The sequence below is a fragment of the Gemmatimonadota bacterium genome, assembly GCA_026705765.1.
GTDB lineage: Bacteria > Latescibacterota > UBA2968 > UBA2968 > UBA2968 > VXRD01.
The window spans coordinates 1-57,671 of record JAPPAB010000180.1 but is presented as its reverse complement, the minus strand read 5'-3'; the positions used below and the strand labels follow the sequence as shown (position 1 = coordinate 57,671).

General features: G+C 51.9%; 55 protein-coding genes and 1 riboswitch (1 of these 56 running past the window's edge). Of the genes, 43 read left to right on the top strand and 12 right to left on the bottom strand.

Annotation, left to right across the window (positions count from 1 at the left end; genetic code table 11):
- Positions 1-328: the end of an SDR family oxidoreductase gene (locus OXH16_23220; GenBank protein MCY3684317.1), read on the top strand. Its footprint begins 461 nt before the window's first position; the window shows 328 of its 789 coding nt (coding positions 462-789); the start codon falls outside the window, past its left edge; the stop codon is at positions 326-328.
- 146 nt (positions 329-474) lie between these two features.
- Positions 475-3,642: an efflux RND transporter permease subunit gene (locus OXH16_23215; GenBank protein MCY3684316.1), complete on the top strand. Its 3,168-nt coding sequence runs from the start codon at positions 475-477 to the stop codon at positions 3,640-3,642.
- A 79-nt stretch (positions 3,643-3,721) separates the two neighbouring features.
- Here the strand turns inward: OXH16_23215 and OXH16_23210 are convergent, their stop codons facing one another.
- Together OXH16_23210 and OXH16_23205 are read right to left on the bottom strand one after the other, a co-directional pair.
- On the bottom strand, positions 3,722-5,026 hold the full coding sequence (locus tag OXH16_23210) for a RagB/SusD family nutrient uptake outer membrane protein (protein ID MCY3684315.1): 1,305 nt from the start codon (positions 5,024-5,026) through the stop codon (positions 3,722-3,724).
- Between the two features lie 9 nt (positions 5,027-5,035).
- On the bottom strand, positions 5,036-7,948 hold the full coding sequence (locus OXH16_23205; protein ID MCY3684314.1) for a SusC/RagA family TonB-linked outer membrane protein: 2,913 nt from the start codon (positions 7,946-7,948) through the stop codon (positions 5,036-5,038).
- A gap of 138 nt (positions 7,949-8,086) precedes the next feature.
- Between OXH16_23205 and OXH16_23200 the strand changes: the two genes are divergently transcribed.
- Genes OXH16_23200 through OXH16_23180 form a run of 5 tightly spaced genes read left to right on the top strand, consistent with a single transcriptional unit; the run spans position 8,087 to position 12,519 of the window.
- Positions 8,087-8,923: a class I SAM-dependent methyltransferase gene (locus tag OXH16_23200; GenBank protein ID MCY3684313.1), complete on the top strand. Its 837-nt coding sequence runs from the start codon at positions 8,087-8,089 to the stop codon at positions 8,921-8,923.
- Positions 8,924-8,940: 17 nt separating this feature from the next.
- Complete coding sequence (locus OXH16_23195) at positions 8,941-10,482, top strand: ABC transporter substrate-binding protein (GenBank protein MCY3684312.1); 1,542 nt, start codon at positions 8,941-8,943, stop codon at positions 10,480-10,482.
- A 36-nt stretch (positions 10,483-10,518) separates the two neighbouring features.
- Positions 10,519-11,034, top strand: a complete 516-nt coding sequence (gene pyrE / locus OXH16_23190; protein MCY3684311.1) for an orotate phosphoribosyltransferase — start codon at positions 10,519-10,521, stop codon at positions 11,032-11,034.
- Between the two features lie 17 nt (positions 11,035-11,051).
- Positions 11,052-11,633 carry a CoA pyrophosphatase gene (locus OXH16_23185; protein ID MCY3684310.1) on the top strand — a complete coding sequence of 194 codons (582 nt, stop codon included), beginning with the start codon at positions 11,052-11,054 and terminating at the stop codon, positions 11,631-11,633.
- Between the two features lie 49 nt (positions 11,634-11,682).
- The gene (locus OXH16_23180; GenBank protein ID MCY3684309.1) at positions 11,683-12,519 is read left to right on the top strand and encodes a PmoA family protein; all 837 of its coding nucleotides are present in this window, start codon (positions 11,683-11,685) and stop codon (positions 12,517-12,519) included.
- A 16-nt stretch (positions 12,520-12,535) separates the two neighbouring features.
- On the opposite strand, the gene OXH16_23175 is transcribed toward OXH16_23180, so the two are convergent.
- On the bottom strand, positions 12,536-14,527 hold the full coding sequence (locus OXH16_23175; protein ID MCY3684308.1) for a hypothetical protein: 1,992 nt from the start codon (positions 14,525-14,527) through the stop codon (positions 12,536-12,538).
- 179 nt (positions 14,528-14,706) lie between these two features.
- Between OXH16_23175 and OXH16_23170 the strand changes: the two genes are divergently transcribed.
- On the top strand, positions 14,707-15,468 hold the full coding sequence (locus OXH16_23170; protein ID MCY3684307.1) for an NAD(P)-dependent oxidoreductase: 762 nt from the start codon (positions 14,707-14,709) through the stop codon (positions 15,466-15,468).
- 10 nt (positions 15,469-15,478) lie between these two features.
- Entirely contained in the window at positions 15,479-16,252 is a 774-nt protein-coding gene (locus OXH16_23165) for a phytanoyl-CoA dioxygenase family protein (protein MCY3684306.1), read from the top strand.
- On the opposite strand, the gene OXH16_23160 is transcribed toward OXH16_23165, so the two are convergent.
- The 3 genes from OXH16_23160 to OXH16_23150 all read right to left on the bottom strand — a co-directional run bounded on the left by OXH16_23160 (position 16,245) and on the right by OXH16_23150 (position 20,539).
- Positions 16,245-17,474 carry a transglutaminase-like domain-containing protein gene (locus OXH16_23160; GenBank protein MCY3684305.1) on the bottom strand — a complete coding sequence of 410 codons (1,230 nt, stop codon included), beginning with the start codon at positions 17,472-17,474 and terminating at the stop codon, positions 16,245-16,247. The genes OXH16_23165 and OXH16_23160 overlap by 8 nt on opposite strands.
- A gap of 10 nt (positions 17,475-17,484) precedes the next feature.
- On the bottom strand, positions 17,485-19,155 hold the full coding sequence (locus OXH16_23155; GenBank protein ID MCY3684304.1) for a hypothetical protein: 1,671 nt from the start codon (positions 19,153-19,155) through the stop codon (positions 17,485-17,487).
- Between the two features lie 328 nt (positions 19,156-19,483).
- Positions 19,484-20,539, bottom strand: a complete 1,056-nt coding sequence (locus OXH16_23150) for a transposase (protein ID MCY3684303.1) — start codon at positions 20,537-20,539, stop codon at positions 19,484-19,486.
- A 423-nt stretch (positions 20,540-20,962) separates the two neighbouring features.
- Here OXH16_23150 and OXH16_23145 point away from each other — a divergent pair, with 423 nt between their 5' ends.
- The 4 genes from OXH16_23145 to OXH16_23130 all read left to right on the top strand — a co-directional run bounded on the left by OXH16_23145 (position 20,963) and on the right by OXH16_23130 (position 24,350).
- Positions 20,963-22,063 carry a mandelate racemase/muconate lactonizing enzyme family protein gene (locus tag OXH16_23145; protein MCY3684302.1) on the top strand — a complete coding sequence of 367 codons (1,101 nt, stop codon included), beginning with the start codon at positions 20,963-20,965 and terminating at the stop codon, positions 22,061-22,063.
- A 15-nt stretch (positions 22,064-22,078) separates the two neighbouring features.
- Positions 22,079-23,086, top strand: a complete 1,008-nt coding sequence (locus OXH16_23140; GenBank protein ID MCY3684301.1) for a dipeptidase — start codon at positions 22,079-22,081, stop codon at positions 23,084-23,086.
- A 61-nt stretch (positions 23,087-23,147) separates the two neighbouring features.
- Entirely contained in the window at positions 23,148-23,525 is a 378-nt protein-coding gene (locus OXH16_23135; GenBank protein ID MCY3684300.1) for a VOC family protein, read from the top strand.
- Positions 23,526-23,540: 15 nt separating this feature from the next.
- Complete coding sequence (locus OXH16_23130) at positions 23,541-24,350, top strand: TIM barrel protein (GenBank protein MCY3684299.1); 810 nt, start codon at positions 23,541-23,543, stop codon at positions 24,348-24,350.
- Between the two features lie 7 nt (positions 24,351-24,357).
- Here OXH16_23130 and OXH16_23125 read toward each other — a convergent pair whose 3' ends face one another.
- A complete protein-coding gene (locus tag OXH16_23125; protein ID MCY3684298.1) occupies positions 24,358-25,440 on the bottom strand; it encodes a mandelate racemase/muconate lactonizing enzyme family protein in 1,083 nt (360 codons plus the stop codon).
- Between the two features lie 252 nt (positions 25,441-25,692).
- Here OXH16_23125 and OXH16_23120 point away from each other — a divergent pair, with 252 nt between their 5' ends.
- The 3 genes from OXH16_23120 to OXH16_23110 all read left to right on the top strand — a co-directional run bounded on the left by OXH16_23120 (position 25,693) and on the right by OXH16_23110 (position 29,831).
- Positions 25,693-27,432 (top strand): thiamine pyrophosphate-binding protein, encoded by a 1,740-nt coding sequence (locus OXH16_23120; GenBank protein MCY3684297.1) that lies wholly within the window; start codon positions 25,693-25,695, stop codon positions 27,430-27,432.
- A gap of 66 nt (positions 27,433-27,498) precedes the next feature.
- Positions 27,499-28,677: an ATP-binding protein gene (locus tag OXH16_23115; protein MCY3684296.1), complete on the top strand. Its 1,179-nt coding sequence runs from the start codon at positions 27,499-27,501 to the stop codon at positions 28,675-28,677.
- A gap of 41 nt (positions 28,678-28,718) precedes the next feature.
- A complete protein-coding gene (locus OXH16_23110; GenBank protein MCY3684295.1) occupies positions 28,719-29,831 on the top strand; it encodes a Gfo/Idh/MocA family oxidoreductase in 1,113 nt (370 codons plus the stop codon).
- A 100-nt stretch (positions 29,832-29,931) separates the two neighbouring features.
- On the opposite strand, the gene OXH16_23105 is transcribed toward OXH16_23110, so the two are convergent.
- Both OXH16_23105 and OXH16_23100 read right to left on the bottom strand, forming a co-directional pair.
- The gene (locus OXH16_23105) at positions 29,932-30,294 is read right to left on the bottom strand and encodes a DUF2283 domain-containing protein (protein ID MCY3684294.1); all 363 of its coding nucleotides are present in this window, start codon (positions 30,292-30,294) and stop codon (positions 29,932-29,934) included.
- Positions 30,291-30,623, bottom strand: coding sequence for a hypothetical protein (locus OXH16_23100; protein ID MCY3684293.1), 333 nt, complete (start codon positions 30,621-30,623; stop codon positions 30,291-30,293). The genes OXH16_23105 and OXH16_23100 overlap by 4 nt, the downstream gene beginning before the upstream one ends.
- Before the next feature lie 242 nt (positions 30,624-30,865).
- On the opposite strand from OXH16_23100, the gene OXH16_23095 reads away from it, so the two are divergent.
- The 13 genes from OXH16_23095 (at position 30,866) to OXH16_23035 (ending at position 42,258) form a co-directional block, all read left to right on the top strand.
- Positions 30,866-31,210, top strand: a complete 345-nt coding sequence (locus tag OXH16_23095) for an STAS domain-containing protein (GenBank protein ID MCY3684292.1) — start codon at positions 30,866-30,868, stop codon at positions 31,208-31,210.
- A 39-nt stretch (positions 31,211-31,249) separates the two neighbouring features.
- Positions 31,250-32,464, top strand: coding sequence for an MFS transporter (locus OXH16_23090; GenBank protein MCY3684291.1), 1,215 nt, complete (start codon positions 31,250-31,252; stop codon positions 32,462-32,464).
- 9 nt (positions 32,465-32,473) lie between these two features.
- The gene (locus OXH16_23085; protein MCY3684290.1) at positions 32,474-33,922 is read left to right on the top strand and encodes a sulfatase-like hydrolase/transferase; all 1,449 of its coding nucleotides are present in this window, start codon (positions 32,474-32,476) and stop codon (positions 33,920-33,922) included.
- 13 nt (positions 33,923-33,935) lie between these two features.
- Complete coding sequence (locus OXH16_23080) at positions 33,936-34,784, top strand: phytanoyl-CoA dioxygenase family protein (protein ID MCY3684289.1); 849 nt, start codon at positions 33,936-33,938, stop codon at positions 34,782-34,784.
- Positions 34,785-34,814: 30 nt separating this feature from the next.
- Positions 34,815-35,852: a hydroxyacid dehydrogenase gene (locus tag OXH16_23075; GenBank protein ID MCY3684288.1), complete on the top strand. Its 1,038-nt coding sequence runs from the start codon at positions 34,815-34,817 to the stop codon at positions 35,850-35,852.
- Between the two features lie 58 nt (positions 35,853-35,910).
- Entirely contained in the window at positions 35,911-36,297 is a 387-nt protein-coding gene (locus OXH16_23070) for a cytochrome c (protein ID MCY3684287.1), read from the top strand.
- An 80-nt stretch (positions 36,298-36,377) separates the two neighbouring features.
- Complete coding sequence (locus OXH16_23065; GenBank protein MCY3684286.1) at positions 36,378-36,749, top strand: copper chaperone PCu(A)C; 372 nt, start codon at positions 36,378-36,380, stop codon at positions 36,747-36,749.
- Positions 36,746-37,402 carry an SCO family protein gene (locus OXH16_23060; protein ID MCY3684285.1) on the top strand — a complete coding sequence of 219 codons (657 nt, stop codon included), beginning with the start codon at positions 36,746-36,748 and terminating at the stop codon, positions 37,400-37,402. The genes OXH16_23065 and OXH16_23060 overlap by 4 nt, the downstream gene beginning before the upstream one ends.
- A 17-nt stretch (positions 37,403-37,419) precedes the next feature.
- Positions 37,420-38,541, top strand: coding sequence for a DNA adenine methylase (locus OXH16_23055; GenBank protein MCY3684284.1), 1,122 nt, complete (start codon positions 37,420-37,422; stop codon positions 38,539-38,541).
- 8 nt (positions 38,542-38,549) lie between these two features.
- Positions 38,550-39,296: a prolipoprotein diacylglyceryl transferase gene (locus OXH16_23050; protein ID MCY3684283.1), complete on the top strand. Its 747-nt coding sequence runs from the start codon at positions 38,550-38,552 to the stop codon at positions 39,294-39,296.
- Between the two features lie 36 nt (positions 39,297-39,332).
- Positions 39,333-40,838 carry a cysteine--tRNA ligase gene (cysS, locus tag OXH16_23045; protein MCY3684282.1) on the top strand — a complete coding sequence of 502 codons (1,506 nt, stop codon included), beginning with the start codon at positions 39,333-39,335 and terminating at the stop codon, positions 40,836-40,838.
- Between the two features lie 19 nt (positions 40,839-40,857).
- Positions 40,858-41,829: a porphobilinogen synthase gene (gene hemB / locus OXH16_23040; GenBank protein MCY3684281.1), complete on the top strand. Its 972-nt coding sequence runs from the start codon at positions 40,858-40,860 to the stop codon at positions 41,827-41,829.
- A gap of 9 nt (positions 41,830-41,838) precedes the next feature.
- Positions 41,839-42,258: a SufE family protein gene (locus OXH16_23035; GenBank protein ID MCY3684280.1), complete on the top strand. Its 420-nt coding sequence runs from the start codon at positions 41,839-41,841 to the stop codon at positions 42,256-42,258.
- Positions 42,259-42,315: 57 nt separating this feature from the next.
- Here OXH16_23035 and folE2 read toward each other — a convergent pair whose 3' ends face one another.
- The gene (folE2, locus tag OXH16_23030) at positions 42,316-43,161 is read right to left on the bottom strand and encodes a GTP cyclohydrolase FolE2 (GenBank protein ID MCY3684279.1); all 846 of its coding nucleotides are present in this window, start codon (positions 43,159-43,161) and stop codon (positions 42,316-42,318) included.
- 52 nt (positions 43,162-43,213) lie between these two features.
- On the opposite strand from folE2, the gene yidD reads away from it, so the two are divergent.
- Complete coding sequence (yidD, locus tag OXH16_23025; protein ID MCY3684278.1) at positions 43,214-43,489, top strand: membrane protein insertion efficiency factor YidD; 276 nt, start codon at positions 43,214-43,216, stop codon at positions 43,487-43,489.
- 4 nt (positions 43,490-43,493) lie between these two features.
- On the opposite strand, the gene hinT is transcribed toward yidD, so the two are convergent.
- A complete protein-coding gene (gene hinT / locus OXH16_23020; GenBank protein ID MCY3684277.1) occupies positions 43,494-43,844 on the bottom strand; it encodes a purine nucleoside phosphoramidase in 351 nt (116 codons plus the stop codon).
- A gap of 187 nt (positions 43,845-44,031) precedes the next feature.
- Here hinT and rpmG point away from each other — a divergent pair, with 187 nt between their 5' ends.
- The 12 genes from rpmG (at position 44,032) to OXH16_22960 (ending at position 56,363) form a co-directional block, all read left to right on the top strand.
- Positions 44,032-44,196, top strand: coding sequence for a 50S ribosomal protein L33 (rpmG, locus tag OXH16_23015; GenBank protein ID MCY3684276.1), 165 nt, complete (start codon positions 44,032-44,034; stop codon positions 44,194-44,196).
- 22 nt (positions 44,197-44,218) lie between these two features.
- Positions 44,219-44,461, top strand: a complete 243-nt coding sequence (rpmB, locus tag OXH16_23010) for a 50S ribosomal protein L28 (protein ID MCY3684275.1) — start codon at positions 44,219-44,221, stop codon at positions 44,459-44,461.
- An 8-nt stretch (positions 44,462-44,469) separates the two neighbouring features.
- A riboswitch (cobalamin riboswitch) is annotated at positions 44,470-44,643 on the top strand.
- Positions 44,644-44,780: 137 nt separating this feature from the next.
- On the top strand, positions 44,781-45,878 hold the full coding sequence (locus OXH16_23005) for an ABC transporter substrate-binding protein (protein ID MCY3684274.1): 1,098 nt from the start codon (positions 44,781-44,783) through the stop codon (positions 45,876-45,878).
- Between the two features lie 12 nt (positions 45,879-45,890).
- Positions 45,891-48,077 carry a TonB-dependent receptor gene (locus OXH16_23000; GenBank protein ID MCY3684273.1) on the top strand — a complete coding sequence of 729 codons (2,187 nt, stop codon included), beginning with the start codon at positions 45,891-45,893 and terminating at the stop codon, positions 48,075-48,077.
- A 54-nt stretch (positions 48,078-48,131) separates the two neighbouring features.
- Positions 48,132-49,409 (top strand): hypothetical protein, encoded by a 1,278-nt coding sequence (locus OXH16_22995; protein MCY3684272.1) that lies wholly within the window; start codon positions 48,132-48,134, stop codon positions 49,407-49,409.
- Positions 49,410-49,443: 34 nt separating this feature from the next.
- Complete coding sequence (cobO, locus tag OXH16_22990) at positions 49,444-49,995, top strand: cob(I)yrinic acid a,c-diamide adenosyltransferase (protein MCY3684271.1); 552 nt, start codon at positions 49,444-49,446, stop codon at positions 49,993-49,995.
- Positions 49,955-51,115, top strand: a complete 1,161-nt coding sequence (locus OXH16_22985; protein MCY3684270.1) for an adenosylcobinamide amidohydrolase — start codon at positions 49,955-49,957, stop codon at positions 51,113-51,115. Before cobO ends, OXH16_22985 begins: the two co-directional genes overlap by 41 nt.
- Positions 51,106-52,059 (top strand): adenosylcobinamide-phosphate synthase CbiB, encoded by a 954-nt coding sequence (cbiB, locus tag OXH16_22980; GenBank protein ID MCY3684269.1) that lies wholly within the window; start codon positions 51,106-51,108, stop codon positions 52,057-52,059. The genes OXH16_22985 and cbiB overlap by 10 nt, the downstream gene beginning before the upstream one ends.
- A gap of 57 nt (positions 52,060-52,116) precedes the next feature.
- Positions 52,117-53,706, top strand: a complete 1,590-nt coding sequence (locus tag OXH16_22975; protein MCY3684268.1) for a cache domain-containing protein — start codon at positions 52,117-52,119, stop codon at positions 53,704-53,706.
- Between the two features lie 31 nt (positions 53,707-53,737).
- Positions 53,738-54,007 carry a type II toxin-antitoxin system HicB family antitoxin gene (locus OXH16_22970; GenBank protein MCY3684267.1) on the top strand — a complete coding sequence of 90 codons (270 nt, stop codon included), beginning with the start codon at positions 53,738-53,740 and terminating at the stop codon, positions 54,005-54,007.
- 267 nt (positions 54,008-54,274) lie between these two features.
- On the top strand, positions 54,275-55,279 hold the full coding sequence (locus OXH16_22965; protein ID MCY3684266.1) for an ABC transporter ATP-binding protein: 1,005 nt from the start codon (positions 54,275-54,277) through the stop codon (positions 55,277-55,279).
- Positions 55,280-55,292: 13 nt separating this feature from the next.
- Positions 55,293-56,363 (top strand): iron ABC transporter permease, encoded by a 1,071-nt coding sequence (locus tag OXH16_22960; GenBank protein MCY3684265.1) that lies wholly within the window; start codon positions 55,293-55,295, stop codon positions 56,361-56,363.
- A 5-nt stretch (positions 56,364-56,368) separates the two neighbouring features.
- On the opposite strand, the gene OXH16_22955 is transcribed toward OXH16_22960, so the two are convergent.
- The gene (locus OXH16_22955; GenBank protein MCY3684264.1) at positions 56,369-57,148 is read right to left on the bottom strand and encodes a DUF4377 domain-containing protein; all 780 of its coding nucleotides are present in this window, start codon (positions 57,146-57,148) and stop codon (positions 56,369-56,371) included.
- A 234-nt stretch (positions 57,149-57,382) separates the two neighbouring features.
- On the opposite strand from OXH16_22955, the gene OXH16_22950 reads away from it, so the two are divergent.
- A partial coding sequence (locus OXH16_22950; GenBank protein MCY3684263.1) for a transcriptional repressor occupies positions 57,383-57,671 on the top strand: 289 nt, incomplete at its 3' end.

Sequence of the window (57,671 nt, the reverse complement as noted above, 5' to 3'; positions counted from 1 at the left end):
TCCGACGGGGGCGGCAAATGCGGTTATTTTGAATATGACGCGTGCGCTGTCCGATGCGGTGTCTGGCGATGGTATTCTGGTAAATGCGGTTTGTCCGGGGTTGACCAATACGCCTCGCGCGCGTTCGCAGCAGAAGGCGCGGGCAGACTGCGAGGGACGAGATGTCGAGGCGGTGCTCAAAGATCTGGGCGCAGAGTTGCCCGCCGGGCGCATGGCCGAGCCTGAAGAGATCGCCAGTGTCGTTGCTTTTTTGGCGTCTGAGGCGTGTTCTTATGTGTTTGGCAGTTCGATTTATATGGATGGCGGTGGGCGAAGAGGAACGCCGTAGGGTGAGGTATAGGACATTAAAAATCAGTTGTGACTTTTATAAATCCGCTTTGCGGATTTTTTTTTGCCCAAAAGAAAACCGGATGGTTCTGGGGTGTGTCTATATAGGTGAGAGGTGAGAGATGGGAGACCATTCGGAGGATATAAATGGCTGAGAATGAGAAGAGGACATCGCTTTTGCCCAGGATTTCGGTGACGCGACCGGTGACGGTGACGATGTGTTTGGTGGGGTTGATGGTGATTGGGCTGGTGGCTTATTGGCGCATTCCCATTCAGGCATGGGCGTCGGGCAATGACTGGAACCGGTTTTGGGTGGATGTGGCCACAGAAAATGCGTCGGTTCAAGAGCGGTTTAATACCATTGCGTTGCCGATGGAACGGCATATGCGTACGGTGAGAGAACTCAGCGATATTTACGCATTTGCCGGCGATCCGTGGGCAGGAGTTGAGTTGAAATTTCACAGGGGCACGGATATGCGCGAGGCGTATGTTCGGGTGGCAGATCGACTCGAGCACGCCAGACTCGATTTGCCCGAGGAAGTGCGCGATCAGATCAAGGTGTATTCGTGGAATCAGGAAACCGATTCCGAGGTGATCTGGACAGGGCTATCTATTCCGGAGGATATTGTCGATAAGGAGCAATGGGTTCAAACCCATGTTCTCGATCCGATTGAGCGGATTGATGGGGTGGCGAAAACCAGTGTGTGGGGGTTTGAGAAAAAGGAGGTTTTGATTCTGGCGGATCAAGAGCGGCTGCGAACGCACGGTATTGAAACCCATGAGCTTGTGGCGTCGTTGCAGCAGGACAATTTTTCCCTGTCTGGTGGTCAGGTGCAGGAGGGCGGTAAGCGGTTTTACGTGCGATCTCTGGCGCATTATCAAAGCCTGAAGGAGATTGAGGATATTGTTGTTCGGGGTCGTTATAGCAGCGCGCAGGTGCGTCTGAAGGATGTGGCAGATGTGGTGTATGCTGCGCCGCCTCGAGACCGGGTGTGGCGCGTGGATGGGCAGCGCAATTTGGGTCTGGATGTGTATAAGGAGTCGGGTGAGAATATTGTCGATTTATGCAAGCGCATTGTGGGCAAAATGGAGGAGATTGAGGCCAATACGCCTGCGGTGTTTCGCCTGTTTTACAGCGAGGGCAAGCTGATAGAAGATTCGATGGATAATTTGAAAGTTACGGGTCTTTGGGGCGGGTTGTTTGCGGCGCTGGTGTTGTTGTTTTTTCTGCGCGCTTTGCGTATGACGGCGCTGATTACGCTGTCCATTCCGCTGTGTGTGATGATGACGATTACCGTGCTCTATTTTATGGGTTGGTCGCTCAATTTGTTGACGATGATGGGGTTGATGGTGGGGGTGGGCATGGTGGTGGATAATGCGATTGTGATTGTGGAGAATATTTATCGCTTGCGGGCAGAGGGGGAAGAGCCACGCGGTGCATCCATACACGGGGCCAGCGAGGTGGGGCTGGCGATTACGATGGCGACGCTGACCACTGTGGTGGTGTTTTTGCCGATGATGCTGATGAATGACAGCTTTGATATGAAGTTTTTGCTGTCGAAAATTGGGATGCCCGTGGTGTTTGCGCTGGTGGCGTCTCTGTTTGTGGCGCTGTTGTTTATCCCCCTGGCTGCCCAGCGGTTTGGCGATGCGGTTGTGCGGTCAGATCCAAAGTCCATCGCTTTTGTCCGCCGCATTTATCGGCGCGGTTTGAACTGGGTTATTCACCATCGGCGAGATGCGTTTCTCGTGGTGCTGGTCTTGTTTGCTACGATTTATTTTCCATATCAGAACGTGAAGAAGACCGATAAGATGCGTTTTTCTTCGAATCGCGTGACCATTCGCATGTATGGCCCCAGAAATTTTTCCCTGGAAGAGATGGATAAAATTGCGAGCGATCTGGAAGTGTATGTGAATGAGCAGCGGGATAGGTATAAAATCAGAAATGTTATGACGTATTTTCGGCGCGGGTATATCAATTTGAGAATGAATCTCGAGGAAGATCCCCATCAAGAGTGGTGGTATGCTGTGTATCGCTGGGCAGGCAATTTGGCTGGCTTTCCCATTGAGCGGTGGATGACGCGACAAGAGATTATTGACGAGTTGAATAAGGAGGTGCCGCGCTATGTGGGGTTTCGGGTGTCGGTAGAATCCAGAAATTCGGGTGGGCGAGATCCCTATGTGGGGGTGTATTTGTACGGTCCTGATTTTGAAAAATTAGAAGATATGCTGGGGGAAGTGGAGCGGCGGTTGCAACAGATTCCATCGGTGACGAGTTTGCAAAGCGATCTGGAGTTTGGGAAAGACGAGATTCGCATTCGCGTGAACCGCGCACAGGCGAAAAAGCACGGTATTCCGGCAGAGCGGATCAGTCGCACGCTGGCATATCAACTGCGCGGTGCGACTTTGCCGCGGTTTCAGACGGATGATCACGAGGTGAATGTGCAACTGATTCTGGATGAATCCGACCGGCAGTCGCTGGTGCAGTTGAAGAATTTTATGTTTGTGACCGATGCGGGTGAAAAGCTGCCCTTGTCGAGTTTTGCAACTTTTGAAGTGGCCAAAGGTCCAGGGCATATTTTCAGGCATAATGGTCGCAACCGGTTGCGCGTGCGCGTTTATACGACCAAGGATGATGTGGAGGGGTTGTATCAGGAGGTCGATCGGGTGATGGAGGGGTTCACGCTGCCGAGGGGGTATGAGTGGAACAAGGGCGAGCGGCATTCGCAATACAGCCGGGAAAGTCAGGCGATGACATTTGCCGTGATTATGGCGGTCGTGTTTGTGTTTTTGCTGATGGGGGTGTTGTTTGAGTCGGTTATTTTGCCTTTTGCCGTGATTTTTTCCATTCCATTTTCGTTTTTGGGGGTGTACTGGGGGTTGTGGTTGACGGGTACGACGATGGATTTTATGTCGAATGTGGGGGCAATTGTGCTGATTGGGGTGGTGGTCAACAACGCGATTGTGCTGGTCGATATGATCAATAGGTTGCGCCAGGCGGGTATGGATCGCGCAGAGGCAATTATGGCGGCGGGTCACAACCGCTTTCGTCCCATTTTGATGACGACCTGCACGACGGTGTTCGGGTTGTTTCCCATGGCGATTGGCAGCAGTACGATGATGGGGATGCCTTACGCGCCACTGGGTATTACGATGATGGGTGGGTTGATTGTGTCAACGGCGTTGACGCTGTTTGTGGTTCCGCTGTTTTACGTTTTACTGGATGATTTGCGCGGGTCATTAAAGCGGATTGCCGCGGTGAGTTTCCAGAGGTCAGAGCGATGGGGGGATGACCCGGCGCAGGCGGCGGATTAAAACGGGTCATAGAACCACTTCTCTCCCAAACAGAGGGCTGTGCTATTTTGCGCGGCTCTCTGTTTTTTTATATGGAGAGCTAATTCGCGGGATCGGAAGGCGTATTGGGGTTGTTTAACCGCTCCTGGTCGGCATAGGGATAGAAATTTCGATTTCGTTCAAAGGGGTCGGATGAGGGACCGGGTTGACCGAGGCGTCGGCTGTCTTCCAATCCAGTACCGTTCAGGAATAATTCCGCTCTGCGCTGCCGAAAGATCTCTTCGGTCACGGCCTCGATGGTTTGTGGCCCGCTGTAGGGTGACTGAGATGCACCAATGCCAAAGGGGTCGCGATCGGGTGTTTTTGTGCGGATGGCGTCAATTTCGGCGATTGCACCTGTGATGTTTCCCATCATTGCATTTGCCTCTGCTCTTGTCAGGGCCATTTCGCCGGGCAAATATGCCGGGATGGACGATGTGGCGGTGTTCCAAAAGCCGGATAGCGTTTCAATCGGCAAAGAGTTGGGGTTACTCAGGCGGTCATTTGGCATGAGATAAAATGCAAGTCTCGCATCGTTGCTATGTGTGACCAATGTTCCGAAATTATCTCTTGGAGCATAATCATCCGCAACAAAAACCTGGGTGTAAATGGGGTTCTGATTGTCGGCGTCATAAGTATAGACAGATGTTGCCGAGGGATCGACGGTATTGGCAGCTTCAAGCGCGGCTTGATAATTTCCCGCGAACAGGTTATAGCGCGCTCGATAAGCGTGAATTGTGTTTAAGAGGTCGAATCCCTGTCCCAGAATATCTGAGTTAAATTGAGCAGATGGTGGCGTGGCCGAGATGGTTTGGCGCGCGTTGTCCAGCAACCGAATCGCTTCGGCAAATACCTCGGACCGCGGCTGAAAAGTAGCGTGCCCATCGGCCTGTATATCTGTTGGTGCCTGTTCAAAAGCCTGTGCGACGAATCCCAGGCACATCGCTTTGTAAAGTTGAGAGAGTGCAATAATGCCGCTGCGCGTACCTTCTGAAAGTTGCACATTGGGCGCGTTTTCGATCAAATCATTGGCTATTCCGATGACGCGGTATGATTCGAACCAGATCGCGCTGACACCGCTGTTCGCGCCTGATAAAGCGTTGAGGCCATCCTCTAATTGTATGAGATTGGCAAAGGTCGTGTTTGCCGCAAATTCGCGGCTTGTAATTGCCGGATGACGAATGTATGAATCGACATTCTGACTCGCGTAATCTCGTTGCATGCCAATGGCGAGTGCGATAATGCCGTCACTGGTGGTTAAAACGCGCTCTTCCCCTGCCTGGTTTGGATTTGTTATGTTTAAATCGCAACCCTGTGTGACAAAGAGCAGCAATGCCGGGAGAATATACAGGCGACTCGATTTCATATTTTTTCCTTAGTAGTTCAAACTTATACGGAATGCAATACTGCGCGGGATGGGTACTTCCACGAAGTCAAATCCGCGCACTGCGGTGCGCTGTCCGGCGATGTTGGTTTCCGGATCGTAGCCGCTGTAGTCGTCTATGGAAAGCAAATTGCGGCCAACCAGGCTCAATTGAATGCTGCTCAATCCCAAAAATTGGGGCTGCCAGCGATAAGATGCTGATAGTTCGCGCAATTTCACAAAGGATCCATCTTCGATCCATTGTTCAAAAATTCGGAAGACCCGCGCATTATAGCCAGAGGGGAGTTCGCCGTTTAATTCGCGTTCGTAGTCTGTTAAAACGCCGAATGCGCTCAATGCGGCCAGGCGTCTGGTAAAATTGAATAAATCGCCACCTATGATGGCGTCCCATTGCATGCGAAATGACCAGTTTTGCCCCAGGGCGATCTGATTGATCCATGAAGCGGTAAAGTCCGGGTTGGGATCGCCAATAATTTTGCGATCAGCCGCTTGTATCGGGAGATTGTTTTCGTCGTTTGCGATATTGCCCTGGGCATCGCGTTCAAAAGCCGTGCTGAAGAAAACTCCGAGGGGTTCGCCGTTGATGGCCGAGACCTGGGAAAACGAATTTGGGATGATCAATCGCCCGCCCTCAATGCCATCGACTTTGTTTTTGTTGGTCGAATACGTGAAGGTCGATTCCCAGCGGAGATTGGGGCGTGCAAGCGGAATGGCACGCACGAGGAGTTCCAACCCGGTATTGTCCATGGTGCCGACATTTTGCAGGGCACGCGAGTGACCTGTGGAGGGGGATAATGTGCGGAATAGCAACAAGTCGTCGATGCGCTGATCGTAATAGGTCAGTTCTATGCCCAGGCGATTGGACAGGAGACTAAAATCCGTCCCTATTTCAATTTCTCGCTGTCTTTCGGGTTTGATCGTTCCGCCGAGTTGTGTGCTGGGCACCAGGCCGGGGTTGCCGTCATAGGAGGATGCATTGTAATTGGTCAGGCGGTCATACGGCCCAATGGCTGTTTGCCCCCCTGAAGTGCCTATGGAGGCTCGCAATTTGAAGTCTGGAAGAATGTTTTGAAGTACGCCATTTTGCCAGAAGCCGGTATCTGAAATGAGATAGGAGGCACTGGCTTTTGGATAAAATTGCCAGCGATTATCCGCGTCATAGACCGAAGAGGCGTCAATGCGGGCAGCAGCCGTGACAAAAAGGCGATTGGCGATTCCAAAGGTTTGCTGGACAAATCCGCCATAAATGACCCTTTTGCTCCTGGTTTCGCCTGCGACGACGTTTGCACCGCTCGATACGACTTCTGCAACGGGACTCAGATTTCTGCCTTCTGCGCTGAAGTTTTCCCCTTTTTCGTATTGCAGGGTTCCGCCGATTCGCGTGGTCGATTGCATGTTGGGAAATATGTCCCGCTGGTATCTGATGTTGAGGTCATTGTTGAGTTGCAGAAAATCGAATACGGCTCTTCGAGAAAAGCCGTTTGCCAGGCCGGGCGCAGAGGTGCCGGTAGGGATAAATGCGATGGCCGTTTGATCGTAGGTATCAATGCCCAGAGTATAGTCAATGCTCAATCCAGATAGCGGGGTTGCATTTAGCTGGGCACTTCCAATATAGCGCGTGATTTCTTGCGTGAAATCGTATCGATCAATGACTTCGAGGGGATTGGCGAGAATGCCGTCGTCCGGATAAGTACCGGTCGTGGGATCGGGCGTGAGATTGTAGGTATTGGGGCCAAAGATAAAACCCGTCATCGCGCCGTAGTTTGAATTTAGCCCGCCGTTGGGGATGTCATTGCTTTTGCTGAATACGAAATTTCCGCCCACAGACAGGGCCAACCAGTCCGATAAATTCTGGTCGATGCGCGTTCGGGCACTGATCCGCCGAAACAATGTGTTTTCAACCACGCCTTGATCGGCGAGATAGGACCCGGAGGCAAAATAACGGGTATTCCCGGATCCTCCCGATATCGACGCATAGTGCTCCATTGCCGCGGCGCGTCTAAAGATGAAGTCCTGATGGTCAAAGCGCTGGACATCGGAGCCGTCGGCATTTTTATTTCCCCTATTGTCAACGGTTGCCCGATTTACAGGCAGTGTTTTGCGTATGTTTGACGTTGAGAGACCATAGGTATAGTTTATGCGAGGTTTGCCCTGTGCGCCGCGTTTTGTAAATATTTGCACGACGCCGTTGTTTGCACGCGATCCGTAAAGGGCTGCTGCTGCCGCGCCTTTTACGATTTCAATGCGTTCTACGTCGTTTGGGTTGAGATCGATGAGGCGGTTTTGTGACCCACCTCCGAGCCGAATGAGTTCTGGCGAGTCGTTGTTCACAATGACGCCATCCACCACATAGAGGGGATCGGCATCGCCCAGGACGGTACCGGTCCCGCGCAGACGGATGGTTACACCGCCGCCGGGATTGCCCGAATTTTGTTGGATGAGCGCACCGGCTAATTTACCGGTCAGTGCTTTGTCGAGGGATGTGGCACCCGTCGATTCCAATTGGCGAGCGGTTAGGGTGGATATGGCATTTCCCAGTTGTTTTTTGCTGGCTGCAACGGAAAGGCCGGTGACGACGATTTCGTCAAATTGCAAGACATCTACGGCGAGTTGAAAAGAGACTTCCGCAAGGCCGCTGTTTTGGCGAATGGTTTGTCTGGCGGATTTGTAGCCCACAAAGCGCGCTTCGATGGTGGTTTCCGCTTCTGGCTCTGACAAATATAGCGCGAAATTGCCCCGGGTATCGGTGTTCGTGCCAGTTGTTGTACCCACAACAATGATATTGGCATTGGGCAAGCCCTCGCCTCGCTCGTCGGTGACTGTGCCTTTGATGGTGAGTTGGGCAAAGGCCGAAATGGGGATGCTGAGAGAGAGATAAAGAACGAAAAATAGTCGAGATAACATATACAATCTCCTTATATTTAACTAAAATGTAACTAATTTTTGGGTGGCTGTCACGGCGTTTTTTATTTGCTCGATATTGTTATTTTTTGGAAATTCAAAGAATGTCACAAAGAGAATATCACAAAAGGAGAAAGTACCATGAGCGAGTCGAATAGCGATCCGAGATATACGATGGGGCGCAGTGAAGGGGAGACTGAGCGTTTGATTCAGCAGTCACAACTTTACGAGGCTGTGACGCTGCGTTTTTTTCAGGAGGCGGGTCTGGTTAGCGGGATGCGGGTTCTCGATGTGGGTAGCGGTGCCGGAGATGTTGCGATGGCAGCAGCCGAGTTGGTCGGTGCAGAGGGAGAAGTCGTGGGTGTGGATGTCAATGCAGCGATTCTCGAGACAGCCCGGGCGAGGGTGAGAGAACTGGGTTTTGAAAATATCCAGTTCATAGCGGGGGATGCTCGAACCCTGGATGTGGGGGGAGACTTTGATGCGGTGGTCGGACGCCTTGTTCTCATGTATATGTCCGATCCGGCAGAGGCATTGAAACAACTCACAAGGCACTTGCGCCCGGGGGGTATTGTCGCCTTTCAGGAGGTTGATTTTACGCCTTATTTATCGATTTCTCGTTCAGATACGCCGCTTATGAACAAGCTGGTTGAATGGGGAGTTGGCGTGTTTCAACATTCAGGGGCGCATACTGAAATGGGCATGGATCTTCATCGCACGTTTTTGGATGCTGGTTTATCTGCACCTGTTTTGCATTTTGTGGCGCCATTGGGTGGTGCAGAATCGTGGGCCGGGTACGATTTTATTGCCAACGCCTTTCGCAGTCTGGTCCCGCTTATGGAGGAGTTTGGAATTGCGACTGCTGAAGAGGTCGATGTGGATACACTATCAGATCGGATTCGGGAAGAGACCAGGGTATCGAAACGCCCGCTTCTCTTGCCGCCGCATGTGACTGCGTGGGCACGGCTTGAGACATAGGGTGTCAGGAGGTTGTTGTGTTGCGAGGTTTTTTTTGTGTGTTTGCGATTGGAATGATGTGGGGCTGTGGCGGCGAGCAGGTGATGCAGTCGCAGATGGTAGAGGGAGAAGAGCAGGTTGGACGTCCGCTGAGTAAGCTGGCTGTTCAGACGAGTGCGTCGCCTGCTGTTGTGGTGGCAACTGTACTTCGAGATGGCGCACCTGTGATTTGGGCGAAGGTGGAATTTTCGCGTTCTATTGCGGGGCAGGCGGCCGATTATCAGTGGTCGGGGGTGACGGATGAGAATGGGCGGGCGCGTGTGGAGATTACATCAGACGATGTGACGGGTTATTATCAGGCGCGTGCGTCGATAGATGGGCGAGAGATCGGTTTGTGGTCGAGTATTCCGATCAATGGCGGGTATGAGGTGGTGCTCAATTTGCCCATTGGTGGGCGGATGCGTGTGATGGGTTCACCCATGCGAATACCGCAACCCGAGGATGTAATCAAAATCGGCTTTATATATGGCACATACCGAAAAAACAGTCTGGATGGCGCGACTCTGGCAGCTCTCCAATTCAACGAAGAGGGGGGTGTGCGCGGTGTGCCAATAGAACTCGTCGATGGCGGTGTACCCATAGAACAACTCGCTGAAAAAAATATAAGTGAGACCAAATACGTTGCAGCACTGGCAGAGAAATTGATTACTCAGGAGAAGGTGTTGGCAATTGTTGGCCCTAATCGTTCGAGTCAGGCAGTCATTGTCGGGGAAATTGCACAACGCCATGGGATACCAATGGTGACGACCAATGCGACCAATCCAATCGTCACTATTGCAGGTGATTTTGTGTTTATGGCGGCTTTTACGGACGATTTTCAGGGCAAGGTGATGGCTGAATTTGCCATTCAAGAGTTGGGTGCGGGTCGCGTTGCGGTGCTCACGGAGCGCGGAAGTATTTATTCGGAGGGCTTATCGCAGACCTTTGTCGATAATTTTGGCGCGCTTGGGGGCCATGTTGCAGCGCATGAATTCTACAGGTCGGGGGATACCGATTTTGCCTCGCAACTGATCGCTGTCACCTCATCTATGCCAGATGTGGTTTTTATTCCCGGTTCGGTTGTCGATATTCCGTTGCTGGTTCAGCAGGCAAGACAAAGTTTTGGCCTGACAGCGATTTTTCTCGGAGGCGATTCATGGCATAATGCAGAGTTGCTTACGACGAGTAGCGCGTTTATTGAGGGAAGTTTTTTTAGCGGTTTTTTTTCGTCTCAAGTCGCACCGGGCGATTTGAGTGAAGACGCCCATCGTTTTATTGATGCGTACACGGCGATGTTTGGCGTTGCGCCCGACGGGTCGGCTGCACTGGGGTATGATGCCCTGAGGTTGGTAGTCCAAGCGATGCGTCGCACCGATGCGTTGACGCCAATGGCGATTCGCGATGAGATTGCGGCGACAAGGGACTACAGTGGGGCAACGTTTATCTCTGGCTATGACGAAAACCGACATACGACCAAGAGTGCGGTTATCAATCGCGTTGTCAATGGGGCGATAGAGTTCTATAAGTTGATAGAGCCGTAATATTTTAATTTTTTCTGAAACACTGGAGGGACCACGATGACCCGATCTGAACTCGCTCATCGCATTTATCAGACTTCTCATTTGACTGGACAGTTTACGCTTCGCTCAGGTGCGATTGCGACAGAGTATTTCGACAAGTATCAGTTTGAAACCCGCCCCGAACTGCTCTGCGAACTCGCCGCGCATCTCCAGCCTTTGATTCCCGATAATACAGATGTTCTCGCGGGTCTCGAACTCGGTGGCGTACCCCTTGCGACTATGCTTTCTCAGTTGTCCGGGTTGCCTACGTGTTTTGTGCGAAAAGAGGGCAAAACTTATGGCACTTGCAAACTGGCTGAAGGTGTTGACATATCTGACAAGAATCTGCTGGTTGTTGAAGATGTGGTTACTTCTGGCGGGCAGGTTGTTCTTTCCACTCGGGACCTTCGCAACCTGGGCGCGCGCGTTTCACAGGCGATATGTGTGATTGACCGCGAGTCCGGTGGCACAGAGAATCTCGCCAAAGAAGGTATTGAACTTCGCGCGCTGTTTCGGATGAGTGAACTGACGTGACAATGGGCGCGGAATTTATGAATGCCTTTCAAAGGATTGTGACATCCCTTTCGGCGTATCAGCCCAGTACTGGTTCGGAAACGGATAAGACGCAGGCGGCTGTTGCTGCGGTTTTTCATCCGCGACGGGATGATCTCTATCTTCTTTTTATCGAGCGCGCCGCACATCCCAAGGACCCATGGTCGGGGCATATTGCTTTTCCCGGTGGCACAGCCGAATCCGATGATCCGGATCTCAAATACACGGCTGAGCGCGAGACCCGCGAGGAACTCGGTCTCGATTTGAGCAACGCGCAGTATCTCGGTCGTCTGGACGATGTCGCGGGTGCGACGCTGCCCATCCAGGTGGCCTGTTTTGTTTATGCGATTTTTGAAGGCGTTGAAGTTGCGCCCAATGACGAGGTGCGCGATGTTTTCTGGACGCCTTTTGCACATTTCGCCGATTCCACGCGGTGGCAGACGCTCAATCTCGAAGGTTGGCACAATATGCCGGCTATTGATTTGCTCGGTGCCAATCGTCCCGTGTTGTGGGGGCTGACCTATCGCATGGTTGCGCAACTGGCGGGGTTTGCGGGTGTTGTTTTGCCCGAAAGACTATAGAAGTTCGCGTTTTTCAATATCTGAATTGTTCGTTAAGCCGAGGAGAATCATGACTGAACTGAAACAAAGAGCAATACCAGATTGCGTTGAAATATTCCGCGGTGGACAAAAAGATCCCATTCTCGTTCAGCGCGCCAGAGCCGATACTCGCGCCTATATTCATCCCATTGTGGCGCCCGACGGCAATGGCATTCTCACTGAAGATACCCCTTCGCACCATCCCTGGCAGCACGGTCTTTATGTGGGTCTCAACGAGGTCAACGGGGTGGGGTTCTGGACAGAGGGATTACAGGAGCGGCGCAAAGATCAGGATGGGACCTTTCACCCCGAACCGATCAGCAATGCAGGTGTGCATAATAATACTGCCACCTGGACTGTTACCAGCGGATGGCGAGATCCCGATGGTGCGCCTATGCTCACCGAAATACAGGCATGGACTTTCAACGATCAGGGTGATACGTATGAGATCGATATCACATGGTCCCTTGCCGCATCAATCGATCTTACCTTTGGAGAATACGCCTACGGTGGTCTCTTTCTTCGAATGCCTTACAAAAGAGACCTCGGTGGCGAGGCTATTAACAGTGAGGGACAGACCAATCGCGACGCTGAAGGACAACGCGCACGATGGGTGTCTGTTTCTATTCCCATCGAAGGTCGCGCCGACTGGGCTGGTATTGCGATGATGGATCATCCCTCCAATCCCGAATACCCCAATCCCTGGCGCGTTGACGGGCAACTCGGCATTGTGCCCAGCCGCTGTATTGCTGGTCCCTGGACGCTGGCACAGGGTGAGACGACCGCGAGTGAGTATCGGTTGTTTGTATTTTGTGGCAGAACGGATATTTCGCGTGTTGAAGAAAATTGGGCCGATTTTTCTGCGTAGTAAATGATGTGCGTTCTCATTCTACAATTCTGAGTCTGTTTTCTGCGCCGTACAGGCTATAGACTTTCTGTACCTGATCCAATTTTTTTTCTTCGATTTTTACGGTGAGTGGCCGGGGGGCGAGCAGTGAGAGGAGTCCTGGTCGCCCGATATGTCGGGAGATGTAGGGTACGACGCCTTCCTGCCGGTAGCGCTGCTGGTGGTGCGGCTCAGTTCCCCCTCTGGCGCCGAGGATGATTTCGGATATTCGGTTGTCCAGGATCGCTGCGTACAGGGCGATGTCATCGGCGTATCCATAGCAGGTTGCCCGCTGAATGCCTCGCTGTTTCAGGAGGTCCAATGCTTCGATTACGTGCTGTACGTTGGCCGTTGTCGATGGTTCTCCCAATAGCATGCCGCTGTCGTCCATGCCGACACAATCCAGTGCCAGGACGGTTGTGCCAGAAGCTATCAGGTGCTGTACTTCACCTGTTTGCAGGGCGCCCTGTTTGGTGCGGCTCTGGTGGAGATAGAGGGCTGTATTTTTTGATCCATCCTTTGGCGTCAATAGAAAGGATGAGAGGCCGAGGGTGCCGTAGCGAATTTCTTCTGCCGTAAATTCATTTTCTTCGAATGTTCGAATGGTTTCGGGGGAGATATTCGGTCTGTTTTCGGGTACTGCGAGGACTTTTGCCACTGTTTCCCTCAGGGCTATCCGCTCGCGTTTCCAGTCTTCCAATTTCTGCGGTATTTCCAACTCAGGGGGTAATTCTTTCAAGACGGATGCCATCCATCCCCGCATCGCAAATTCCGGTGCTTCATATCCTTTCGGCGGTAAGCAGGCGAGTTCGTCGGTCGGTACTGGTGCCACATTTAGATCGACGACCGCGGTTCCGGCATAGTGCTTGTGGCTCTTATAGCCCGATTCGATATCGATTCCGTGGGCATCTGTCCAGTCTCCCAGATAGACTTCTGGCAGGCGTTGTACTGCTTCTGCGTCGAATTTCGGCATGCCCAGGTGTTTTTCTACCCAGACGAAGGCGGGTTTATTGAGGAAGTAGGGCCGGTGGCCGCCTTTTGGGGTGATGTGGATGTCGAACCGGTCCGCAGCGTCGCAAATGTCATAGACCCGTTGTACCTGTTGGCAGGTTTCCAGTAGTCCACGATACGCATGGGGAGGATAGTCCCATTCTCCGGCGAGGATGAGCGTGGCGCACCGGGGGGCGCCCATCGCGATTTGTTCCGGCATATCGACATGGTGCTTGAGGCGATAGGGACGCCATTCGCAACTCAGGTCACCGATGATGTAGTCGAAATGAGTTACCCAGGAGGCGGGTAGGCTGAGGGCCAGGCGGTCGTCCGTGCACAGGACATTCATGGTGATGGTGCAGCCGAGCGAGTGGCCCACACAGCCGATTCGATCGGTATCTACTTCGGGACGGATACATAGGTAGTCAATGCCGCGGGTGATGTCGTAGGTCATTTTGCCGATGACTGAGCGGCCCACTTCAAAGCATCGGTCAATTCTAAAGTCCAGACGGTGACCGCGTATTCCCGGGCGGTTTTCTTCGTCCCGTTCTTCTTCGCCGACAGGGTCGGGGATCAGGCAGATGATGCCCGCTTTGGCGTAGATCTGGCCCGCGTAGTGGTTGTAGAACGCGCTTTTGCTTCCGCCGTGTCCGCTGGGAAAGATGAGGGCTGGGACCGGAAAGGTCACGCCTTTTGGCAGGAAGAGGTGGGCGGGTACAGAGGATCCCGGTTCGGCGTCGTAGATGATTTTTTCGATGGTGAAGTCGTCTCTTTCGATTTTCCCGACTGTGCGGGGGCTGAGGGGGCTGCTGGTTTCGGGGAAGTCGAAGATTGTGCGGAGGAGGGGGCGCAGTTTGGCGGTGTGGGTTTCCCATTCTTCCCGGGTGCGAGGGAAGGTGTCGCCGATCCGCTTTTCGGGGAGTTTTGTCAGTTTTTCCCGCAGGTAGGCCACGTATTGAGCCTGTACTTTTGCGTGATGGGGATGTCTTTGTATGTTCATGGTGATCACCTTTCGAGGAAGAAGTTCCGGGAACAAGAAAGTGGGATGTAAACCCGGGGGCAATAGAAAAATGATTGCTTCCGATTAGGTTTCTGCTTGATTTATTTTTCGGGGATCGCGACTTTTGGAGATGAGACCGATACTGGTTTTTAACACTAATTTGAGAAGGATTATTCGATATGGCGGAACGCAAGAAGTTGTTGATTACGGGGGCAGCGGGCAAGATTGGAGCGGCACTGCGAAAGCATTTGCGGAACCGGTACGATTTTCGGTTGATGTTTCACTCTCAGATTCCAGACGATGTGGATGAGAAGGACGAGGTGGTGGTTTCGGATATTTCCAATTTTGAGGCGATGGTGGAGGCCGCCGCCGGGGTGGATGCAATTGCCCATCTGGCTCTTTTTAGAACCTGGCAGGGGATGCCGAATGCACAGAGGGCACAGGTGACGTTTGATGTGGATATGAAGGGGACGTACAATATCTACGAGGCAGCGCGGATTAATCGGGTGCCAACGGTGGTCTATGCGAGTACGAATCATGTGACTGGTATGAATGAGAAGGAGGGCATTCGTTCGGTGCCGGACAAACCCGTGCGTCCGGACGGGATCTATGGCGCTGGCAAGGCGTTTGGAGAGGCTCTGGGACGGTTTTACGCCGATCAGTACGGGATCCGGGTGTTCTGTTTGCGGATTGCCAATTTCAACGGGCTGGATGAACCAGGGCGGGATTATGAGCCGGGGCAGTCCCGCTGGTTCAGCCCTCGGGATATCGCTCAGATGACCTGGCGGTGTATTGAGGCAGAGGATTTGAAGTTTGAGATTTTCTACGGGGTGTCTCGGGGTGGTGAGGAGAAGTGGGATTTGTCCAATGCGCGGGAGTTGATAGGGTTCGAGCCGGAGGACGATGGTTCTCTGCCGGAACACCGGGCGAAGTATAAATGAGGGGTATTGTATGACTGACGAAGAGAGATACCTGTTCGATTTGCAGGGCTATCTGGTGCTCCGCGGCGTGCTGACGCAGGAGGAGGTAGATGAACTGAACGAGGTTTCGGATCGGGTGTATCCCAGGGATTACTCGGATGGCAACGATTCCAAGGGGCGCCGCGGTATTCGCAATGTCCGCTATGTCTCCCGGTGGGATCCTGCCTGCCAGCGGCTGCTCGATCACCCGAGAATTGTGCCGGTTCTGGCGGAGTTTCTCGGTCCCAAATTCCGCATTGACCACGATTATGCCATGTTTATGAACGCTGGTAGCGACAGCGGGAATCTACACGGTCTGCCGGAACTGGGGACACATCGATATTTTCACTATCTGGATGGGCAGGTGCGGACGGGTCTAACTGTCGTGACTTTTATGCTGGCTCCAGCCGGGGCAGGAGATGGCGGGTTTGTCTGTATTCCGGGTAGCCACAAGGGCAATTTTCCTCAGAATTTGCCAGAGGATGTGCGTACGCTGAAGAGGGTGCCGCCCTATGTGGTACAGCCCGAGGTGGATGCAGGCGATGCGGTCATTTTTACCGAGGCTTTGACCCACGGAACTAAGGATTGGCGCGGTGCCCACGAACGGCGTGCTTTTCTCTACAAGTACAATCCGGGACACATGGCCAACCATCAGGTGTCCTACGATCCGGCGAACTATTTCGATCCTACGCCACAGCAGCGACGGATTATGGGTGCCCCGGCGGTTGGTAGTCGGCCCAATGTGATCGCTCCGGATTCTACCTGACAGGTGCTGCGTTGAAATAGTCCTTATTTCCAAAATGGGGAAACATTCCGAATCCCGTTTCCCTATCTCGCTGTTCCCACACGAGGCCGGTTTCGCAATAGCTCAGCGATCCGTGCGCTGGTGGTGAAAACTCGGGGTGTTCCAGTAGGTCGCTCCTGAACCAGATGCTCCGGTGCTGAAAACAAACTCCCTTTTCCAGATTTTCCCGCATAAATTCCACGATGTGCGGAAAGGTGCGCTGGAATTCTGTACCCCGCCCGTATTCGATATGTGTTTTTAGATTCTTCCCCGCGGCTTGTATTTCTCCCATTGACATCGGTATCCCGTTTTTTAGAAATAGTGCGTCCGTATTCGGATCTACTACTACCCACTTGCGTAGGTGATCGAACCAGACTTCTGCTACAAAATGTCCGTTGAAGCTGTTCACCGCTTCTGTCAAGACCGCGCATCGAGATGGTATGCCGATAGCTTGGGTGCAACTCACAAATGCCGCTGCATAGTGTACACACATTGCCACTGGCCGTTTTCCATTGTGTCCAATCTGTCCCGGAGCCCAGGCCAACAGGGTTTCGGCATCCCACGGCGCGTATTGTTCTGCCCTTGCCGAACTGGTGTGTTCCCAACTGGATGCCAGCCAAGATGATAATGCGCGTACCCGTTTGATTAACGGTCCCTCATCGCGTGCAGCAGGCGGTAGTATTTGTCTCAGGGATTCAAATCTGGATGAATCCGCGTTTTCCCATACCATAGGGGGCGGTGGAGGATCTTCTCCTTCAGCCAATCTGACCCGAATGACGTATTCACCCAGGACTGCGTTCAGATATCCCATCCGCTCATTGCGCCAGGTGTGCCCGCGATCATCGCTTATTGCGCTGTCCGGTGCGGGATGTCCCGCTTCCATTGCCAGCGACCAGCCGGCCATTGCCGTGTGGTCGGTCCACAGTTCAAAGGTGTTCTCGCCTTCTTTCAGTTTTTCCACTGAGAATTCATACCATGAATACGCGCCGCGTCGGGTCGGTTTTAGCGCGGCGACTTCCGCGCCATTCATTGACACTCGCAAGGGCGCGTCGTTTTCCGGGTAGGGTCGGGCGAGTATGTAAACTGTTCCCGGCGCGTTTGTCGAGGGCAGTGTGAGCGTTTTGCGTGCCCGCCGAAAGATCGTTAATTCTTCACAGAGAGAGGGCATCACGCGCCCCTCTTCGCTGTAGTACAATCGACTCATGCTGTTTCCTTCAAAGAAGGCGTGCAAAAGGTGGGAGGGCGTAGGAAGGCTGGAAGGCAAAGCGCTTCAGTCCCAGGTGCAGGCGCGCCTGAGTACCTGGACCCAGATTTATCCGAAGATATTTGCCGTTCACCTCGATGGACTGGTCATCGCCCTTACGGGTTTCAAGGCGGGCACGGGTAAAGCAGTGCTCGCCAAAGGAACCGGCCTGGAGCAGTACGGCTCGGCTTTCCACTGGATCGGTATTTACCAGCGATACGCTGACCTGGTCGGCGCTGATCCGGTCAACCAGAGCCGCGATGTGTTCCGGCAGTCCCGGGCGGTGGCGTTGTGGGTCAAAATAGCGCAAGTGGGCCTGTAGCATGCCGCCGTTGTATATGGCCGCTGGCGTGCCCATGGCCATTTGAACGAGGGCTTCGGGTAGCACTGGATTGAGTTTCTGGAAGTGGTAGCATTCGCGCGTTTCCGGGTCGCTGTCATCGCTTTCCAAACGCTCCAGGCTGTGACAGATGCTGGAATAGGTCGAGTCGAATACCTGGTCGAGGTAGTCGGGGTTTTTGCCTTCGGTAAAGGCGAACCAGGCTTTTGGGGGGCAGATGCCGGCCTTGGCCGCGCCCCAGTCGGGTGGCAGACCCACAAAGCCCTCGCGTCCCGGGAAGACTTCGTCGAGACGGGCCAGATCCTCGGCGCTCTGGCTCAGGTAATACAGGTGGATGTACAAATGGGAATCGGGCGGGCGGAAGTCGAACCAGCCGCGGTCGCCGTGCCGTGCTGGCACCTGGATCTGACCGTTCTCCTCGCGCCGGTTTTCCCAGAGCATATCGAGTTGTGAGCGGGCCAGGTCCAGATGCGACATGTCGCCGGTCATGAGCAGGGCGCAACTGCCAGCTACGAGGGCTGGCTCGACGATATTGCGCGCTCCATGCGGCCAGCGCCAGCCGTAGTACCCGCCCCACCACTTGCCGTCCATCAACTCGCCGATGATGCCGTTGGGACCGATATTGTCGGGCATGATGCCATCATTGGCGGCGCGGCGCGCTTCCCAGGCTTGCAAATAATTCAGTACCCACTGCCGGTACTTGTCTTCGCCTGTGTAGAGGTACGCGTTGGTGACCAGGCTGGTGGCACACAGGTTGAGGGGCACGTCACCGCGGGTCATGCGCTGATTGATCTGGTCGAGTACCCGGGCGAAGATCCGGTCGTCGGTCCAATCGACCTTAAAGAGTGGGTCAGAACTGTCAGCGCCTTCTATGTCTTCATACGGAGCCAGGTATCCGGAGAGAATGGGGCGGTGGTATTCCCAATCGGTCTGGGTGGTTATAAAGCGCGGTCCTTTGCTGCCGTTGAGGGGCGAGCGGATCATGCAGTGCTGGGCATCCCAGTTGGGTGCCAGCGGATCTTCGCCAGTGTACATGGCGGCGTAGCGCAGGGCGCGGGTGCGGTCAATGTGGTTTTCGGGGTCGGCCATGGCCAGATAGTAGATGTAGGTATAGCTCTCGGAGTGGTGGAACCAGTCGAAGCCGGTGACGAATTCCCGATCCACTGTGCCGTAGTTGGCGTATTGATAGGTGATGGCGTCCCATTCTTTGCGGGCGATCCGATGGATGTGCTCGCCGCCGCCCAGCAGATAGAAGAGGGGGAAGGAGAGGAAGGCCTCATAGCCGTTGTCCGTGCCGTCCATGCTCGTCCATACCGTGCGCTGGATTAGAGTGCCGTCTGGGCGGGTGCTGTGTTCGACAAAAGGGTGAGCTGCGCGGTCCATTATCGCTATTAGTTGGCGCTGGCGCACGGCCCAGTCGGGTGGTTGTTGGCGCGTTTTTACTGATAGTGTTGCACAGGTCATTTTACTGTTTCTCGAGGTAAAGTTTGATGCTTTCTACTCGCGTGTCGTTGGCATGGTAAATTGACGTACTCCCAAAGCTAAAGCATTGGGATTATAGAATCTTGTTGCTTCAGCAGGGATTGTGGGATCAACAGTAGTTGCTTGCTTCCCCGAAGGTCGGCAAGTCTTACGCTACCTCCGCCATAGGTGGACGCCCCCACCTGTGAATGTTTATCGCCGCGTTGAGGTCTCTGTCCATCTCAAGACCACACTCGCAACAATGGAATGTTCTCTCTCGCAATTCGAGGTCCTCTTTGACTGTGCCACAAGCAGAGCATGTCTTTGACGACGGCAGCCATTTGTCGATTTGTTTGACAACTTTGCCCGTCTTTTTTGCCACATACTTGAGTATGGACAAGAAGTTTGAGAAGCCCAAATCGCTAATCTTTCGTCCCCACAACGCTTTCATGGCGTCAATGTTCAAAGTCTCAAAGAACATAACGTCATATTCTTTACACAGTTGATAGGCAAGTTGCCAGTGATAGTCTCTACGCTGATTAGCAACGCGCCGATGCACTCTGGCATGATTTACTCTTGCCCTGTGACGATTGTTGCTACCTTTCTTCTTGCGAGAAAGATTGCGATTAGCCTTTTTGACTTTCCTCGAATTGCGATTGAAGAACAATGGCGATTGTGTCCTTGTGCTGTCTGAGGCTGTTAGATATGTTTGCAAGCCAAAATCAAAACCTGCGGTTTTACCGTTCTTGATCATGAATGACTTGATACCCTCAGCCTTTGCAACAACACATAGCCACAAATCGCCTGCGCGGTCACGTTTGATTGTGACCGTTTTGATACTATCTAAATCGAATTTTCTGCTTTTGTGATAGCGAAATATACGCTTGCCGATACGCACCTTGTTACGCTCGAGGAATTTGTATCCTGCTTGCTTGAGCGTATAGGACTGATACCGAAAGCGAGACCTGAATGTGGGCGGACGCTTGTTGTCTCTGGCAAAGAATTTCTGATAGCCAAAGTCTATGCGCTCAATCACATTTTGCAATGCCTGTGACGGCAACAAACGCCAATGTGCAAAGCGTGTTGTTCTTTTCAGCTTTGCCAAATGGTTAATCATTGTGAATTTACTCGGATACGTGCCAAAACGCCGATAGTATCGCTTGTGCAAGGCAATGAAATGATTATACACCTCAGCAAAAGAATCTATATCCCTATGGATATACATATTGCGATCACAGAGACTATACATTTTGTATTTGTATGTTAAGTATTCCATAATGTAAATATACACAAAAACAGTAATTTATGCAAGTTTTATGTAGTCAGTGAACGGATGATTTTGGTCGATGAAGTGCTGGCGCACTTGTACACCGCTCCACCGTCCACATTGCCTTGAGCAACGTGCCACCATGCTAAGCATGTTCCGTGATGATTTTACACGGAAGCACCGCACCATAAATTCGGAAGCCCTTGCAAAACAACGCTCGCTAACTCGCGTCTGCTTCCCAACACTAAAGCTCTCTGCGAGTGGGTCTTACGGGCTGTAAAATAAAGATACCATATTTTTTATCAAACGCTAAATTACACTCTGTTAGGTCAAGCTGTTTGACCAGTATGCGCGTTACACTTCTATTTGCGGGAGGACTGTATGAGCAATGATCACGAAGACAGAGCATCGCGTATTCGCGTTACGGGGTTGACTGCGATACCGATTGGGGTGAAGGGATATGTCAAGGTCGAGACGAATGCCGGGATTACGGGCTGGGGTGAGATCAATAACATGGATACAAAGGTGACCTGCGCGCTTGCAGAGTCGCTTTCCGAGTTGATTATTGGAGAGAATCCCACGCGTACGGAGCATCTCTGGCAACGGATGTTCCGCGCACATCGCAATATCCGCAACGGCGGTTTGATGGTTCACACGATTTCTGCGATTGATATGGCGCTGTGGGATATCTGTGGGAAGCTGCACGGGGTTCCGGTGTATCGCCTGTTGGGCGGTCCGTGCAGGGACAAGATATGGATGTATCCAAGTCCAAAGGCGATCAAGACGGGACCGGGCGGTGCCCAGTATTTTGCGGGTACGCCTGCCGAGATTGAGGCAATTGTTCAGAAGATTAAAGATGCGAGGGAGAAGGTGGGACACGACGGTGCCGTGATGTTCGATGCACATAGCTGTTTGCCGCCACCTCTGGTCAGGCAGTTTGCGGGTTATTTGAAGTCCGATGATTTGCTGTTTTTGGAAGAGGCGTGGGTGCCGGGGAATATAGAGAATATGAAGAAGGTCCGCGAGATGGTGCCGGTGCCCCTTGCGACGGGTGAGCGGGATCGCACGATCTGGGAGGTGCGGGAGATTTTGGAGGCGCAGGTGATTGATGTGCTTCAGCCGGATTGTGGTCACGGCGGGGGTATTACCCAGATGAAGAAGGTGGCTGCGCTCGCCGAAGCGCATTTTGTTCCCATTGCACCGCATTGCACGATGTCCCATCTGGGTTTGACGGCGAGCCTGCATGTGGCGGCGTCGGTGCCGATGTTTTTGATTCACGAGGGGTACGCGGGTGTGCTTCCCGAAGATGTGGCGATTAAGACCTGGGAAATGGATGACGAAGGTTATGTATCGTTGCCCGAGGGACCCGGGCTGGGCGTTGAGGTCAATGAAGCGCGCGCAATCGAAGTGGGTAAGAGTCCAGCGCGTCCATTCGAGTGGCCGAATGCGAGGCTCCGGGATGGGGCGGTGTCAGATTATTGATAGAGGAGCAGGCTGATGAATACGGATGCGAGGAAGATCTACGACGAGGCGATTGTGATAGATGGCCTGAGCATTAGCAACTGGGAGAGCGATGCGGTGTTCAGGCGTTTGCGAGCCGGCAATATTACCGCGATCAATGCCACGGTGGCTACGTGGGAAAATTTTGTGCAGACGATGGCGCATCTGTCGGCGTGGATGCGGCGCTTTCGCGAGCGCGATGACATTTTGCAGGTGAAAGAGACGGCCGATATTTATGCCGCCAAAGAGCAGGGGAAGACCGGGATTATTCTCAGTTTTCAGAATGCTTCGCCCATAGAAAACGAGTTGGATCGCCTGGGGCTGTTTCTCGCCCTCGGCGTGCGGGTGATTCAACTGACCTATCACGAGACCAATTTGCTGGGTAGCGGTTGCTGGGAGCGAACCGATGGCGGTCTGAGTAATTTTGGCGTGGATGCGGTGCGCGAAATGAACCGGCTCGGTATTGTTATTGACCTATCGCATGTCGGTCCGAAAACGACGATGGATGCTATTGAGATGTCCGAGCAGCCAGTCGCCATTACCCATGCCAATGCCCGCAGTTTTTGCAATCATCCGCGGAACAAGGAAGAAGATGCGCTCAAGCTTCTCGCCGAAAAGGGAGGCGTTGTGGGTGCCACGTCTTATGCCCATTTTCTTCCCAAAGGATTCGATTCGACTGTCGAGGATTTTGTCGATGCTATCGACGATATGGTAGAGCGGGTCGGTATTGATCACGTGGCTATTGGGACGGATTCCACACACGATCAGCCGCTCGAGTTCTGGCATTATATCGGTTCGCAGCAGGGTACGAAGTTTCCCTCGACTTTTGCCGATGGCTCGGTGCCATATACTGAACTGAGCTTTCAACCGAAGGGAATTGACAGCCCGGCGGAGTTTCCCAATCTGGCAGAGGCACTCGTCAATCGCGGGTACAGTGCCGAGGATATCCCCAAACTTTTGGGCGGAAATTGGATGAATCTGTTTGAGCGGGTGTGGAATGTTTGAAGGAGCATGTGTGGCGAAAATAAGATCGAGGATTTTTCGATCCTAACGACAGGAGAAGGAGATGATCGACAATATCCACAAAATTGCCCTGGTCAGCGACGATATCGAAGGCGCCGTGCAATTTTATACCCGGACTCTGGGTCTGGTGGAAATTGAGCGCTTTCACAACGAGGATGACGAGGATTTCGTCTTTTTGCAGGCCGGAGATATTATTCTGGAGCTGATGCCCCAAAAGACCATGGACGCAGAAGTGGGCTTTCACCACATATCCTTTAAGGTCGATAGCGTTGACGACAGCGCCCTGGAACTCGAGGATAAGGGTGTAGATATTGCCGTGGCGCCTTTCGACGCCGAAGGAGCCGACATTCGGTTGAGCTTTTTCAACGGGCCGAATGATGTACTTCTGCAATTGTTTCGGCGCGAATCCGATCACGCCTGAATTGAGAGGTTTGCTATGAAAGTAGGTGTGTACGCTTCGATGTTCGGGAAGGATGATCCACCGCGCCTGGAGAGTGTGGAGAGCTATATCCAACTGGCGTACCAATTGAAGCTGGATGTGATCGATTTCCACAGTGGGCGCGGATTTCGGTCGAAGCAACCGGCGTACTTGCTCGAGGTGAAGATGCAGTGTCTCCGATACGGGCTGTCAATCGGATACCTGGCTTCGGGTGGGCATTTTGTGGGGTCCGATGTGGATCTGGCTGAGAAACTGGCTCAGGTCAGAGCAGATGTGGATACGGCGGCGTTTATAGGTGCGCCCATGATTCGGCTGTTTTGTGGGTCCCCGCTGGAAGATGCCGAAGCGCAGAGGCGGGAGATTCGGTGTTTTCAGGATGCGGTCGATTATGCCGCAGAGAAGGGGATCGCTGTAGGGCTACAGAACCATCCTTCTACAGGGGAAGATGTGCTGCGGATTCTGGAACAGACAGATCGGGAAAATTTTACGCTTATTATGGATACCGGACAATGGGTCGGATCGCCTGCGCGGAATCAGGGGGTGCCGGATCCAGAGGTGGATATCTATGCGTTTATGGAACAGACAGCGCCATATACCTCCCATGTCCGGGCCAAATTTTACAAGATCGATACGGGGGAGGAGGCGTGGCTGGATTATCCGCGGATTATTCAGATTTTGAAGGATGTGGACTTCAATGGCACGGTTTCGGTGGTTTTTGAAGGTAAGGATTTGAATGCGTGCGACGATACTGAGGTGATCCGACTGGCGGCTGCCCACCTGCGAGAGGTGATTGGAGGTGGGGATTGAATATTTTTTAATACTTTTCGCCATGCTTTTCGATCAGGTCTTCATTCCATTCAATGCCGAGGCCGGGCGCGTCGTTCATAATGACATGTCCGTCTTTAAATTCTAAATCGCCTACCATATCTGTGCTGAAGTTTCGCAGGTAATTTTCCACTACCAGTCCATTATCTACTGCGGCGACTAAGACGCAACCCAGAGCACCCTGTCCATGGGGAGCCATTTGCAGGTGATGGGCGCTGGCCATGGCCGCAATTTTCATCCATTCGCTGATTCCGCCACAGTTGTTTGGGTCGGCCTGGACGATGCGTACACCGCCGCGTTCGATCAGGTCGCGAAATCCCCAGCGCGTGGCTTCGTTTTCTCCACTGGCAACGGGATAGTCCAGTGCCTCGGCGACGAGTGCCGAGCCTTCGAGATCATCCGGGCGCACGGGTTCTTCATACCAGTAGGGGTCGTAGGCTTCGATCATGCGTCCAAATCGAATTGCGGTATGCGCGTCCCAGGCATTGTTCGCGTCGATCATCAGGGCGATGTCGTCGCCTATGGCTTTGCGTACGGCATGCACTCGTTCTGCGTCTTCTTTCAATGTGATGCCGGGCCATCCCACTTTCATTTTTACTGCTTGAAATCCCTGGCTTACATAGGTTGTCATTTCTTCGCAGAGTTCTGGTATTCCCTTGCCTTCTTCGTAATATCCACCCGCGGCATAGGCCCACAGTTTGTTTTGTACGCCGCCGAGCAATTTCCACACGGGTTGATTGAGTGCTTTGCCCTTTAAGTCCCAGAGGGCATTGTCGGTTGCGCTGATGGCGTTGATGTATTCGCCTTTGGCTATGGGTTTGCGCGTGCCGCCCATGAATATTTTTTCCCACAAATACGCGATTCGCATGGGATCTTCGCCGATCAATTTTTCTTTTAGGGTGTTCAGTTTTGTCCGAACAGATCCCGAACACATGGTCATGCCTATCAAGCCTTCATTTGTATAGATCTCCAATCTGGCGCGGGACTTGGAGCGCGTGGTGACAATCGAGTTCCAGAATGGTTTTTCCAGGTGTTGTTTTACAACTGTCATTTTGATATCTGTGATTTTCATTGTGGTCTCCTGTAGAAAAGCGCGAATCAACGAATCAACGAATGGAATTCGCACTGACTTTGGGAGGTTGGGCAGGGTTCGTCTATTCGTCTATTCGTCTATTCGTTAGTTTTGCCGTCAATATAAAGTGCATCCCGAGCGCGACAAAGGAAATCTCACCTGTTCTGGTATTGCTTGTGCTGTTCTGGGCGACGGGTTATCATACTTCACAATGGGTTTTTTTCAGGACAAATTGCCAAGGAGGTCAGGGGTATGAAAAAGAGATCTGTTACCGCTACCCCATCCGAAATCATTGTCGAGCAACTCGCCGCGCTGGGTGTGCAGTATGTGTTTAACAATTCTGGCTCTCGGGAGGCTCTCTTTTTTGACGCGCTCCACATAAATCCCAATGTTCACGGTATTCTGGCACTTCACGAGGGTAGTGTGGCCGCGATGGCGGGGGGATATACACAGGGGAATCTCGATCCGGCTGTGATGGTCGTCCATCTGGGTGCCGGGTTGGCGCAGTGTTTGGGGCAGTTGATCAATGTTTGGAGTGGTAGTCTGCCCGTTGTGGTGCTCACGTTTGCGGGAGATACGGGGAGTTATGGAGACAGGGTGGGTCTGGATTTGACGCATAATGTGGGGCCGACTTCGATTGCAGAGCCTTTTACCAAGGCGAGCTGGACGGTGATTGAATCGGATGGCTTGCCGCAGGCGATTGAGCGCGCACTGCGGGTTGCCAAAACACCGCCGGTCGGTCCGGTTCATCTCGCTGTTTACGATCGGTTGCTCGGAAATGATATGGTGAGTACAGAGATTATTGAGGGGGAGATTCAGTCTGTGCGGGCGGGTTATCCGGCAGATGAGGATGTCGAAGCCGTTATTCGCGCGTTGTCCGATGCCCAGCGGCCGCTGTTTTATGTTGGGGACGGTATTTGGAAGAGCGGGGCAGAGGCGCGGGTTATGGCGTTGGCCGAGCAGTATGGCTGCCCGATTGCGGGTACATGGACAGAGATGCGCAGGACTCCGCAAAGCCACAGTCTGCACTGCGGGCGGATCGCAGAGGCTATTGCCGAGGTGTCACCCGATCTGATTGTGTGCATTGGCGTGCGTCACAATGGTCGTGGGAAACCCCAGGATTTCGATGCGTTGTCGGGGGCGCAACGCCTGATTGGGATTGGGCCAGATGTCGAGAATTTTACGAATCTTCCGGGATTGGATCTCGCGATTTTGGCAGATGAGTTCAGGACGCTTGAATGTCTTGAGCGCGCTTCGTCTCAGGTGTCTTTTGCCGAGCGCCTCGCCCGCGCCGAGATGCAGGCTGCTTCTCTTCACGCAAAGCGAAAAGCGGCGGCAAAGCGCGTGGCGCGGGAGGCCGGGCAAGTGAGACCCTATGTGCTGGTGGATGCAATTGATCGGGGGCTGGAGAGGTTGGGTGGTGGTTTGATGATGGTCGAGCAATACGCTCTGCCAATAGATAGTCGAGGAGATGCTTATGGCGCGGGGCGCAATGTCTATGTCCGGGCGGCTGGGGGATCGGAGGGTTATGGGATTGGTGGTACGATTGGGTTGAAACTGGCGGTGCCGCATAAGCCTGTGGTTGGGCTGGTGGGCGATGGGTCGATGTATTATGCCGATTCCGGGCTTTGGACGGCTGCCCACCACCAGATTCCGGTGCTTTTTGTGATTCCAAATAATCGATCTTATGGGATTGTGGCGACTAATTTTGAGCGGGCGGGCGGTGTGATGAAGGAGACGGGAGAATATCCGGGTGTGGTTCTGGATGGGATTGATCCGGTGAAAATTGCAGAGGGGTTTGGTGTGGAGGGGATGCAGGTCGATGAAGAATCGGATCTGGAAGGCGCGATTGCACGGGGATTGGATGTGGTGGAGGGCGAGGAACGCCCCTTTTTGCTGGATGTGAAATTGCCTCTTGGGCTACCCGAGGGCGGACGGGCGGCAACGCCTTTCCATCTCACGGAGATTCGGAGTAAGGCGAGTGCGGCGTAATAGGTAATGGGGTAAATTTGAAAGTTTAAGTTGCATATTGTCACATATTCGGTTATTTTAGGTGCTATGATTAAGCGCGAGATTACACCCTTTCTGGTCGAACTTTTCGAAAAATATCCGTTTGTCACTGTGACTGGACCGCGTCAGTCCGGCAAGACCACCCTTTGCCGCGTAGCTTTTCCGCATCTGAAGTATGTCAACCTGGAAGCTCCCGATCAGCGGGAATTTGCCGAGTCCGATCCCAGAGGCTTTCTCTCTCATATCGGCGAGGGGGCCATTTTGGACGAGATTCAGCGCGTGCCAGAGCTTTTGTCCTATTTGCAGGTACTTGCCGACGAACAGCGCAGAAATGGCCTTTTCGTACTCACGGGCAGCGAGCAGTTCAGGCTCTCCGATGCCATTAACCAGTCCCTGGCAGGGCGCACAGCACTGCTTCGCCTGTTGCCGTTCTCACTTGCAGAACGCCGAGGAACTGGCGTGAGCGAGAGCGTAGATGATATCCTGTACTCTGGTTTTTATCCCCGCATTCACGATCAGAAACTCGAACCGCGTCAAGCTCTTGGCGACTATTTCGAGACTTACGTCGAGCGCGATGTGCGCCAGATTGGGGAGATTCGCAATCTTTCCAGTTTTCGTCGCTTCGTTCGCTTGTGTGCCGGGCGCGTGGGGCAACTGGCCAATCTCTCGGCTCTGGGTGCAGACGCTGGCGTTTCTCACACTACGGCGCGACATTGGCTGACGGTCCTGGAAGCGAGCTACGTGGTTTTTCAACTTCCGCCGTTTTACGCCAATATTCGCAAGCGGCTGGTCAAGTCTCCCAAGCTGTACTTCTACGATGTCGGGTTGGCGAGCTATCTTATAGGCATTGAGCATGCCGGGCAGATTGCCACCCATCCGCTACGCGGGGCGCTGTTTGAAAATGCAGTTGTGGTGGAGACTCTCAAGTACCGTTTCAATCGGGGACACCGGTCCAATTTGTCTTTTTTTCGAGACGCCCGGGGGTTGGAGTGCGATCTTCTGTATGAGAATGGCGATGGTATCTGTGCTATTGAGATCAAGTCCGGTGCTACAATTGCCTCTGACTATTTTAACGCGCTCAACCGGATTGCAAAGGTACTGCCGCAAATTTCCGGCAAAGTAGTCGTCTATGGGGGTACAGACCGGCAATCTCGACGAGATGGTGAGGTTGTGCCGCTGGCCGGTCTGGGCGAGGTGCTCAAGCGGTTTGAGCGCGGGGTACTTTAGATTACGCGATTCACTAATCACTTTTTTCAGGAGATAGTTTTATGGCACTTAAAGTTGGCGTTGTTGGTATGGGTGGTATTGGCAACCGGCATGCGGGCTGTCATGCAGAAGACGACCTTGCAGATCTCGTTGCGGTGTGCGATGTTGTCAAAGAGTCCGCGGATAGGGCTGCGGAAAGACACGGTGTTAAAGCTTATTATAGTCTGAAAGATATGTTGGAGAACGAGGATCTGGATATTGTCGATGTTACGACCGGGGGAAATGAGAATGGCAGTTGGCACTATGAACCGACGATGGAGGCTCTCGCCGCTGGCAGACACGTTCTGTGTGAAAAACCCCTGTCCAACGATATTGATGAAGCCCGCGATATGGTCGCTTATGCCGCAGAACAAAATCTGTACCTCGGCTGCAATCTCAACCATTATTTTTCTCAACCTGCGGACAAGGCGCGAGAATATATCGCAGAAGGCAAAGTGGGCGAACAAATTTACTGTATTCACAAGATGGGTTTTGCAGGTGGTGAAGCGACTTATAAACCAGGCAAAGGGCCGAAGTCGTGGGGGCATCCCTATTTTCACGTCAAGGCTTTTCTCACGCATCCTTTTAGCGTGATGCGCGATTTTTGCGGCAATATCACCCATGTGCAGGCATTTTTTGACCGTCCGAGTTTTCGCAAGCAAGCGGGCGATCTCATGATTTCCCTCAATAGCATTCACGTGCGTTTTGAAAGCGGCGCGATGGGTTATTTGCTGAGCCAGCGCGGCGATGTCACTTTTGGTCTGGGTGGCTGGTGGAGTGTTGAAGTGGCGGGTACGCGCGGGACTTTTTGTATTGAAAATTGCGTTGAAAAGATCACTTTCTGGCCTGCGCCTGGCACTGCGCCTATGCCAGAGAATATGTCGCACGGTGCTGCGCCCGATCCCATTGTCGATGATACGGGGATTACTGACTTTGGCTCCACTTTTCCCAATCGCATCCACGCTTTTCTCGAGGATGTCACCAATGGTGTGCCCAGGGAAGAACTCCGCGCTTCGGGTCACGATGCGCTCGCGGCTCTCGAATACACGTGGGCGGCGATTGAGTCCTATGAAAATGGCGGTGTGCTCGTCACGCCCAATCCCCTGCCTTTGCTCAAACGAGATCCGATGACTTAAAAAGCAAAAAACGGGACCAGATTCAGGTGTCCCGTTTTTTGCAATAGTCTTTGTCAGTGGGGCATGAAGGCGAGTGAATGGTGTACTACTGCGGTAGTAGTCAATGCTTCCTGTGTAACATCAGTGATGTAATGGGAATCATTTCAATGGCAGATGGTGTATAGGCCGATAGCGGAAGAATTTCTTTGATGGGTGAGCGTTGAAGAATATCTACAACCATATCTCTCAGTGAATCGGATAGGTCGTTCAGGCCCGTCAAGGGAAAACTTCGAGGCCCTATATTCGTTTGTTGCGTCAAAATCGAATAGTCGAAAAATGTCAGTCCAACAGCTTTGCGTTTGGCCTTATCAATCCGAAGTAGAATATGATCATTCAGCGCAATGCCTGTTGCTTTAACATTGGGTTCAAATGAAATATAGAGTGTATCACTTTCTCTGTCGTAGTTGAAATTGGGTTCATTCATATTGTCAGAATCTCTTTTTGGTACGCTGTGAGAATATAATTGTTCGCAATCTCATGGCCGTTTACTTCCCGAAATTTAAAAAGGACAATGGCGACGATATGCGTATTGTCTCCGACCAGATCGTCAAAGGATTTGCTGTATCGGTATTTATGAAAATTCAAGGGTTCTTGTTTGCGTTGTCCCAATCGAATTGTATCCCGAAGATGTGCTTCAAAATTCCGCATTTCAGGATGGTTCCAGGGATCAATAATGTGCTCCCATCTTTCATCGGTAAGATAGATGGTGTTGCCGTGTCGATCTTTAACCGCCCATCGTCTGCCGATAGCCATGCAATTTCCTATTCACACAATGAAGAAAAATAGCTGAAAAGTCAAGCATGTTGCGTTCATTTCACGCTGTTCAACTTGAACATATTGTTCATTAATACCTGCAATTTCCGGGTTGTATTTCACTCTTGCAAATTCCATGCCAGTCCCTTTTATAGATTAAGAAATAGTTGTAAAATCGGTGCAAGAGGCTTATGTTATCGCTGTCGAAGAATATCCAATCTCTTTTAACAAAGGAAGTAGCTATGAATCTAAGGGAAGAAATCAAGGACGATATCGCGATTATTACCCTTACAGGTGAACTGATGGACGGTCCTGATGTTATGCCGTTTCATGACCACATCAAGCAACTCGTTGCAAGTGGTACCAATCGCGTGATTGTCGATTTTTCTGCTGTCAGATGGTTTGGCAGTGCGATGCTCGGGGTTCTCACCGCATCTCTGGCGACGGTTAAGGCTGCAGGTGGCGATTTGCGTCTGGTGGGTATTACCAGAAGAATCGAGAGCATTCTCATGGTTACGTCTCTGGCTTCGGCTTTTCAAACGTTCAGGACGGTGAACCGCGCTATGGTCAGTTTCAGGCATGAGTAAACGACCATCCGCAGAGCGGATGGCTTTTGACAATTGACGATGTCACATTCTGGCCTCACCCGCAGTGTTCGATTGTATCCGATTTATGCCCCTCTCGCGCAGGCGTACTTCTGGTTGCCTGTCTTTTTTCTCTATTTCAACCAGCACATGCCCATTGAGCAGGTGCTGCGCCTCGAAGCTATTTACTATGTCGCCGTTGTTATTCTCGAAGTGCCTTCCGGGTATTTGTCCGATATCCTGGGTCGCCGTCTGACCCTTCTAATTTCTGCTGTTTCAGCGATTTTTGCGTACGCTCTCTTTTTTGCGGGTGGGTCTTTTGACGTTTTTGTGCTGGCGCAAATTGGGTTGGCTGCAAGTATGGCCTTTCGATCTGGCACGGAAACGTCGTTTCACTACGATCTGCTCAAATGTTTGGGGCGAGAAGACGCCTATCCCCAGCGCGAAGCGCGCATTACGCGGAATGTTTTTATTGCTTCAGCAGGTGCCGCGCTTCTTGGAGGGGTGGTGTCTATCTATGCTTTGCGCGTTGCTTATGGTTTTTCTTTTTTAACGGCGTGCGTGGCTTTTGTGCTGGTTTTGTTATTTGCCGAACCCGACCGGGAGCCCAGTTCTGAGCGACAGGCGTCGGGTTTTTTTCCCCAGATTCGCGCCTGCCTCGCGTATCTCAGTCAACCCGTGCTCGGGTGGTTGATGTTGTTTTCCGTTTTTATGACGGTTGTCAATCATATCCCTTATGAATTTTATCAGCCCTATATCCAGTTGCTCGGCGCCCAGGCTCCCACGCCGTTGCTTACGGGTTTACATACGGCGCTGACGATGGGCATTGCCGCGTGGTTTGCAAAACAGAGTATTCGCCTGCGCGATCATTTCGGTACCCGGTCAGCACTTATGCTCAGTGCAGGGGTGCAGGTTGTTCTCATTTCATTGATGGGGTTCTTTTTTCACCCTGTTGTTGCCCTTCTGTTGGCTTTTCGCTCTGTCCCTCGCGCGCTTATGATTGCGCCTCTCAATGCGGCGACTGTGCCGCGTTTGCAACAACACCATCGCGCGACGTATCTTTCGATCCAGAGTCTGATTGGGCGTTTGTCATTTTCGCTTTGTCTTGCTCTTCTCGCTGGTGTTTCAGAAGGTTCAGATGTTGCGCTGTCGCATACGCTTTTGCAGTGCGCGGTGTTTGCCATTGCGGGGTGTGTCGTTCTCGCTGTTCTCGCTGTTGTGATTCCCAGGTCGCAGTGGCGATTGACCCCTGAATAGGATTTGATGATGAACTCATTTCTTAGAAAACCGAATTTGTTATTTATCTTTACTGATCAACAGCGCGCGGATACGATGCGGTGTTATGGCAATGATCATATTGATACGCCGCATCTCAATGCGCTTGCGGATAAGAGTTTTGTCTTTGAGAATGCCTATGTGAGTCAGCCCGTGTGCAGTCCCTCGCGCGCCACGATGTTGTGTGGTCTCTACCCGCATACCGCGCGCGTGCCGGCGTGCAATGTTCCGCTGCCTCGAGATGTGCAAACTATTGCGGAGATGGTTTCTTCCGATTATCGCTGTTGTTATAATGGCAAGTGGCATCTCGGCGATGAAATTTTTCCGCAGCACGGTTTTTCCGAGTGGGTTGGCACCGAGGATTCGTATCGTCGTTTTTTTTCGAGTTCTGAACGCCATGCATACCGCAGTGACTACCATCATTTTCTCGTGGAAAATGGTTTTGAGCCCAATTCCGAATCCGAAGGCCACCGCGTTTTTTCCCGCCATGTTGAAGCGAGTATGGATGAACCGTTTACCAAGGCGTCTTTCCAGGGTGACCGCGCTGCCGAATTTATACGCGCCTGCGGCGATGATCCCTTTGTTCTCGCGGTTTCTTATCTGGAGCCGCACCCACCGCATACGGGTCCACTAAACGATTATTACGATCCTTCAGGACTTCCCGTTGGTCCCGCGTTTCGCCAGAAGCCGCCGGCTAATGCGTCTCTTCTCAATCGCGTTTTGTCCGCTTATTATATGGAGTCCGAAGAATACGGTTATGATCTTCGCACAGATGAGGGCTGGCGTGCTGTTCGCGCGCGCTATTATGGCAATGTTACGCTGCTTGATCGCTCTGTTGGCAAGATTCTTGCTGCGCTTGAGGAGAGCGGGCAGGCGGATAATACGATTATTGTGTTTACCAGCGATCACGGTGAGATGGTGGGCGATCACGGCATTTTGGGCAAGACTGTTTTGTACGAGGAGTCCGTCAAGGTTCCGCTTCTCATGCATGTGCCCTGGTTATCCGATCAGCAGCGTGTGATCGGGGGGAATATTTCACATATTGATCTCGTGCCTACGCTTCTGGATTTGATGGGTGAATCCATTCCCGATCATTTGCAGGGTGAGAGCCGCGTGTCCGCGCTGGATGGCGATGCGACACTATTGGAGAATGATGTTTTTATTCAGTGGAACCGCAATGATGGACATCCGCGTCCCGGTGAGGCTGAGGTCAATCCCGCTATGAGTACGCCCTGGCGATCTATCATTTCTGCTGACCGCTGGAAGCTCAATCTCAGCGCGCACGATCAGTGCGAACTATACGATCTGAACGCCGATCCATATGAAACTGTCAATTATTTCGACGATCCCAAATGCAGAGATCGTATTCGAGACCTGACCGAGCGTATTCGTCAATGGCAGATGCGGACAGATGATAGGGTTCCGTTGCCTGGGATTTAGGAGGAGGTTTGCCTTGTTTTCCAAGCGAGAACAATTTGCCCGCGATGGGTTCTTTGTGTTTGAGAATATTCTCGATTCTGTCCTGGTGGATCAATTGCAGCGCTTTAGCGATGATGTGCTCTCGGAACAGGAGCCGGAGCATTTTGAGATGCATCGCACGACCGGGAGTATGGTCATGATCGATTGGGCTATGGCTTATCAGTATCCGGTGATGGCTGAACTCATCGCCCATCGCAATGCGCTCAATGCGTTGAAACAACTCGGGTTTGATGAACCAAAGTTTGGGCATGGACGCATTATCAGCAAGCCGCCGCATAGTCCACCGCTGTTCTGGCATGAAGATGGGCGTTTTTGGGATGATCCGGTGAGCTATACGACGCAGCCCATTCAGTGCTTTTTGATGTATTATCTGACCGATACGATGCCGCAAAATGGGTGTTTGCGCGTGGTTCCGGGGTCGCATCTAAAACGCCATGCCTTACACGACGAGATTTCTCCAAGCCATACAGATGAGCTTAGAAAATATGCCAATCCGGACGATCCAGGGTTTTCGCGGGTGGATGACGAGATCGATGTTCCCGTTAAAGCCGGCGATCTCGTGATGGGTTATGGCAGTCTGTTGCACGCTTCGCATGCGAATCAGACGGATCAGCGCAGGACTGTGCTTACGATGTGGTACTATCCGGACTTTGTCGCTTTGCCCGAGCGCACACAGGCTACGGTCGCTCTGGCAGAAGGTAATAACAGTGATGCTGTGTCATCGTCTGAGTTACAGGCTCTGATGGAGCCGCTTAGAATCTCGTATGATGGCGAGGCAGAGCCGATAGAGATACAGTGGATACCGGGTGAGGGGTTGAAGTGAGAAGATGTCCAATTTGAAAAGAGGTTAGTTATGCCAAAAGTCCTTCTCGCGTCTAATAAGCGCGTCCGAGATAGCTATTTTCCGCCGGCGGAACTCGCCCGTCTCGAGACCTTTGCCACATGGGATTGGTTTGAGTGCGAGGGCGGCAATATTTACGAATCCCATCGCGACCCCGGAATTATTGCGGGTTTAATTGATTGTATTGGGGATGCGGATGCTGTTGTTGTGTGCTCCGGTTGCCCCAAGATCGATGCCGAGGTGATGGATAATGCGCCAAATTTGAAGTTGGTTGGCGAATTGGAAGGCGACCGCTTTGCCGCGCGCATTGATCTCGATGCTGCCTGGGAACGCGGTATCCGCACGGTTGATACGACTCAGGGGTCGTCTTATCCAGTTGCCGAATGGGCGCTCGCGCTTATCCTGATCGCGTTGCGCAATGCAGGGGCGGCTTTTCGCCGCATTATCGTTGGCGATACCATTGGCGCTAAGAACCGCGATATGCGCGGTATGTTGACCGACAAGCGCGTGGGTCTTATTGGGTGTGGGCATATGGGCCGCCGTCTGATTTCTTTTTTGCGTCCTTTTAATACGGATATCTGGGTTTACGATCCGTATTTGTCTCGCGATATTGCCGAGATTGTCGGTTTTACGCAGACTTCGATGGATAAGATTTTTGCGGAATGCGATGTTATTGTCTGTGTTGCCCCGCTTACACCGCGCACCAGAGGTATGATTGGGAAACGAGAACTCGATCTCATCCGACCCGGGTCGGCTTTTGTCAATGTTTCGCGCGGCGCGATTGTCGATTCAAATGCTTTGATCGAACGCCTTAAGCGAGGTGATATTACCGCGGGTCTCGAGGTTTTTGATCCGGAACCCATTCCTCCCGATAGTGAGATTATTCACCTTCCCAATGTGTTTTTAAGTCCGCATTTTTCGGGGCATACGGGCGATGATTATCCGCACTTTTTCAAACTTATGGTCGATGAACTCGATCGCTTTTTTCAAGGCCACGAAACGTGGTTTGACCTTACGCCACAATCGCAGGCGAATCGCAGAGGCGACTGATTGCTTTTTCAAGTTCTGCATTTTGGGTATATTCATACCAACTATATCGGGAGATGTTATGTTTCGCCTCTTTCTCACAGCTTTCTGCGTCATTTTGATGGCTTGCCAGAATCCGCCAGAACAGAAAGCCGAACCCCCTCAGCGACCGCAGTTTGCCGCGGCAGATATTGAAAGGGGGAAGGCTCTTTACACAAAATATGGGTGCGCGGTTTGCCATGGTCGCAATGGCCATGGCAATGGTCAGATCGCGCGTACTCTCAATCCAAGGCCCCGCGATTTTCACGATCCAAAGGTTTATAAATACGGGCGTTCGGTTGAGGCTGTTTCGCGTACGATACTCAAGGGCGCGCTCAATGAACGAGGTATGGGTATGCCTGGCTATCCCCAAATCTCAGAGGAAGAACGCAGGATTATTTCCATTTTTATTGTTTCGCTACAGAAATGAGAGTGTGTATAAAAAGTGGGATATTTTTTCTGACCCTCATTCTGCTGGGGATGGGATGCAGTGATCGGGAGATTTCTTCTGTGACCATTAAAAACGCATGGGTCCGGCAGAATATTCCGCCACAGTCTATGACTGCGGCTTATTTGGCTATTCACAATGAGGGGATGGCGACTGCGCTCGTTGCTGCTTCTACGCCTGCGGCTGAGGTTGCCGAGATTCACGTTATGACGACGGATGGCAATATTATGCGTATGAAAAAAATTGACCGTTTGCCGATTCCGGAAGATGGTTCAGCGACTTTGCAACCGGGGGGTAACCATCTTATGCTTATTGGTCTTAGACGCGATTTGGCTCCAGGCGATTCTCTTGCGCTTACGCTTACTTTTGAAAATGGTCAGGTGGAGACGCTTCGGGCACCTGTTGTTTCTTTTCGGAGTGAAGGGCGCAGATGAATACGATCCGCAGATGGGCGCAGATGGACACAGATAAATGGCGAGAGATAAGGGGGGACTGGAGAGGCTTTTTGCACTTTGTACTTTGCTCTTTGCTGTTGCTATTTATGGCCTGTAAACCGCTTGAGCGCGCGCCGCAATCCGATCCCGATCTCACCCTTTCTGCCGATCCCTTTCCTTTTGGCGGTGATTTGACGCTTGTTGACCACGATGGTAATTCTTTCCATTTGACGGAGCAACAGCGTCCGTTTCTTCTCTTTTTTGGCTATGCGAGTTGTCCCGATGCGTGTCCCCAAACGATGGCGCGGCTTGCGAGTGCTTATACGATTTTGGGTGAGGATGCACGCGATCTGAAGACGCTTTTTGTGAGTGTTGATCCCGGGCGTGATTCCCCGCAAATGCTCAAATCTTATTTGTCGCATTTTGACGTGCCAGCTATTGGGCTTACGGGGGTGCAGGATAGCATTGATGCGGTGGTTAAACGCTATGCGGCTCATTATGAGATTGGTGAGCAGGGTTCTGCGGCAGGGTATCTTATCGACCATTCCCTCTATACCTATCTCATTGACCAGAACGGCGATTTGCGCTTCTTTTTTCGCCCGTCTCATACTGCCGAAGAAATTGCGACTGTGGTTCGTCAGTTGTCCAGGTAGATTTTGGGGGATAAAGCATGATGCGAGTCGCTTGCGATGTTCCCTGCACAGAGGGGATCAAATACGCGGGGTCTAAGTTGAAACTTCTTCCGCATATTTTGCAATTGGTCAAGAGGGTGGATGCAAAGACGGTGTTGGATGGTTTTTCGGGTACGACGAGGGTGTCGCAGGCGCTCGCGAGGCTGGGTTATACGGTTGTTTGCAATGATGTTGCGGTGTGGTCGAAGATTTTTGGGACGTGTTATTTGCTGAATAAGAAGAGGCGAGAGGATTATCAGCCGCTTATCGATCATCTCAATGCGCTTTCGCCTGTGGATGGGTGGTTCACGGAGCACTATGGGGGCTATGCCAATGGTGGGTGTGCGATACAGCGGGATGGGCGCAAGAAGCCGTGGCAGATTCACAATACTCGCAAATTGGATGCGATTCGAGGGGAGATTGACGCGCTGAAGCTGGATCCGGTTGATGAGGCTGTCGCGCTTACGAGTCTGATTTTGGCGCTGGATCGCGTGGATAGCAGTTTGGGGCATTTTGTTTCTTATCTGAAGGATTGGTCGCCTCGCTCTTATAAGGAACTTGTGCTGAAGGTGCCGAATATTTTTTGTTCATCTGGGGAACATCGGGTATTTCAGAGGGATATTTTTGATCTCGTTCCAGATATATCTGTTGATCTGGCGTATTTCGATCCGCCTTATGGATCGAATAACGAGAAGATGCCGCCGTCGCGGGTGCGATATGCTTCGTATTACCATGTGTGGACGAGTGTGATTTGCGCCGATAAACCAGCCCTTTTCGGGAAGGCCAATCGCCGCAGGGATACGTCGGATACGGTGGCGGCGTCTGTTTTTGAGGCGTTTCGGCGGAATGATGAGGGGCGTTTTATTGCTGTTGAGGCGATTGAGAATCTGATTGCGGCGACGCGCGCGCGGTGGATTATTCTGTCGTACAGTTCTGGCGGGCGGGCGACTGCCAGGGCGTTGAACGATGTGATGCGGCGCAATGGCGATCTGGTAGATGTGGTTGCGCTCAATTACAAGAAGAATGTGATGGCGGGGATGAAGTGGACGAATGAGTGGTTGAGAGATGCAGAGGAACCGAACCGGGAGTTTTTGTTTTTGCTCCAGAAGAAGGCGGTCTGACACATACTATGTCTCCAATTCTCTTTGAATACGGGCCGATTCGCATCGGCGTTTATGGCGTGATGCTCGCGGTTGGTTTGCTTTGTGCCTCGTGGGTGCTCAAGCGCGAGTTTCGGCGTCGGGGTCTCGATCCCACGTTGTCAGATCGCATTGCGTTTGCCGCTGTGATTGGCGGTATTGTGGGCAGTAAAATTTTTCACGTTTTTGAGTATCCCCACGCTTTTGTGGCCGATCCTTTTGGGACGATTTTTTCCTCTGTGGGCTGGGCCTGGTATGGCGGGTTTTTGGGCGGGGCTGCGACTGTGCTCCTTTGGCTTCGCCGGTATAATGCGCTCGATTGGCCCGCTGTGGATGCGATTGCTCCGGCTCTTGTGGTGGGGTACTTTTTTGGGCGGGGAGGATGTGAGCTTTCGGGCGATGGATGCTATGGGATTCCCACGAATTTGCCCTGGGGTATGGCTTATCCCAATGGTCTTGTGCCCACGCTCGATTTTGTGCATCCGACGCCGATTTACGAGATGATTCAGATGGTTTGTATTTTCGGGGTTTTGTTGGCTCTGCGCGATCGTCTCAGACCCGGTATGATTTTTGGTCTTTATCTCGTTTTGATGGCTGTTGCTCGCTTTTTTGTCGAGTTTGTGCGTCTCACGCCCGAGGTTTTTATAGGGCTTACGGTGCATCAATGGGTCAGTATTGGTCTCGTGGTTACGGGGATTTATCTCATTAATTTCCGTCGAAAAAGACTTCAGAATTGACAAAATTATGACCTCGGTTTATTTTTGAACTCGATTATGGATATTCGATTTTACAATACGCTGACGAATCGCGAAGAAATTTTTGAGCCGCTCGATCCTCCAAATGTGGCGATGTATTCCTGTGGTCCAACGGTGTACGATTTTGCCCATATCGGCAATTTTAAGTCTTTTTTGTTTTCCGATGTGCTCCGTCGTTTTCTCGAATTGGCCGGTTATCATGTTACTCATGTGATGAATATTACCGATGTGGGGCATATGACGGACGACGATGTGGCCGATGCGACTGGCGAGGACAAAATCGCGGTGGCTACACGCAAGCTCAAGGAAGAAAAGAAGTTGGGTAAGTTGCCCGATGATGCGATTTCCAATCCCGATGATCCGTTTGAGGTGGCGCAATATTTCACGGATGCATTTGTCGAAGATGCGCGTTTGCTGGGGATTAAAGTGGCGCACGACTATCCGCGCAATATGCCGCGTCCCACGGAACATATCGATGCCATACAGATGATGATTCAGAAGCTGTTGGACAAGGGCCACGCCTATATTGCCGATGATGGTGTGGTTTATTTTAGTGTTGAATCTTTTCCCGAATACGGTCGTCTGTCGGGCAACGATCTCGATCAACTCATCGCGGGTTCGGGTGGGCGCGTGCTTGAGGAACACCAGGCGATCAAGCGCAATCCCGCTGATTTCTTTTTGTGGAAACCCGATCCGTCGCATATTATGAAATGGCCTTCTCCCTGGGGTGAGGGGTATCCGGGCTGGCATATCGAGTGTTCGGCTATGGCGATGAAGATGCTGCGGCGCGAGGTTATCGATATTCACACGGGGGGCGAGGATAATATTTTTCCGCACCACGAATGCGAGATTGCCCAATCGTGTTGTGCGACGGGGCATTCGCATTTTGCCAGGTACTGGATTCACCCGCGCTATTTAATGGTTGAAGGCGAGAAGATGTCCAAGAGCAAAGGCAATTTTTTTACGGTGCGGGATGTGCTCGATGGCAAGGTGACCGGGCGTCCTGTTCATCCTTCGGTTTTGCGTTACGAACTTATTAAGACGCATTATCGCACGCAGACCAATTTTACGCAAAAGGGCGTTCGTGATTCGGCCAATGCCGTGCGAAGATTTCACGAGTTTGGGCGGGGGCTTGTCCAGGCGGCGAATGGAAGTGCGACTGAGGTCGGCAACGATCAACCCGTTGTTGCCGATTTTCTCAGTGCTTTGTCCAGCGATCTCAATATTAGTGCAGCACTTGCCGTGGTGCATAACTGGATGGGGCAAGAGGTAGATGACCCGTCCGAAGCGCTGGATGTGTTTGATAAGATCAATAGTGTGCTGGGGATTGCCGATGTCAAGGCTAAGTCGTCTGAATCGTCGGATGAGGTAGATACCAGCGAGGCGATTTGCAAACAGATTGATGAGGCCCGCGCATCTAAAGATTACGATACTGCTGATCGTCTGCGGCAGGATCTCATCGATGCGGGCTACGAGGTGCGTACTACGCCGGAGGGGACGATGGCTGTGAAGCAGTTGGCTTAGAAGAAGGTGGATGACTTTTATGAATTTTCCGATTACTCGCATGCGCCGTTTGCGCCAGAGTGAGACTGTGCGCCGAATGGTGCGCGAAAATTATGTGCGCGTTGACGATTTGATTATGCCTCTGTTTGTGTGTCCGGGCAGAGGTGTGAAGAAAGAAATTGGGTCTATGCCGGGCAACCATCAGATGTCGATAGATGTCGCGGTTGAGGCGTGTAGAGAAATTGCCGATCTGGGCATTCCAGCGGTGATTCTTTTTGGGATTCCCGATCACAAAGACGCACGGGGGAGTGGGGCTTATTGCGATGATGGCATTATTCAGCGTGCGATATCTGCGATTAAAGAAACTACGCCTGATCTCTATGTGATTACGGATGTGTGTTTATGCGAATATACGGACCACGGGCATTGCGGTGTGATTGTGGATAACGATGTGCATAATGATGAAACGGTTGATCTTCTCGTCGAGGAATCCCTTTCCCATGTTCGCGCGGGCGCAGATATGGTCGCGCCTTCCGATATGATGGATGGCCGCGTTGGGGCTATTCGCTCTGCTCTGGATGCCCAGGGGTTTGACCATATACCGATTATGGCTTATGCTGCTAAATACTGCTCGGGTTTTTACGGTCCATTCCGAGAAGCGGCAGAGTCTGCGCCGCAATTTGGTGATCGCCGATCCTATCAGATGGATCCGGCAAATGGCGACGAGGCCATGCGCGAGGTGGCTCTGGATATTGAAGAGGGCGCGGATATCGTTATGATCAAGCCCGCATTGCCCTATCTGGATATTATTTATCGGGTGAAAACAGAGTTCGGCGTGCCGGTTGCCGCTTACAATGTCAGCGGCGAGTTTGCGATGCTCAAAGCGGCTTTCGCCAATGGTTGGCTGGATGAAGTTCGGGTGCGAGACGAGGTTCTGGTGAGTATTAAGCGCGCGGGTGCAGATCTTATTCTGACTTATTTTGCGCGCGATATTGCGCGGGTGGTGAGGTGAGAGGTTTTTATGGATATTACGATTGATCGCATTATGCAGAATTTTGATGTTCTCACAGATTGGGAAGATCGCTACCGGTATATTATTGAACTCGGTCGCAAGTTGCCGCCTTTTGATGAGAGATACAAAGTTGATGACAATCTGGTGCGGGGGTGTGTGAGCCAGGTTTGGCTCGTGACCGATGTTCGAGATGGCGATCCCCCAGTGATCGAATTTCGCGCAGATAGCGATGCGCAGATTGTCAAGGGGCTGGTCGCTATTTTGTTGTCGCTGTATTCGGGTAAGACTGCTCGGGAGATTCTCACGGCTGATATTCGCAGCATTTTTGAAAAGCTCGATCTCGCCAAACACCTCAGTATCAACCGCGCCAATGGCTTTGCCTCTATGGTCAAGCGCATTCACGAACTCGCGCTTGCCACAGCGGCATAGGTTGAGGAATGATAAAAAGGGCCTATGAGAAGGCCCTTTTTTTAGTGTTATATGTTGTTAGACCATCAACGCGTTTTCCGCTTCTTTGCGGTGCGTCAATAACGGACCGCGCACACCGCGCTCAATTTTGGCATACGCATCGTGGTTGTGGATGCTTTCGTAATTGTTGCTCGATACGTAAAACCACGCGATGCGCTCTTGGTCCATCATGGATAGCAGGTCTGTCGCCACATCGCGCACGATGTCTTCGACAAATTTGGGGTTGTTATATGCGCGCTCGGTTACGTATTTTTCATCTGTGCGTTTCAGGATGGGATAGAGTTGACACGACGCATGGTATTCGCCAATGTCGATCAAATCTTCAAACCAGATAAATTCATCCTCATAAGGCCGCACGTCCATTGTGATTTCGGAACGTTGATTGTGCGCGCCGTAGTCGCTGATTTCTTTGCTGCAGGGGCAGAGGCTTGCCACGTTGGCACGCACGCCGATGAGCTTGTCTTGCGTGCCTTCATTTGTCAACATTGCTCTGAATTCACAGTTGTAGTCCAGCATGCCTTCAATGCCCGTGATAGGTGCTTTACGGGTTAAAAAGATGGGAAATGCCATGCTGAGAAATGCTTCTTCGGCTTCCAATAATTCGAGCATTTCTTCGAGTACGATGTGTACGCTATCAGGTGTAAAGTGTTTGTGTTGCTCGTTCAGCGCAATCATAAACCGCGACATGTGGGTGCCTTTTTGATGGTGGGGCAGACTCACGGTCATGGACAGGTTGGCTACTGTGTGAAATTCGCCGTTATCGCGCAGCGGCAAGGTCAAGGGATAGCGGACATTGGAGACACCAACCTGGTCGATTTCAATACCGCGTTTGTCATGTGAGTTTTGTATGTCGGGTAGTTCCATTCTGTTCTCCGTAGTTTGAAAAAGTTCGGCCTAATATACCTCAAAATACAAAATGGTCAATCCCATAAAAATTGTCGATAGAATGTTTTCCACCACCGCGTGTGTGCTTATTAAGGGCTATCAATATGTGCTGTCGCCCTTGATGCGCTTTTTTGCCATTGCGCCCAGTCCATGTCGCTATCATCCCACCTGTTCGCATTACGCGCTTGAAGCTTTTCGCCAGCATTCCTTCGCGTATGCCCTTTCTCTTGCGATACGGCGTGTTTTGCGCTGCCGCCCGTTCGCCAGGGGTGGGTACGATCCGGTTCCTCCGCCTTCTGATCAATGACCTGCTATCTCGCCAACATTCTGCCCAGAGGTTGTCCGCCGAGCAGATGCATGTGGATGTGAAACACTTCCTGGCCTCCGTCGCGATTGCAATTGATGAGCAGGCGATACCCGTTTTCTGAAATGCCCTCTTCTGCTGCGATTTTTGCCGCGACGGTTATCATGCGCCCCAGTGCGGGTTCGTCTTCTTTTGTCACGTCGTTGATTGTAGGGATCAATTTATTCGGTACGATCAATACGTGGGTGGGTGCCTGGGGATTGATGTCCCGAAAAGCGGTTACCAGGTCGTCTTGATAGACGATGTCTGCGTTGATTTCGCGTCGAATAATTTTGCTAAAGATCGTTTCTTCGGACATTGTTCTCTCCTTTGCTGAGTGTTGGTGAACGCAAAACTGTATGATAGGGAATGAGATTTGTTTTTGCCAACTGGATTTTGACTGTGTAATACAAAATTCTTGATGTTATAGAGGTAACACTGTATATTTCAACTTCTTGCCCGCCGCGTGTTGGCGGTCTGATAACAAAAGATACTGGGGGTACGCTATGGCTAAGCGACAGGGTAGCCGCATAGGCATTAGAATGAAAAGTACAGAGAGTTCGCATTATTATCATACGGAAAAAAATCGACAGAATCATCCCGATCGTCTCGAACTAAAAAAGTTTGATCCGATACTGCGGAAGCGTGTGCTCTATCGGGAAGAGCGATAGATATTGATAAGAGGATTTTTCCATGGCCAGACGTTGTAGTATTACGGGAAGGGGACCGCTTAGTGGTCATCACGTGTCCCACTCCAAACGAAGAGTCAAGCGGGTGCAGAAACCCAATTTGAAGAGCAAGCGCATTTACGTCCCTGAACTGGGGCGCTTTGTGCGTATCAAACTCTCAGCCCGCGCACTGCGAACGGTGAATAAAAAAGGTCTTTTGCCGTATCTCAAAGAGCGCGGTCTTTCAGTGGAGGAAGTTGCGCTTTAAATAAAATGTCATAAAACATGGATTCGGGTTGCAGTATAGGGAAAACGGTGAGAATCCGTTGCGGTCCCGCCGCTGTAACTGGGGATGTTTCTCGCACTATATGCCACTGGTGAAAAACCGGGAAGGCGCGAGGCGCATGAGACCCAGAAGCCAGAAGACCTGCCCGAATCTCAGGCCTTATTGATTTCCTCGTGGATTGGGAAAAAGGTGAGATAATGCGTGCGCTATGTGGTTTTGTCGCGTTTAGCTATGTCCCTGATTTCTACAAGGAAGTCAGGGATTTTTTTGTGCGAGGTGTGTGTTGAATCTGAGAATATGGATGCAGATGATATGTTGTATCGGAGTTTGGATCATACCTGTTCAGGCGCAGTTGTCTTTGCAATATGCACAGGGTTTTCGCGTTGATTATTTCGATGATTACAGGGTTGTAACAGTGCTCGCGCCCGGGGGTGGAGAGCGGGAAGAGGTTCAGTATATCTTGGTGCAGCGCGGGCACGAGTCGCCCGATGGCTATGAAGGGGTTCCGAGAATAGAAATTCCCGTGCGGACTTTGATTACGACATCTACGACGCATTTGCCACATGTCGAAAAGCTCGGTGAGGTGCATAGCCTGATTGGAATTGATAATATCAAATTTGTCAATACAGAGGCTGTCAATCAACGCTTTGCGGAGGGTAAGTTGACCGAGGTTGGTCGAGATAGGGCTATGGATTTGGAAAAGGTTCTGGTGCTTCAACCCGATCTCGTTATTGCAGATACGTACACGCAAGAGAATGTGCTTGTCGTGTTGCAAGAGGCTGGTGTGCCCGTTGTGATTAACGCCGCTTATGGGGAATCTTCTTTGCTGGGGCGCGTGGAGTGGATCAAATTTATGGGTGTTTTTTTTGAAAAAGAAGGGCTGGCATCGGCCCAATTTGATAGCATTGTTGTGAGGTATGAGGCGCGGAGGGCGTTGACGCAGGATTTGCCGATGGACAAACGTCCCACGGTTTTTGTGGGGTCTCTCTGGCGCGGGACCTGGTTTATGGCTGGAGGTAAAACCTATGCTGCACAATTGCTCAGGGATGCGGGTGCAAATTATCTGTGGGCAGATGATGAGTCACAACAGAGTTTGGCGCTCGATTTTGAGACGGTTTACGAAAAGGCGCACGATGCGGATTGCTGGATCACGATGAAAAATGGGTGGTTTTCTCGAGATGATGTTGTTGCCGAGGACGAGCGTTACAAAAGATTCACGGCGTTTGAGAACGGGAATGTTTTCAATGCCAATGCGCGTCTGAATGCGCATGGGGGCAATGATTATTGGGAGACAGGGCTGATTGAGCCGGATGTTGTGTTGGCGGATATTATTAAAATTTTACATCCCCACTTGTTGCCAAATCATCAGCTCAAGTACTATCGAAAGCTGGATCCATAGCTTATGAAAACGATGCGTTTTTTCATTTTTTTAATTCTTTGCGCGAATACGCCGCTTTGGGGAGCGCAGATTGTTGGTCGCGTTACGGATGTGGAGAGCCGAATGCCCATTGCAAGTGTGCGTGTTCGCATTCTCAATACGGATTTTGTGACGCAGACGGATGGCGATGGGCGTTTTGTTTTTTTTGATTTGATGCCGGGTGCTTATACATTGTCCATAACTCATGTGGCTTACGATGAGGTGCGGCGTACGGTTCAGGTGGCCGAGACGGCTGAGGTTTTTATTGCGCTGTCTCTCAGGACCCTTCCCCTTGATGAGTTTTCGGTGATTGCCGATCCGATAGGTGCCAGTGATATTCACAGGAATCCGGCGTATGCGACGGTTATTCCGCGCGAGAGTTTTGAGGGTAGGGAGACGACGTTGCCCGATGTGTTGGCCGAAGCTACGGGGGTACACGTCAAGCGACTGGGTGGGTTGGGCACTTTTAGTACGCTTTCGTTGCGCGGTTCATCAGCCGATCAGGTTGAGGTCTACCTCGATGGCATTTTGCTCAATACTGCTTTTGGTGGGGGGGTAGATCTCAGCAATTTGCCACTGGCTCACGTCGGGCAGATTGAGGTGTATCGCGGTGCAGGTGCCGGGGGCAATGGTCTGGGGGGCACGGTGCATGTGCGCACGCGACAGACGCAGGGACGATGGTTTCATGGGATTCGAGGATCGTGGGGAGCTTTTGATACGCGGTTGCTGAGTGGTGTGTTCGCGGGTGGGTTTGGTCAGTCGGAGTTTCTCGTTGTGGCCGATTATGCACATAGCGATAACGATTTTGGATTTCTCGATGATAATGGGACGGAATACAATGACAGTGACGATGTTTGGAGCAGGCGTCAGAATAACGATCATCGATCTTTTAATCTTTTGGGCAAATGGCGTCGCGCTTTTGGGGAGGATAGAATTTTGTCTTTTCACGAGTCCGCGTACTGGAAATATCAGGGTATGCCCGGTATTAGCAATAATCAGTCGCAGAATGCACATTTGGATGTTTTCCAAATGATGACAGAAGTCGCTTATGAAGATCGCGTTTTTTTGCGCGGTATAAATACGCAGCAATCGCTTTATGTCACGCATGTCAAAGAGCGGTTCCGCGATCTGGATGGCGAGATCGGGATTGGTCGCCAGGATAATGATTATCTCACGCGTACTTATGGGTGGCTGGGTCGTTTGCAAACGGTTCTGTTTTCGCATTGTGATATCGCGGCTGCGATTGGGTTGCACAGGGAGACTTATTTGCCGACGGCGCATCTTCGGTCTCTCTCCAATTTGTTCGATAGTCAGCGGTGGGTTTTTGTCGCGCGCACGGGTGTGGATATTTCGCTGCCGGGTGAGATCGGTATCTGGTCTTTTGGCGCGGAGCAACGGCGGATATACAGTTCGTTTACCGGTGCGAATCCTTTTAATTTTTCGCCGCTCGCACCCGATTCGGCCAATACGCGCAGTCTCACCAGTCTGCGTTCGGGTGTGCGTTTGGATCTGGCATCCCATCTGATGTTTAAGGCCAATGCGGGGCGCGTATTTCGCGTGCCTTCTTTTTACGAGCTTTTTGGCGATCGCGGCGGTGTGGTCGGCAATGTCAATCTCAGGCCAGAGTATGGTTTGACCTGGGATGCTGGTCTGCGTTATGCAGATGGTACGACCACTTTGGAAGGCGCGTTTTTTGACCATCGCTATGAGGATTTGATCCAGTTTGTTCACACGTCACAGGCTACGTCGCGTCCGGTTAATATTGGCAAAGCGCGCGTGTATGGGTTTGAGATGACCGCGCAGAGACGTTTTGGTTCTCGGGCCGATCTGTCGGGTAATTACACGTATCAAAAAGCTACTGATAAGTCCAATATTCCCCATTTGGTTGGCAATATTTTACCCAATCGTCCGCCCCACGCGCTGTTTGTTCGCGCGACAATGCGTCTGGGACGCTGTACTGCGTTTTACGATTATGCATTTGAAGATGGCAATTTTTTGGATCAAGCAAATCGACGCCCGTTATTATCGCGGCATGTTCACAATACGGGTGTGAAGGTGGATACGGGGCTGCGGTTTCACATTGGATTGGAGGTAAAAAATTTAACCGGAGCACAAATCGCCGATACCTGGGGTTATCCGCTGCCAGGACGCGCGTTTTTTGTGAGTTTGAATGCGGATTAAGTGGTTTTTATGAATCAATGCTGCTAACATTTTTAAACGAAAAAGGAGAATACAATGATTTTATCTGTGTCTATCCGTGGACATCTGTGTAAAACGCTCAAATTACTCGCGTTTTTTCTTTTGTTTTTTACTTTTAGCGTATCGGCAAATCAGGCGATTATCACGACGACGGATTATAGCAGTGGTAGTTTTTCGAGTCTGGATCTGAGCACGAATACGGCAGTGCGCGATCACCTGACGATTCACTCGGATGCGGTGGTGCGGACGTATCGGGATAAGGTGTATATTATCAATCGCCTGGGACAGGATAATGTAATTGTTTTGAGCAGCAGTGATCTGAAGACGCCTTTGACGCAGTATTCGACGGGCAATGGTTCAAATCCGCACGATATGGTTTTTGTCAGCGAGGAGAAAGCGTATATTTCGCGGTATGGGCGCACGCATTTGTTGATTGTAAATCCGGTTACGGGGGATTCACTGGGTGCGGTGGATTTATCGGGTTTTGCAGATGCGGATGGTTTGCCCGAAGTATCTCAGCTCGCGTTGTACGGCAATCATTTGTTTGCCGCGTGTCAGCGGCTGGATCGAGATAATGGGTGGGTGCCGACGGATGTTTCGGTGATTGCGGTTGTTGATGTGATGAGGGATCAGGTGGTGGATGTGGATGCAAATACAGCCGGGGTGCAGGGGATTGTGATGGCGGGTAAAAATCCCGCGGGTGCGGTACAGCGAGGAAATAAGTGGTTTTTGAGCGCGGTTAATACGTTTGCTGATTTGACGGATGGCGGGATTGAGGTGATTGATCTGGCAAATTTGAAGAGCGAAGGCGTTGTGCTTGGTGAGATAGCTTTTGGGGGTAATCTGAGTTCTCTGGCGATGGTTTCAGATGAGGAGGGGTATGTCGTTGTTTTGGATGCGAGTTTTGCCAATGCTGTCAAGCGTTTCGGTTTGGGGACGCAGTCTGTATCACCACCTCTGGATGGTTTGACCGGGGGTTTTGTGCCGAGCCTGGGGGTGTTTGGGGAACGGTTGTACGTTTTGGATCAAAGCAGTTTTGCGGATCCGACAGCCGTTGGCGTGCGGGTTTATGATGTGAAGACGGATGAGCTTGTGGCCGGTCCGATCAGTACGGGGCTGTTGCCTTCGACTATTGCATTTGTGGGCAGTGTGGCTGATTTTAATGGCGATTGTGTGGTTGATTTTAGCGATTTTTTGGCTTTTGCTTCCGCGTTTGGGAAAGCAGCGAGTGATGCTATGTTCGATTTGGATGGCAATGGTTCGGTCGATTTTCCCGATTTTCTGATTTTTGTTTCGGAATTTGAAGGGGAATAAAAAGCCTGTATCCGCGTTCAAAAGAGAGGTTTGTATGAGTACCAGACAACGAAAACGGCATGTGAAAAAGGGCCTGGTGATGGTCAATACCGGAGATGGCAAGGGTAAGACTACGGCTGCCCTTGGGGTGATGACCCGCGCATGGGGGCGCAAGATGCGTGTGGGTGTGATTCAGTTTTTGAAGCACGAGAATGCCAATTTTGGCGAGATTCGCGCGGCCAGGCGCATGGAGGTCGATTGGATTGGTACAGGCGATGGGTGGACGTGGACGAGCAAGGATATCGATGAGACACAGGCTCGGGCATTGCGCGGTTGGGAAGTGGCGCAGGAGCGGATTGTAAGCGGAGATTACGATCTGTTTATTCTGGATGAGTTTACGTATTTGATGGCTTTTGGATGGTTGGATGCAACAGAGGTGGTAGATTGGCTGCGGGAGCATAAGCCGGAGATGTTGCATGTGATTATTACGGGGCGGGATGCGCCCGATGAGCTGGTTAATTTTGCCGATATGGTGACGGAGATGCGCGAGGTTAAGCATCCGTTTAGTGATCAGGGTATTGTGGCCCAACCCGGGATTGATTTTTGAGATGGGTGAGTTTATCGATCAGCATGAGTATTACGATTTGAAGCGCGATGGCCGTTTTTTGATCGCGGAATTGCTGGTGCCGCATCAGGTGCTGAGTACGTCGGCATATCGCGGTGGTTTGTGCGAGGATGTCCGATATCTGGTGAATCACCAGAGTTGTGAGGGCAATGGGCACGATGCGCGCTTTGCGTTGATTAAACAACTGGGGGAGGTGGGGTATCATCGCCATGTCTGTGCAGAACGCGGTTTTCCGCCGGACGCGGTTGCGCTGATGGGGACGGCTGCAAATATGCATTATGCGGCTCGCGTTGTGGAATCGCATGCCGAGTTGCGCGTGTGTGCGGTTGTTACCGCAGGTGTTGAGGGCAATGCGGGGTGTGCGGGCGATGGGGCGAGTTGGCACGAAGAGGATGCGGGATGGCGCCATCTCTATGAGGGTACGATCAATGCGATGGTGTTGATCAATTGGCCGCTTACGCCAGGGGCGATGGCGCGGGCGGTGGTGACGATGACTGAGGGGAAGTCTGCCGCGCTTCGGGATCTCGCGATTTCGAGTCGCTTTTCTCAGGATCTCGCAACGGGTACGGGTACGGATCAGTACTGTGTTGCCGCGCCTCTGGATAAGACACGCGTGCCCAAGACCAATGCGGGACATCACGCAAAACTGGGCGAGTTGATCGGCAAATCTATGCGCAAAGCCACGCTGGAGGCACTGCGATGGCAGAACGGTTTGGAAGGGTCTTATACGCGTAGTGTTTTTCATGCGTTGAAGCGGTTTGGGTTTAGAGAGGATCGATTTTTGTCGGCGATGGAGAAACGGCTCAAAGCAGATGAATTTGCGTTGTTAAAGAAGAATCTCAAGTCCGTTGTTTATGAACCACGCGTTTCGGCGGCGGCTTATGGGTTTGCAGCGGTTTGGGATCGGGTGCGGTATGGGACGGTTTCACTGGAACTGGCAGATCCAGTGTTGCGGCAACAGGCAGCGATATTGGCGACTTCGCTGGCGGCAAGACCAGATGTCTGGTTGTCGTGTTACGAGCAGTTGCGCGTGGATGAGAACGCATTTTTGGAGGTCGTTTACGATGCATTTGCGCTTGGATGGCGTTTGAAATGGACGTGACAATTCTCGAGCCGGATCCGGTTTTGCTTCTTTGCGCGGTTGTTTTGGATGGTCTTTTTGGCGATCCGGTTTATGCGTTGCATCCCATTCGTTTGATGGGGGCGACGCTGTCTTTTTTTGAGCGGTTGCTTCGCGGTTTGCGTTTGGATGGTTATGCTGGTGGGTGTTTGCTGTTTTTTTTGTTGTCTGCGTTTTGGGTGGGGGTTGTCTGTGCATTGGCTTTTGTGTTGCATGATGTCCAATCTGGGGTGGGTTGGATTTTTCAGGTTTTTGTTTTGTACTCTATGCTTGCGCTCAAAGATTTGTGCAAGCACGGGTTGGCAATTGATCGCGCTGCTGATCTGGCGCGTGCGCGAGAGGCGGCGTCTATGCTTGTGGGGCGCGATACGGATGTGATGGATTTTGCGGCTTGCCGGCGTGCGGGTATGGAGAGTTTGAGCGAGAATGCTGTGGATGGTTTTGTGTCGCCCGTTTTTTGGTACGCTATACTGGGGTTGCCGGGTGTTGTGTTTTTTAAGGTGGTTAGTACGATGGATTCTATGGTGGGGTTTAAGACGCCGCCATACCGCTATTTTGGCTGGTGTGGGGCGCGGCTGGACGATGTGCTCAATTTTATTCCGGCGCGTTTGACGTATTTGGGGATGGTGCTGGTGGCGTTTTTTATACCCGGGTGTTCTGCGCGCAAGGCATTGCTTATCGGGTGGCGGCAACACGCGCTTGTTCCGGGGCCAAATTCCGGGTGGAGTGAAGCTGCGGCTGCTGGTGCTTTGCAGAGGCGGTTGGTCGGTCCTGTTTGGCAGGGAGGAATGCAGATTACAGATATCTGGTTGGGCGATGCGGATGATCCAGAGGGTGGACAACCCGGGGATATGCGCCGTATGTGTGTTTTTGTTATTGTTACCTGTTTGCTCGCGACAGGGCTGGTGGTTTTATTGACTTTCTGAGGTCACACACCTATTTTTTGTAGCAATCCAATAAACTGATTACAAAGAGGGCCTATCGTGAAACATTTGATAATTATTTTGGGGCTGGCCAGTCTCTTTTTTGTCGCGCGTCCCGCCGTTGTACAGGGGCAGGAGGTAACGGCGAATGAGGTGGTGGATCGGGAGACTCTGAAAGCTTTTGTCGAGGGGGCAAAGGATTCATTAGAGAGCGCTGCTAACTTTGCTGAGGTCTCAAGATTGATTGAGGCATTCAGGATTGAGGGGGATTGGAAGGCCGGTTCGATGTATCTCGTGGTATTGACTTCCGAGGGACTCGTACAATTTCACGGGGGCGATGTGACGTTTGAGGATAAAAACGTCCTTGATCTCGAAGATGCCAGAGGCGCTAAGATTGTCCAGGAGATGCTCGTCGCGGCCGCTGGAGACGGCGGTTTTGTCGCGTATTATTGGGATGATCCGGCAGTGGAAGGAGATGCCGATTCGCCCAAGCTGACTTACGCTGTTCCGGTTACTATACGCGGTCTAGAGTTTATCTTAGCTGCCGGCTTTTATATGGATCTGTCCAGTGTTGATGCCGAGCCAAATATCTTTGATATCCTGGAGGTAACAGCCCGTGATGTGGTGGATCGGGAAACTCTGAAAGCTTTTGTAGAGGGTTTGAGGGTTCTCGTTCCCATTATTGAGGAAAAGGGTTATCCCTACCTGGCAACCGTCCAGGCTGCAATCAGGACCGAGGGAGAGGATTTCAAGTATGGTTCGATCTACATTTTTGTGATAGATACCAGCGGTGTGTTGATCTTTCACGGGACCGCTGACCCGAGTTCCTATGGGCAAAATATGATTGATGTAGAAGATGTCAATGGGGTCAAAATTGTGCAGGAGATCATCGCGACAGCGACAGCGGGCGGCGGTTTTGTGAAGTATTATTGGGATAATCCAGCGGTAGAAGGAGATGAAGACACCCAATCGCCCAAGGTGAGCTATGTGATCCCGCTTAATATCTTCGGTCAGGTTTTTATCGTGGGCGCTGGTATTTACCTGGAGTCCGATACGGCGTTCGATGGTGCCGGTCTGGTGGATGTGCAGGTTGTAGGCGATGGCGATGTGAGTGGTTTGACGGTAGAGGTTTCTCGGTCGATTGCCGGTCGCGTGCCCAATTATGCGTGGCATAATACGACAGATGAGATGGGTCGTGCTGTGGTGAGGGTGATGGCGGATGACCAGAGTAGTGTGAATGGCATGTATCAGGCGCGCGTGCGTTCGGCAGATGGTGCGACCATTGCGAGGTGGTCCAGTATTCCAATCGTGCCCGGAAGTCGCGTGACGTATGAGGTCAATTTGAACGGTGATGTGCGTTTTATCAATCCATCTGCGGCTTCATTGGGGCAGAATCATCCCAATCCGTTTAATCCAGCGACGACTATTCGCTATTCTCTGGGCGAAGCAGTGAATGTACGACTGGCGATCTACAATGTACTGGGGCAGGAAATTCGGTTGCTGGTTCAGCAGTTCCAGGCCGCGGGAAATTATACGGTCGTGTGGGATGGGCGTGACGCTGCCGGGCGTCAGGTAAGTACGGGTTTGTATGTGTATCGCTTGCAAGCCGGGGCTGATGTGGTCACGCGCAAGATGTTGCTGGCAAAATAGTAGTGAATAAAATCACTCTGAGGACAAAGATATGAAAACTTATTTATTTAAGGCTGTCTTAGAGAAAGACAAGTGGCCCGATGAGCCAGATGCTAAAGCTGTCTGGAGAGCTTATATTCCCGCGTTGGAGCATAGAGGGGCTGCGAGTTGGGGATATACCCAGAAAGAGGCGTTAGAGAATTTGGAAAACGCTGTTGATCTTCTTGTTGCGTATCTGCTGGAGAATGGGGAAGAGATCCCTTCTGAACCTTCTTCACAGATTCAGGTTAGTGATGTTCCTCTGGTCACTGTAGCTATCTAATATGGCGATTGATTATAGCAGGCTTCGTTCATTGACAGCACGCAGATTGATACGAGCAATAACAAGAGACGGGTTTCGTGAATATAGAAGAAAAGGCGCGACCCGTTTTTTTGTTCACCCAGATGGGAGAATGACGACTATTCATCTCCACAATATGAATCAAACTTTTGCTGTCGGTACGCTCAAATCAATCATTGAACGACAAGTTCAGTGGGGAGAGAATGATCTTGAACGTCTTGGACTTTTGAAATGATTTGACAGAGGTGCATGGTGGCGATTCTCAAAACACAAAATCTCGCTGTGGGTTACAAACACGGCCGACGTCCGTCTCGCGTTGTGGCGCGCGATATAGATGTGTCGCTTCATCGCGGTGAATTTGTGTGTTTGCTCGGTCCCAATGGTGCGGGGAAATCCACGCTTATTCGCACGCTTGTGGGGATGCAGCCGCCACTCGATGGGCAGGTTTGTCTTATGGGGCGGGATATCTCGGATATGTCTGCTACTGAGGTTGCCCGGGTGATTAGCGTGGTGCTTACGGATCGCATTGGTGTTGGTATTATGGCTGTGCGCGATCTGGTCGGTCTGGGGCGATATCCCCATACAGATTGGATCGGACGCTTTACAGAGGAAGATGAACGGGTTGTTTCCTGGGCTATTCGGGCAGCCCGCGCTGAGGATTTGGCATATCGCAATGTGGCAGAACTCAGCGATGGCGAGCGTCAAAAGGTTATGATTGCACGCGCGCTGGCGCAGGAGCCAGATCTTATGATTCTGGATGAGCCTACGGCTTTTCTCGATTTGCCTCGCCGCGCTGAGATTATGGCTTTGTTGCAGGATCTGGCACATTCTACGGGTAAGGCGATTTTGCTTTCAACGCACGATTTGGATCTGGCACTGCGTTGTGCAGACCGCATTTATCTTTTGCCGTTTGAGGGCGCATTGCAGACTGGCGCGCCCGAGGATTTAATTCTCAATGGCGCATTTGAAGGCGCGTTTCAGAGTGATGGCGTGCGTTTTGATGCGGATACGGGTGCGTTTAAGCTCAATGGACAACGCGGTCGCGCCTCAGTTGCTGTTTCGGGACAGGGACGGCGTGCTTATTGGACAAAGCGCGCGCTGGAGAGAGCCGGATTTCAAGTGGGAGATGCGGGGGCTGAGTGGCGCGTCGATATTGGGGCAGGGGATGCCTGGTGTGTTGAGCGCGGTGGAGAGAGCCGGGAATACGGTTCGATTGCCGATTTGATTGCGGCACTGAAAAGTGAGCGCGGATAAAAGGATGGTCGGGATGGAGGCTCAATACAAGGATGAAGCGCAGGGGAGATCGCGGCACGCGGTTATTGTGCTGGGGTTATTTTTCCTGCTTCTAATCGCGTTCGGCTTGAGTTTGTCGTTGGGGTCGGTTCATATTCCGTTGGCGGGCTTGTTCGGTATTCTTACGGGCGGAGAAGTATCTTCTGAGGCATGGGCGATTATTGTTCATACGATTCGATTGCCCAAGGCGATTACCGCTGTGCTGGCAGGTGCAGCGCTTTCTGTGAGTGGATTGCAGATGCAAACGCTTTTCCGCAATCCTCTGGCGGACCCTTTTGTGCTGGGTATCAGTGCTGGCGCGAGTCTCGGCGTTGCGATTGTGGTGCTGGCGGTGGGTTCGGTCAGCAGTGCGCTTATCGCGGGGTTGGGCTTTCTGGGCGATTTGAGTTTGGCTGTTGCAGCTATCCTGGGTGCAGCCGCTGTGCTGGGGTGCGTGTTGTTGGTTTCTCGCAGTGTGCAGAGTGTGATGACGTTGCTGATTTTGGGGCTGATGTTTGGGTATGCGACGGGGGCTTTTGTCAGTGTTTTGATTTATTTTAGCGTTCCCGAACAAATTCAGTCGTACATTTTGTGGACTTTTGGCAGTTTTGGGAGTGTGACCTGGCGACAGATGCCCGTGCTCATTTCTGCTATTTTTGTGGGTCTTTTGCTGGCGTTTTTGTGTATTAAGCCGCTCAATGCACTGTTGCTGGGGGAAAATTATGCGCGCAGTATGGGTTTGAATGTCAAGCGTATTCGCTTGTGGATTTTGGTCAGTGCGTCGATTCTGGCGGGCGCGACGACTGCTTTTTGCGGTCCGATTGCGTTTTTGGGTCTGGCTGTGCCGCATCTTTGTCGCAGTCTGTTGCATACGTCGGATCACCGCGTGCTTATGCCTGCGGTCACTTGCCTGGGGGCGACGCTGGCACTGCTATCCGATCTGATCGCCCATTTGCCGGGTAGTCAATTTGTTTTGCCGCTGAATGCGGTGACGTCCCTGATTGGCGCGCCGATTGTGATCTGGTTTATTTTGCATCGCAAGAATTTGAGTCAGGCGTTTTCGTAAGGGCTTCAATTATTGGTGCTCTGCTCGAGGGTTTCCAACCAGCGATAGCCGTAGGTCGGGATGTTGGATGAAGACGGGGTTGTGCTACTGGTAAACATGTCGAATCGTTCGGCTCGCAGACGGTAGCTGTAGTTGTGCCGGGGCTGGAAGTTCACGATTTCACTGCGGAATGCTTCGCCATTGACGACGTTGCAGTACACGGCGCCGCAGGGGGTTCTGTGGGGGCCTACGGTTATTTCTTCTTCTGTGCCCGTTACTTCGGTTTTTGAGACTATTTCAGTCAATACGTATCGCCCATCGCTGTACTGGTTTGCGTTGAGGGTATAGTAATATCCGGCTTCGTACTCAAAGTTGGTGATGATGTCGTTGTAGGGCGCACCGTTAATCAGCAGGCAAAAGTCGTCGTTTTGCTCGCATTTTACCCTCGCTGGTCCCACGGATAGGGTTGTGGGCGTGGAAGGCGCAGGGGTTTTTTCTATTTGTTCCAGCAGGCGATAATTGTACTGGCCAGCGTCCTGCGGGGGTTCTTCTCCATCATAGGGGTCGTATATGCCGATCCGCAGGTGATAGTTGTAGCCCGCTTCAAAGTTGAAGCCTTCAATGCCGTCGTAGAACAATGAGCCGTCAACGATCATGCAGGTCTGTTCACCCATGCCGTAGCATCTGGCCAGGGCTGGGCCGACAGTTACTTCTCGTATTTCAATGTATTCGGAATTGTTCGGGTCCAACGGACCTATGCAGGCAGTAAGGAACAGTGCGAAGAGGAAAAACCATCTGGGGTGCATTGGGTCACTCCTTTTTGTACGGCGCAGTAACGGTTTACGGTATTAAACATTATGAAGGGCAAATGGGTTCCCAAATATGAACATTGATTGACTTTCTGAGGTCAGTTCAAGGCAGTTCCCCGCCGGTTGTTTGATCTGTTTTCTCAACCATCTGCCATCCGTTGATGTACCCGTTGTGTACGGTTTTGTCCATTAAGTCTTGACAATAATGTGAGAATTGATTATCATTTCTTCATGCAAAGAGCGAATCAACAGCAGAGAGCGAAACAGCAGCTAACCGTCTTGCGAGCCCTTAGCGAAGCGGACGGCCCCCTATCCGCCAGGGAACTGTGGATCCGCCTGAGCGGAAGCGGAGAGCGTGTCGGTCTCGCCACGGTATATCGCGCGCTCCAACGGGGTGTTGAGGAAGGAATGCTGGAGTCGGTCGAGGGGTTGGGCCGCGGCGTTCGGTACGAGCCCAAGGATCGTGAGCATCACCATCACTTTCTTTGCTCGACCTGCGACCACGCGTTCGACCTCTTCG

Coding starts and splice junctions, on each gene's coding strand:
- OXH16_23160 (MCY3684305.1), bottom strand. CDS start 17,474: ATGAGTCGATTGTACTACAGCGAAGAGGGGCGCGTGATGCCCTCTCTC.
- OXH16_23215 (MCY3684316.1), top strand. CDS start 475: ATGGCTGAGAATGAGAAGAGGACATCGCTTTTGCCCAGGATTTCGGTG.
- OXH16_23110 (MCY3684295.1), top strand. CDS start 28,719: ATGGCACTTAAAGTTGGCGTTGTTGGTATGGGTGGTATTGGCAACCGG.
- OXH16_23140 (MCY3684301.1), top strand. CDS start 22,079: ATGAATACGGATGCGAGGAAGATCTACGACGAGGCGATTGTGATAGAT.
- OXH16_22960 (MCY3684265.1), top strand. CDS start 55,293: ATGGAGGCTCAATACAAGGATGAAGCGCAGGGGAGATCGCGGCACGCG.
- OXH16_23105 (MCY3684294.1), bottom strand. CDS start 30,294: ATGAATGAACCCAATTTCAACTACGACAGAGAAAGTGATACACTCTAT.
- OXH16_22965 (MCY3684266.1), top strand. CDS start 54,275: ATGGTGGCGATTCTCAAAACACAAAATCTCGCTGTGGGTTACAAACAC.
- cbiB (MCY3684269.1), top strand. CDS start 51,106: ATGGACGTGACAATTCTCGAGCCGGATCCGGTTTTGCTTCTTTGCGCG.
- OXH16_23165 (MCY3684306.1), top strand. CDS start 15,479: ATGACTGACGAAGAGAGATACCTGTTCGATTTGCAGGGCTATCTGGTG.
- pyrE (MCY3684311.1), top strand. CDS start 10,519: ATGACCCGATCTGAACTCGCTCATCGCATTTATCAGACTTCTCATTTG.
- OXH16_23125 (MCY3684298.1), bottom strand. CDS start 25,440: ATGAAAATCACAGATATCAAAATGACAGTTGTAAAACAACACCTGGAA.
- OXH16_23145 (MCY3684302.1), top strand. CDS start 20,963: ATGAGCAATGATCACGAAGACAGAGCATCGCGTATTCGCGTTACGGGG.
- hinT (MCY3684277.1), bottom strand. CDS start 43,844: ATGTCCGAAGAAACGATCTTTAGCAAAATTATTCGACGCGAAATCAAC.
- OXH16_23100 (MCY3684293.1), bottom strand. CDS start 30,623: ATGGCTATCGGCAGACGATGGGCGGTTAAAGATCGACACGGCAACACC.
- OXH16_23180 (MCY3684309.1), top strand. CDS start 11,683: ATGACTGAACTGAAACAAAGAGCAATACCAGATTGCGTTGAAATATTC.
- OXH16_23115 (MCY3684296.1), top strand. CDS start 27,499: ATGATTAAGCGCGAGATTACACCCTTTCTGGTCGAACTTTTCGAAAAA.
- folE2 (MCY3684279.1), bottom strand. CDS start 43,161: ATGGAACTACCCGACATACAAAACTCACATGACAAACGCGGTATTGAA.
- OXH16_23085 (MCY3684290.1), top strand. CDS start 32,474: ATGAACTCATTTCTTAGAAAACCGAATTTGTTATTTATCTTTACTGAT.
- OXH16_23005 (MCY3684274.1), top strand. CDS start 44,781: ATGCAGATGATATGTTGTATCGGAGTTTGGATCATACCTGTTCAGGCG.
- OXH16_23185 (MCY3684310.1), top strand. CDS start 11,052: ATGAATGCCTTTCAAAGGATTGTGACATCCCTTTCGGCGTATCAGCCC.
- OXH16_23000 (MCY3684273.1), top strand. CDS start 45,891: ATGCGTTTTTTCATTTTTTTAATTCTTTGCGCGAATACGCCGCTTTGG.
- OXH16_23055 (MCY3684284.1), top strand. CDS start 37,420: ATGATGCGAGTCGCTTGCGATGTTCCCTGCACAGAGGGGATCAAATAC.
- yidD (MCY3684278.1), top strand. CDS start 43,214: ATGGTCAATCCCATAAAAATTGTCGATAGAATGTTTTCCACCACCGCG.
- OXH16_23175 (MCY3684308.1), bottom strand. CDS start 14,527: ATGAACATACAAAGACATCCCCATCACGCAAAAGTACAGGCTCAATAC.
- OXH16_23170 (MCY3684307.1), top strand. CDS start 14,707: ATGGCGGAACGCAAGAAGTTGTTGATTACGGGGGCAGCGGGCAAGATT.
- OXH16_23135 (MCY3684300.1), top strand. CDS start 23,148: ATGATCGACAATATCCACAAAATTGCCCTGGTCAGCGACGATATCGAA.
- OXH16_23120 (MCY3684297.1), top strand. CDS start 25,693: ATGAAAAAGAGATCTGTTACCGCTACCCCATCCGAAATCATTGTCGAG.
- OXH16_23060 (MCY3684285.1), top strand. CDS start 36,746: ATGAATACGATCCGCAGATGGGCGCAGATGGACACAGATAAATGGCGA.
- rpmG (MCY3684276.1), top strand. CDS start 44,032: ATGGCTAAGCGACAGGGTAGCCGCATAGGCATTAGAATGAAAAGTACA.
- OXH16_23210 (MCY3684315.1), bottom strand. CDS start 5,026: ATGAAATCGAGTCGCCTGTATATTCTCCCGGCATTGCTGCTCTTTGTC.
- OXH16_23050 (MCY3684283.1), top strand. CDS start 38,550: ATGTCTCCAATTCTCTTTGAATACGGGCCGATTCGCATCGGCGTTTAT.
- hemB (MCY3684281.1), top strand. CDS start 40,858: ATGAATTTTCCGATTACTCGCATGCGCCGTTTGCGCCAGAGTGAGACT.
- OXH16_22970 (MCY3684267.1), top strand. CDS start 53,738: ATGAAAACTTATTTATTTAAGGCTGTCTTAGAGAAAGACAAGTGGCCC.
- rpmB (MCY3684275.1), top strand. CDS start 44,219: ATGGCCAGACGTTGTAGTATTACGGGAAGGGGACCGCTTAGTGGTCAT.
- OXH16_23205 (MCY3684314.1), bottom strand. CDS start 7,948: ATGTTATCTCGACTATTTTTCGTTCTTTATCTCTCTCTCAGCATCCCC.
- cysS (MCY3684282.1), top strand. CDS start 39,333: ATGGATATTCGATTTTACAATACGCTGACGAATCGCGAAGAAATTTTT.
- OXH16_23075 (MCY3684288.1), top strand. CDS start 34,815: ATGCCAAAAGTCCTTCTCGCGTCTAATAAGCGCGTCCGAGATAGCTAT.
- OXH16_22995 (MCY3684272.1), top strand. CDS start 48,132: ATGATTTTATCTGTGTCTATCCGTGGACATCTGTGTAAAACGCTCAAA.
- OXH16_23035 (MCY3684280.1), top strand. CDS start 41,839: ATGGATATTACGATTGATCGCATTATGCAGAATTTTGATGTTCTCACA.
- cobO (MCY3684271.1), top strand. CDS start 49,444: ATGAGTACCAGACAACGAAAACGGCATGTGAAAAAGGGCCTGGTGATG.
- OXH16_23130 (MCY3684299.1), top strand. CDS start 23,541: ATGAAAGTAGGTGTGTACGCTTCGATGTTCGGGAAGGATGATCCACCG.
- OXH16_23090 (MCY3684291.1), top strand. CDS start 31,250: ATGTCACATTCTGGCCTCACCCGCAGTGTTCGATTGTATCCGATTTAT.
- OXH16_22955 (MCY3684264.1), bottom strand. CDS start 57,148: ATGCACCCCAGATGGTTTTTCCTCTTCGCACTGTTCCTTACTGCCTGC.
- OXH16_23200 (MCY3684313.1), top strand. CDS start 8,087: ATGAGCGAGTCGAATAGCGATCCGAGATATACGATGGGGCGCAGTGAA.
- OXH16_23155 (MCY3684304.1), bottom strand. CDS start 19,155: ATGGACGGCACGGACAACGGCTATGAGGCCTTCCTCTCCTTCCCCCTC.
- OXH16_23150 (MCY3684303.1), bottom strand. CDS start 20,539: ATGTATATCCATAGGGATATAGATTCTTTTGCTGAGGTGTATAATCAT.
- OXH16_23070 (MCY3684287.1), top strand. CDS start 35,911: ATGTTTCGCCTCTTTCTCACAGCTTTCTGCGTCATTTTGATGGCTTGC.
- OXH16_23095 (MCY3684292.1), top strand. CDS start 30,866: ATGAATCTAAGGGAAGAAATCAAGGACGATATCGCGATTATTACCCTT.